Consider the following 48,993-nt stretch of genomic DNA (forward strand, 5'->3'; position numbering starts at 1 on the left):
CTTTAACTGATCGGCATTAGACCTAGAGTCGGTTTTTTTATTTCTGCTTTTGACCCGTCCTAAATAAGGTTGTCACTTTTAATCAATATGCCGACTTCTCTGTTAGAGCCGTTTTTGCGAGCGAGTGTCACCTGTCATCTAAACGTATGCATTGTTTTTTATATGATCGATTTATCAATCTAAGATTGCAGATAAGAGATCTGCTGCTTATCACAAAAATAGATTAAAATTTTCATGTAAATTTTATTACTTAATTTGAAATCAGGGCTCTTTTACATGTCGAACAAACTCGCAAACCCAGCGCCGTTAGGCCTAATGGGTTTTGGTATGACTACCATCCTTTTGAATATCCACAATGCAGGTTTCTTTCCTATTGATTCAATGATTCTAGCTATGGGGATTTTTTATGGCGGTCTAAGCCAAGTGCTAGTGGGTATGATGTGCTTTAAGCGCGGTGATACATTTGGTACAACGGCCTTCACGTCTTATGGCCTATTTTGGTTGTCGCTTGTCGGCATTATCGTTATGCCATACATGGGCCTACCAGCAAGCCCTGCGAGCTTTATGGGTTGGTACCTGCTGTTATGGGGTATTTTCACTGGTTTCATGTTTATTGGCTCATTATGCTACCCAGTTGCGAAGCAAGTCGTGTTTGGTTCTCTAACCATCTTGTTCTTCCTTCTAGCCGCTCGTGATTTCACGGGTAGTGAATTGATCGGTACTATTGCCGGCTTTGAAGGTATTTTCTGTGGAGCGAGTGCGATTTACTTTGCTATGGCTCAGGTCATCAACAACGAATATGGTCGTACAGTGATGCCTATTGGTGATAAAAAACCAGCGGCAGCGCCAGTTCAAGCGACACAAGAAATTACCGCATAGATTTAAGTTTATTCATTTCGGAAACGATGAATAGCAAAAAAGGAGGGTAGCGAACGCTACCCTCCTTTTTTAATACATACTTTTTTAATACATAAATGTTAGCCAATGGGTAAACGCAAACAATGTATCAGGAGCAATCTACTTGCCCTTGTGATTACGTTGCCATTGTACTCCCGCTTACGATGGTGTCCCTACTCACAACTGTGTTTGAGTATTAGGGGTGGCTGTGCTTTCTGTTTCTTTGCTTGCCGTTTCCCCTGTACGTCTTTTGTATTTTCCTTCCCAATAATGAGCGCCTTTAATACCCAGCGCTACAGGGTTAAATGTATAATCTTTAACGCCTTTTTTCTGTTGGGCTTCGTAGTCTTTAAGTGCAAGAATAGCGGGCTTGCCCATAAAGAAGATGATGACGAGACCGACAATGTTAAGCCAAGCCATCAAGCCAACACCGATATCACCCATTGCCCAGGCTAAGTTGGCCGTTTTTACGGTTCCGTAGAACACTGACGCCATAATCACGAGCTTCAATATAAACATCAGTCCACTGACCTTAAAGGTGCGACGGATGTAGGCAATATTGGTTTCAGCAATGTAGTAGTAAGCCAGAATGGTCGTGAAAGCGAAAAAGAACAGCGCAAAGGCGATGAATGGTTTTCCCACACCTGGCATGGTGCTTTCAATCGCAAGTTGTGTAAAGGCTGGTCCATTTGCTCCGATATTTGCCGCAAGGTTTTGAACAAGGAAGGCTTCGTCACCGCCGCCGTGTACATTGTAAGCACCAGTAATCAAAATCATAAAGGCCGTTGCTGAACAGACAAGCAAGGTATCAATGTAGATAGAGAACGATTGCACAAGGCCTTGCTGGGCTGGGTGATCTACGTTTGCCGCTGCGGCTGCGTGTGGACCTGTACCTTGACCGGCTTCGTTAGAGTAAACACCACGCTTTACACCCCAACCAATGGCAGCACCAAAACCGGCCATAGGAGTAAAGGCATCCCCAAGAATCATCCCCACAATGCGCGGTACCTCACCAATATTGAGCAAGATGATCACGAAAGCAATTATGATGTAAGCGAGCGCCATAAATGGCACGACAACTTGTGTAAAATTAGCAATGCGCTTAACACCACCAAAGATAATGAAACCTAAGATAATTGAAACAACAGTACCGGTGAAAATTTTTGCAAAACTAAAGGTGCCGATAGCGGTTTCAATCATAGGGCCAGTGCCAAATGCCGTTTCTACTGCGTTACCAATACTGTTAGATTGGACGCCTGGAAGAAGCACACCACAAGCAAATATCGTGGCAATGGCGAAAATCCATGCATACCATTTTTGCCCCATTGCTTTTTCGATGTAGTACGCGGGGCCTCCTCGAAATTGTCCTTCGTCTTCTTCTTTATAGATTTGAGCTAATGTCGATTCAATGTACGCGGTCGCAGCGCCAAAGAAAGCCACGACCCACATCCAGAATACGGCGCCAGGACCACCAAAACCGATGGCAGCTGCGACGCCTGCGATATTACCTGTACCGACTCGGCCTGATAATGAAACGGCGAGTGCCTGAAATGATGAAATGCCTTTTTCAGAACTTTTTCCTGACAGTAACAATCGCCACATCTCAAAGAAATGGCGGATTTGAACGAAGCGAGTTAGCACTGAATAAAACAGGCCGGCACCAAGACATAAATAAATAAGAGCGGGGCTCCAGATAACCCCGTTCAATAGATCAACAAATGATTGCATAGTTCTTCCCTGTAAAGCTCGGGTAAATATCCATTCATCGACGGCTATAAGCGTAAGATGATGGGTATTTTTGTTATGAATTAGAGTCCCTCAATCGTCCTTGCTTGTACGAAAAGCATGAGAAAATCTAAGTGCGAGTGTTTAATTTTATAAAGCAAGCGAGGCCATCCTAACCAATTGTGACCGCGTTGTTAACAGGAGATGTAAAATTTATGTTAACCCGTGACGGTTAGCACGAAATTTCATCACTTTGATTAAAAGGTGTGGTTTGTTTTCATATTGAACTGAACGGCGAGATAAAGATTGGCCTCGTTAGAGGCCAATTATATTGATTAAGCGGCGTCTAAACCTTGCTGCCAAAAGGCAATTTCCATTCGCGTCGCTGTTTTAAATACGTGTATTAATTCCTGCGCTCGCTGGCTGTTCACATCAATGTCTTCAAGGAGTGCATCCAAACGTTGAATGGAAGTCTGAACGCCAGACTGGAACTCTTCACTCGCGTACATTTCGATCCAGCTTCGATACGGGTTGCCTTCGAGTGATGTGCTTGCGTGCTTTAATCTCTCTTCGCCAATTACGGCGTAGCCAATCGAGCAAGGCGCGAGCGCAGCGTATAGGTCGACCAGTTCACCTGTCATGCCAGCGTCCAACACGTAGCGCGTATAAGCAACGGTGCCAAAATCCTCTTGCTCCGCTTCCATATCCGATTCGGTTAAGCCCCATTGGCTGCAATAGCTTACATGGTGAGCGATTTCGCTATTGAGCAGCGCTAGCACACTGGGAACGGCTTCTCTCATTTGATCCAGTGTTTTTGCTTTATAAATAGCCAGTGCATAAGCCCGCGCATATTGTTTTAAGAACAAGAAGTCTTGCTTTAAATAATGCAAATAAGCGTCTGGGTGTAGCTCCCCAGTTGCGAGTTGCTCAACAAAGCTGTGCTGTGTGTAAGCGTGCCATTCGTCTTGGCATGCTTGAATAAGGTCATTGTGATTCATGGTATTCCTACAGAAATTATGGCTATTACAGCGTCGGTACAAACGTGGCCGCTTTTGGCTGAGTTGGGATGATTTTATGCTGGAACATAAAATCAGTGAACGCGTCGTATTTGTTGATATCGACGGCTGACGGGCGTAATGCAAAACGCGTCAGGGTATCACGCCATGCACGCTTATTGAGCTCGTTGTTTAGCGTATCAGGTGCGTAGGCAACGAATTCATTCCAAGAATCATGAGGATGATTAACAATATACGTTGTGGCTTTCTCTATTGCGCGATTAAACTTCTTGATAGCCTCTTTGTCGTAGCTGTTCGCATTGGCGACAAATACAAGTTCCTCGTAGGTTGGCACGCCATGCTCTTCTGGGAAGAACGCTTTTGGCTTAAACCCTTCAAGCTCAAGCTGATTGGTTTCAAAGTTGCGTAGTCCGCCCCATATTGCATCTACTTGTCCGGATGCGAGAGACGATGACAATGCCCAACCAACATTGATGATCTTCACATCTTCAAACGCGACACCCTCTGATTTCAGCATAGTGCCGATGGTGGCTTCCTCGTTTCCTGCAATGGCAATACCAATCTTTTTGCCTTTTAAGTCAGCTAGGTTATTGATCTTGCCGTTGTCGATAACCATCATGGTGTTCAACGGTGTGGCAATTAGCGTTGCGCTGCGAATTAATGGCAGACCCGCTGCGACATCAATGGTAAGACTCGTTTGATAAGAAACGGCCATGTCTACCTTACCTGCGGCGACAAGCTTCGCTGGGGTACTAGGGTCCGCAGGTTCTTGGATATTAATCTTAAGCCCTTGCTCTTGAAAGTAGCCTTTTTCTTTTGCAATAACGATAGGGCCATGGTTTGGATTAACAAACCAATCGAGCATTAGCGTCAATTCTTTGTCTGCCGCTTGCGCGGGTAGAGTGGCAGCGAGCGCTATCAAAGCGGCAATGCCTTTTTTGAAGATAGGGGTCATGACTTTTCCTTTTTGATTATTATTTACTTTCCCAAGGGATGATGTGTTTTAGCAGCCTGTCGGTGATGAAGTACAAAGACACAGAAAGGCTGGCGAGAATAAATAGTGCCGCAAACATCTCATCGATGAGCATGCGCGCGTTAGTTTGTAGCATGAGATAGCCTAGCCCCTCACTTGAGCCTACCCACTCACCGGCAACGGCTCCAATGGGAGCAATCACGACAGCGACTCGAATACCAGAAGCGAGCACAGGCAGTGACGCAGGTAAGCGAACATGCCAAAGTTGTTGCCAACGACTGGCACCCATCGTTTGAGCAAGGTCGAGGTAGCCAGTGGGGGTATTGCGAAGTCCGTCGTAACAACAGGTTGTTACTGGGAAGAAGATAATCAACGCCGCCATGACCACTTTAGAAGCGATACCATAGCCAAGCCAAAGCATTAAAATTGGGGCGAGGGCAAAAACGGGAATCGCTTGGCTAGCAATGAGAATAGGTAACAGCCAGCGTTTTAAAGGTTGAAATAACAGCATCTGTAAGGCAAAAAATAACCCCATGCTTAGCCCTAACAACAGGCCAAGTAAGATCTCTTGCGCGGTTACCCAAGTATGTTTAAGTAACACCTCATGACGACTGACGAGTTTACTCGCGACACTTTCTGGTGAAGGTAAAATAAAACTAGGCATATTGAATGCGACTACGATGATTTTCCATAACCCTATAATCACAATCGCACTGATCAACATTCGAGTGACCGCGTTTATGCCCACTCTTTCATTGTCGGAGTGATGCGCAGAATGTGGCGAGTGATGTTTTTCTTTTGAAGGCTGGGCTAATTTAGTCAGAAGTGTCATCTGCTCCCTCCAAACGCTTTAAAATCTGCTGTTGAAGAGCGGCAAACTGTGCATCAATCTCTCTAGGTACCGCTGTCGTCGGGGCGGTAATGGGGAATAGCGCAGCGGGCTTGCCATTCATGACCAAAATCTGATGACCGAGACGAAGCGCTTCTTGTGGATCATGGGTAATCAGCAGTACGGTTTTATCCGCTAGGAGTGAGGCCGCTAAATTTTGCAACTTGTAACGTGTGACTGCATCCAGCGCAGAGAAAGGCTCATCCATTAACACGATGGGCTTATCTTGCATAAGTGTTCTGGCTAGTGCAACCCTCTGCTTTTGTCCGCCAGATAAGGCAGTGATTTTGTCATAAGCCTTGTCTTTCAATCCGACACTAGCCAATAAAAACAAGGCGCGTTCGGTAATCTCTGGGGTGACATTGACCCCCCGTAACCTTGATGCCAAACACACATTGTCGATGACACTCAACCAAGGCATCAATAAATCTTGTTGTGCCATGTACGCAATTTGATGGTGAATACCAGCCTCAGATGATGATGTCAGTTGCCCGGTAAATGTGACTTGGTCATTGAGTAATCCAGCCACGTAACGCAGTAAGGTACTCTTTCCGCACCCGCTAGGTCCAAGGACAGCGGTGCAGCTTCCTGATCCCAAGGTCATGTTTAGGTTGGAAAATATCGGTTGCTCATCCCCTAAATAGGTCAGGGAGGCATTGCACAGCGTAATATCTATCATTACTTCAGCATATAAAAGTGGTTAACTGGGCCGTGTCCCTTGCCAATTGAAAGGGTATCAGCGTGAGAAATAGCCTGTGTGATGTAATGCTTCCCTGACTGGACGGCGTCGTGAAGCGTTTCACCTTGCGCAAGAAATGATGCGATGGCCGAGCTTAATGTACACCCAGTGCCATGCGTGTTGTTGGTGTGAATTCGCGTGGTCTCAAGGCGGGTGACGTCGTTAGCCGTGATCAACAAATCTGTGCTGGTGGATTCTGATTCTAAGTGGCCACCCTTCAACAAAATTGCTGGGGTTTGGAGTGTTCTGAGTCCATCAATCATCTGGTCCATTCCTGCTTCAGATTGCGGAATAGCACAATCAAGTAACGCAGCACCTTCCGGTAAATTGGGTGTGATGACAGTGGCGAGTGGTAATAGCTCGGTTTTTAGGGCGTCGATGGCAGAAGTGGCTAGTAGGAGGTCCCCACTGGTTGCAACCATCACGGGGTCGAGCACAACGTACTGAGGTTGATACTGTTTAAGCTTCTTAGCAACAGATCGAATAATGGCAGTATCCGCTAACATACCTATTTTGACGGCGACCACGTTGAGGTCTGAGAAAACGGCATCTAATTGCGCCTCAATAAAGTCAGGCTCAATACCAAGTATTCCCGAGACACCTTGTGTGTTTTGTGCGGTGAGTGCAGTAATAACAGAGCAGGCGTAACTGCCCGTGGCGGAAATAGCTTTGATATCGGCTTGAATACCTGCGCCACCACCAGAGTCAGATCCAGCAATAGTGAGAACAATAGGGGTAGAAGTTGAAAGGCTTGCCATGAGAGTGCTCCTCGCCGACATAGGAGCGAGCGCATAGCCTGGAGCACAATAGGCTACCGGTAAGCTATGTCGATCAGTTCCCTACGTCAGTGTTAACTGAATCAGGTTCAACGGGTCTCACCTATGGTGATCTCAGCAGTAATGCTCCCCGACTAATGAGAAAACATATTGTTATACAAGCGCCCAATTTTTTCCAGCGTTAAAAACAAACTCTGAATGATGAAGCGTTAAATTGACATGGATTATGGGTGGTGTGGGCGTTTGTTCTGTTTTTTGGTTATTTTCCCCATCATTACGTTGCAAATTATTTGTGCAGAAGATTAAACGTTTTGTGAAAACATGTGCTTCAAGATTCTTTTTTATGAGCGATCACTCGAAGAGCTGTTTAATTTTTAATCGTTAATTATTATCAAGTTCTAATACTGTTCTCGATGCCAATAAGAATTTTTTGGCAGGATTTAGTTTTTCAGGGAATAGAGAATATACCAATGAACAGAATTGTATTGGGTGCTTCGATCCTAACGCTCGCGATGAGTAATGCCTCTTGGGCAGCACCAGCTACACCAGCTATAGACGCTTATGGCTCCAATAATTTGCAGTTTTCGAAAGTACAACTGGCGATGGAAACCGCCGCAGGCTATAGCCAGATGGTTCAATATCAAGATGCCGCGGATATTACTATCAAGTTTAATCAATGGAGCGGAACACCAGGAGACACATATCACGTCTATTTTGATGGGAGCAGGTGGCGACGGGGCCCATCACCGGGAGTCAAACTGCTGCGATCTTCACTTATGCAAAAGGCGGGCGGTATCAAGTTCAGGTAGAAGCTTGTGATGCCAGTGGCTGTTCTAAAAGTAGCTCGATGGAGTTAGTTGTCGCCGATACGGACGGGTCCCATCTGCCACCTTTGGTGATGAATGTGGATCCCAATAACAAGTCCTTTGATACTGACCCCAATACAGTGGTAGGGACCTATTTTGTTGAATGGGGTATTTATGGTCGAGATTTCACGGTTGATAATATTCCTGTTGATAACCTAACGCATATTATCTACGGCTTCATTCCAATTTGTGGGCCGAATGAGTCGGTAAAATCAGTTGGTGGTAACAGCTTTAATGCCCTGCAAACCGCTTGCCAAGGCATGGACGATTATGAGGTCGTGATTCATGATCCTTGGGCCGCTTATCAAAAAAGTTTTTCTCAAGCAGGGCATGATTACAGTTCGCCAATTAAAGGTAATTACGCGATGTTGATGGCGCTTAAACAGCGAAATCCGGATCTGAAAATATTGCCTTCCATCGGTGGTTGGACTCTGTCTGATCCATTCTATAGCTTTACGGACAAAGCGAACCGAGATGTATTTGTGGCCTCAGTTAAACAATTCCTCACCACTTGGAAGTTTTATGACGGTGTCGATATTGACTGGGAATATCCGGGTGGTGACGGTGCAGCACCGGATCTTGGCGATCCAAGTAAGGATGGCGCAGCATACGCGGTGTTGATGCAAGAGCTGAGAGCCATGCTTGATCAGCTATCAGCAGAAACAGGCCGAACCTATGAATTGACATCAGCAGTTGGTGTGGGTTTTGATAAAATTCAAGATGTTGACTACGCTCAGGCCGTTCCTTTTATGGATTATATCTTTGCGATGACGTATGACTTTTACGGCGGCTGGAACAATGTTCCCGGGCATCAGGCTGGGTTATATTGCGGCAGTTTCATGAGGGTAGGTCAGTGTGATGGCAGTGGCGTTGATGCAGAAGGCGTGCCGTACAAAGGCCCTGCCTATACTGCTGACAATGGTATAGAACTGTTGCTCTCAAAAGGGGTTCCGGCTAACAAACTGGTTTTAGGCGCGGCAATGTATGGGCGTGGCTGGGAAGGTGTTATGCCTAGTACATTAACCGACCCTACCGATCCAATGACGGGTACCGCGAGTGGAAAATTGAAAGGCTCCACAGCACAAGGTGTATGGGAAGATGGCGTTATCGATTATAAAGGCATTAAATCCTTCATGCTTGGCGATGGTCATACCGGGATTAACGGCTATGAATATGGCTACGATGCCTTAGCAGAGGCGGCCTATGTTTGGAATCAAACGACGGGCGCGTTGATTACTTTTGATGATAACCGCTCAGTAAAAGCAAAAGGCGCATACGCTCGCAGCTTAGGTCTTGCTGGGTTATTTTCATGGGAAATTGATGCCGATAATGGCGATATTTTAAATGCAATGCATGAGGGCCTTGCTGGTGGTACGCCGAGTAACCGTCCTCCTAAAGCGAATGCAGGTGCTGCTCAATACGTTGAAGGCCCAATGGTTCTCTTGCTTAGTGGCTCAGCATCAAGTGATAACGATGGCAATATAGTGAGTTATGCTTGGACTCAGAGTGCTGGGGCGCCATTATTTTTAACGGATGCAAACACGGTTACTCTACAAGTGAGTATTGGAGAAGTGACAGAGAACAGCAAATATGAATTTGTTCTTACTGTGACCGATAACGAGGGGGCAACTCACTCCGATACGGTCGTCGTCAACGTCACATCCAACAATACCGAGCCAACGAATACGGCGCCTGTCGCGAGAGTGGCAGGACCAACTAGCGCTGTGGCTAAGGAGGTTGTCTTGCTGGATGCATCTGGCTCGACGGATATCGATAACGATGTTCTGACTTATACTTGGCAATCACCATCAGGACTGAGAGTGACTACGCAAGGTGACATGCTGAGTTTTAACGCGCCAAGTTTGCCAGTGAGCACGGATTATCAATTTTCTGTAACGGTCAGCGATGGTTCACTTGATTCAGTCATGAACCATACTGTAACGATCGCTGCAGATGCTAACGGTGCGGTGTGCGAAAATACATGGCAAGCCGATTCGGTTTATACCGGTGGTGAGCAAGTGATATATCAAGGTAATACTTACCAAGCCAAGTGGTGGACACAAGGTGAAGATCCGCAGACAACGGGAGAGTGGGGGGTATGGAAAAACTTAGGGAACTGCTTGTAATACAGACCCGTGTGCAAGCCTCAATATTGACTATTTAAAATGTGAGATGAGCCTTAGCCACAAGGAATAAAAGGGAAGCGGTGGCTTCCCTTTTTTCAAATCAATTAATCGGCATTACGCGGATTTTTCGGTGAGAGCGATACGGTATTGAACCATATCTTCAATCGTCAACACTGGCATATTGTGGAGTTTACCGAATGCCACAATTTCTGGGGCTTTTGCCATTGTGCCATCAGGGTTTGTGACTTCACATAGTACCCCAAATGGTGATAGGCCGGCCATTTGCATCAGATCTATTGTGCCTTCTGTGTGACCACGGCGAGTTAAAACACCGCCCTGACGTGCTCGTAGTGGGAAGACATGACCGGGTCTTGCAAGATCTTCTGGTCTTGCTTGTTGCGCACAAGCTGTTTTGATGGTTGTGACTCGATCGGCGGCTGATACGCCAGTCGTGACACCGACTTTTGCTTCGATCGAGACGGTAAAAGCCGTTTGATTGGCGCTGTTATTGTTCACGACCATTGGAGGAAGTTCCAGCTGCTCTGCTTGCTCATCGTTGATGCACAAGCAAACAATGCCACTGCCTTCTCGTATCATTAACGCCATTTGTTGATCGGTTAAGTGATCCACTGAGCAAATAATATCGCCTTCGTTCTCGCGATCTTCATCATCGAGTAGCAATACACCGCGGCCTTCACGAAGTGCAGCGAGAGCAATCTCTACGCGTTCCATCGGTGTGCCGAATTCTGAAAGTAGTGAGGTTTGGTTCTGATTCATGGTAAGACTCCGAAATAAAATACCAGAATCAGGGCATAAGTAATGGGGACCACGTGTGATCCAAGAGATGTCGGAACGCTCCCTAGTCAAAAGGAAGTGCTCTAATTATCCTCTCCCATCCGGACTATGACCGTCGGCTCTGGATTCACACCAGATCTGCTGACCTTAAATCACAAGAGTGAGATAAGCGCTCGCGGGCTAACCAAAAATCTGGCTTACCGCCGGTGGGGAATTGCGCCCCGCCCTGAGAATAAAATAGGTGTCAAAAATTGACAGTAAAGATGGTAGCGTTTTTTGCTCTTAATGGAAAGAGTAGTACTTAACGCTTTGATTAATTGTAGAGGAACACATTTAAATTTAGCGCTGTAACGCAATCTCATCTATTCACGATGAAGTTAGATTGCCAAGAACGGTTCCTCCAACTAGGTTTAACCCCTAACCAGTAAATGCATAACCTGATAATGAGCACCTAATTAATGATGAGATTGGAAACGGAACGGCTTATTTTGCGAGATTTTCAACTTGGTGATATTGAAGCGTGGCTAGCGATAACATCGCACCCTAAGTATCAGACCTTTTATCCGAAAGAAGAATGTTCGGCGGAGTTTAATGCGCATTTACTCGAAATGTTTGTTGAGCAGGCACAGCAAGTTCCCAGGACTAAATTTCAGCTAGTGATTGAAGGGAAAGAGAGTCATCAAGTCATCGGAACGGTTGCGTTTCGATTAGAAGCCGATAACCAAGCCTCGATTGGTTTCGGCCTTTCAGTAAATAGGCAAGGACGAGGCATAGCCGTTGAAGCAATGTCGGCGCTGATTAAGTTTGGCATCGAGCAGTTCTCTCCTGGCTGTATCTTTGCTGAAACGCGAGCTGGTAATCATGCTGCTATTTCTGTCTGTCATCGATTGGGGCTATCTGTTTTACAGTCTCAATCTAATCACTTAGGTGAGGTGGAAGTATTGCGCTTAGCCACTGAAGTGAAAAAAGAAAGTGGTAACCTGGGGACTTAATGTAGGTCAGGCTAATAAAATAGGTTAGGAAGAATGATAAGTAACGAAGACACAACTTTACTCACTGACCACTAGATGAGATTGTTGAGTTATTGCTAGCGTTTTAAGGGAACAACACATGCAGGATCAGTGTCGCGTAGTACTACCCGGTAACCATGAACAAAGCCCAGCCGATATGTTTGCTGGTATGGCGGCATGGTGTAAAGACAACCATGTTACTCACGATAGATACGGTGAGGGAGAACTTATTCAATCATTTGAACAAAAGGTTGCGACGTTGCTTGGGTTTGAGTCGGGGCTTTTCGTGATCACCGGCACCATGACACAACCAACCGCCTTGCAAATAGCTTGTGAAGAACGACGCTGCCATAACGTTGCAATGCACCCATCAAGCCATATTTATATTCATGAGAATCAGGGTTATCAGTTACAAAATCGCTTTAATGTATTGACCGTCGGTAAGCCTTTTCAACCATGGACAGTGGATTCCATTGCCCAGATTCCCGACGAAATTGGCGCTGTACTTTATGAGCTGCCAATGCGAGAGATTGGAGGACAACTTCCGAGCTTTGAAGCGCTAGAAGCAATCAAACACCATTGTAATCAGTCTAATATTCATTTGCATATGGATGGCGCTCGCCTCTGGGAAACCTCTGCATTCTTTGGCAAAGCCTATGATGAAATCGCACATGGTTTTAACTCTGCCTACGTTTCTCTTTACAAAGGTATCGGTGGTCTAGGTGGAGCAATGTTGGTGGGAGATAAGGCATTTATCGATAAAGCGAGCGTATGGATGCACAGGCAAGGTGGCAGCGTTTACCACCGTTCGCCTTATATTGTTGCGGCTGCCATGCAGTTTGACCAACGACTCAAGCTTATGCCTGCTCTGTTTGAAAGAACGAAACAGGTTTATCAGATACTGAAAGAATTTCCGCTGTTGACGCCAAATCCAGAGAAACCACAAGCCAATATGTTACATATCCATCTTCCGGTTGGTTATGATCGGGCAGTGGAACTCCGTGACACGCTTGCAAAAGAAAAGAGTGTATGGATGGGTAATCCACAGCGAGGGCAATTGCCACAACAAAGTTATATTGAGTGGTATGTTGGTGACCGATTACTGAGCATCTCGGATGAGGATCTGCGACAGTATTTAACGTTACTGAGTAAAGGTTGCGTTTAAATCATTGCTGTTTTGTGCCCAATTCAGGTTGGGCTCTGAGATAATAAATAAGTACTGTGCCTAACAATTAGATTGAGTTAAGGGGAAAATATTTTGGATCTTAATCTACTAACGACATTTTTCGCCGTATATAAGCAGCGATCAATTACGCTTGCCGCCGACCAATTAGACTTAACTCAGCCAGCGGTCAGTGCTGCCATCAGGCGCTTAGAAGCTGTGATAGGGAAGGCACTTTTTGTTCGGGAAGGCAGGGGCATTGTTCCCACCAGTACGGCGGTGCAACTGGCGACCAGAATAGAAGACCCATTAAGTATTATCGATAATGTAGACAAGCATACTTACGATCTCAAAGTGTATTGTACCGAGAGTTTGATTCATTTCATTACCGGTGTTGATGGCATCAAGCTGAGCGAAGCTCCGCTTGATGAAAGTGAACTGTTTGATGCACTCGTCACGCAAAAGATCGATATTGTAATTGATGTTGTGTCTAGCAAGAAACATTCGTTATTAGAAGAAGCGTTGTTTGAAGAAGAAGCGGTCTGCCTTACCCGAATTGATCACCCTCGTATCGGCGAGACCCTGACTCAAGAAGCGTACTATCAGGAACAACATATCGCGTTAAAGCTTAAGCGCGGAGATATGAATACGGTAGAATTTTTGTCACAAGGTGAGCAAAAACCCCGTAACGTAAAAATTGAAACCAGTTCGATTTCTAGTATGTTAATACTGGCGAGTACAACCGATTATATCGCCTCTTCAACACGCTCATTTGCAGAACAATGGGCTCCTAAATTAGGCTTACGGATTCATCCCATTCCCCTTAGCTTGAGCAAGTTCAAGTTTCGAATGCTCTACCATAAGCGGTACGTTAATGATAACCATCACCGCAAAATCAGAGAGGATTTGATCAACGCTTTCGCTAGGCGCACATAAAGATCATCAAGATGAACGGTGGCTCGATGTCGATGATGAACTATTTTGGCAGCGTCGAGTTACTAAGTAGGCGTCGTACACACATTGTCTAACGCATGATTCCTAAAGACTCTAATGAGGTCAAAATCTTGACCAACAAGTGGCTAAGTGCTCTTAATATTGAGTCACTTAGCGACCCTTCCTTCTATCGCATTATGATTTATCCCTTTCTATTTTTTGCCAATACAGAGAGCGTTTTAGCTGCTCGCCATTATTTCTAAATCACGATGGTGGGCATTTATACATAAATTACGCTTATATATTGACGCCTGTTAGCTATATTTATCTGTTTTTTGTTTATGAGTAAACTCTTTGCATCGGAGTGAGGAAGGAACTTCATTCATACACATACTCAACCGATAGGTGGCACGATGAGAACCTTTGCAAAACTATCCTTAGCATCAACGGCGATGTTCATCACGACGACGGCATTTGCTGCTGACCCTATGATGGAATACAACACAAAGAAAACTCAATCAGATATTGAAAACCTTCAAAAATTTGAATATCACGAAGGGGATACGCTGGATGAATATCTAGAAGGTCAACCCAAAGGCAAGCTGTACTCCTCTGAAGAAGATGTACTTTCAGTGCTCATGGGTGGGGTTAATAATGGTGAATATCGAACTAAAACCGACTCAGGCTGGAAGGAAGGCTTAATGTTTGAGGGCATCGCTCCTTATGGTGATCATATGGTGTCAGGTGCTAACTGGTTCCCTCGTACTGAAGAGGTGCAGCCAGATGAAATGCGAGTGACGTTTATGGGGACTTCTCCAATGATTCGTCCCGGGCAAGCGAACACGTCCATCTATGTAGAGTTAGGTAATGGGTCAAATTTTGTTTTTGATTTGGGTGAAGCTTCGATTGCAAACTATGTCGCGGCAGGGGTAGCGCTTAATGAATTAGACCATATATTTATTACTCATTTGCATGTTGATCACTATGGATCCCTGCCTTACTTGTATCAGTTCGGTGGGTGGAACGGACGTTGGGAAAAACCGCTGAATATCTATGGTCCTAGTGGTGCAACCCCGGAATATGGCACTCGCCATATGATTGAAGGTATGCAACAAATGTTGAACTGGCATACCGATGCATTTGATGTCTTCCCAGCAGGAAACGATATTGTTGTTCATGAGTTTGATTTCCGTGATGACGGTGGCGTCATTTACGACCAAGACAATGTACAAGTCATCCATTGGCGTCGCAGCCATGCCAAAGATGGTGCTTCAGGTTATCGTCTAAATTGGACCCAGGATGATGGTCGAGTGCTGTCATTCGTGTGGACTGGTGATGGTCGCCCAACCGAGCTAGATCTTAAATATGCTAAGGGTGCAGATTTGTTTATTACCGAGCTTCAAACGGAAACCTTTGGCGTCTCTTCGATCATCCAAGGAGTCCCCCCATTCCTAGCGCGTTATACCGTCGATACTCATCATACACCAGCGTATGCCGCAGGATATGTTGCCAATGAGGTCCAGCCTCGATTGTTCATGACCACTCACATGACATTCGACCCTTATTTGAATGAAGAAACGGTTGCAGAAGTTCGTCATCATTGGAAAGGACCTTATCACTTTGGAGCGCCTGATGGCATCGTAGTCAACATGACCAAGGATAATGCTTGGGTACGTGAAGGGATCTTACCGGATTTCCCTAACGCGAGAGCCCCACAATTTGATTTAGCTGATGGCTCTGAATTCCGTATTCCGATGCCTAAAAATAGCCGTGAGGATATTCAAGAGCAGGAGATCCGTGACCTAGAGCTTGATCCGAAGCTTTATTACCCTGAGGGCTACATGCCAGAACTAATGACGGAGTGGCCAGTTGACAGTGACATTGTGATACCTGCAGAGCAAGTACCTGATGCAATGAGAAAAGGCATGAACACGAAACAAGAATACGTGGATAGAGTGCGCGAGCATCATAACTTAGAGCGCAAGTCAGTGACTCGTCCAACGGAACCCGGAGAAGGCTCAGGAACCGATAAAGAATAGGGCGACATAGAATGAAAAGGGGAGCGTTTTGACGCCCCCTTCAGCTTAAGGAAAACACATTCCATTAATACGTTAATCGGTCTTTGTTTTCATCACTTGATGTAAGTGACTCAATATTTGGAGTACAACATGAAAAAATCCATTATCACAGTAGTTATTCTCACCATCGTTTCTGGTTCAGCGTTTGCCGCTGGACAATCAAATGCTCATGACTACCGACCTGGTGCAACCAATAACCAAGAACGCCTTGCCGCTATAGACCCAAACTACGAGCTGACACTGCCTTCCGAAAAAGAGGGCTATACCATGTATGACAATCAATACATGTCTGACGGCGGCACTTATACGACCTATGTGAAGCCAAATCCAACAGATGAGCTTCATGTCGCCGATAAAGGGTCTTTAAAAATCACCCATGGCCAAGGCGGCAGCATCATGACGGACTACACAACAAAAAATGGAACCAATGCATTTTCAGTGATGTGTGGGTATACCTCTGGGCCTTCTTTTTGGGCGGATGGTAAACCAGCGAATGTTTGTAAAGATGCTCAGGCGCTGGCGGTGAGTTTGGAAGCTGAAGGGAAATGGGAGGTTAACCCAATGGTTTATACCGTAGCCCCCCCGAGTATTGTGGTTAACTAACTCTATTGGCATGTTTGATTAGTGAAATGAATAAGGAAATTTATTGACTATGTTGACTCAAATTTCTTTGATTAAATCACATTAGATGTGGAGACCGTATCCTATGAATCACGTTTTAAAATTACTTACCCTTGCATGTCTACTTGTTACGCCGACGATGGCAGTAGCGGAAGGACATAACCACAGTCACAATCATTTTAGTCCAGCACTAGAGCGACTAGGTGACGACATTATCGGTTTGACGGTTTGTTATAGAAATGGCTATCTATCCGATGAGGATCAAGAGCCTGCTTTTACCAATTTAATCAACCAAGCTAATGCAACCGGTGAAGAATTAGGTATGTTCTACATGGATAAGCTAGGGCCTAAAGCGGAAACGATTATGGGTGATGACAATGCACGAGCGTTATGGAGCCAAGATTTTTGTTCAGATTTAACGACCACTTACTTAGATGCGGATGAGTTAGCGAAATCTAAAAATCATCAACATGACCATACACACGCTCATGAACACCATAACCACGACCATGCTGACCTATCGGCAGATATCGTTCAGCAGGATATAGAACGAGGACGCTTACTCAGTATCAATTAGCTCTTTGTCCAAATACGAATGAGCTTGAAAGGGGAGAGGGTTTGTACTTCTCCTTTTTTATGAGCATGGTGTAGAGCCTTATTGGACACGCATTCAAAATGTGTGTGGGGCTTTTATCTAAAGGCATGATGGGCTGTGGATCGTGTCTAGTGTTTATGGAAGGTAATAGAAAGGCGACGACGGGAGATTGCGCGATTAACGCTGATGCATGCTAATCTAGAATATAGATTAATCATTTTTGAAGAACGTTTATGCCATCCCACTTACCGAAATCCTTTAGTAAGCCTTTTTTGAAGGTTTTTTACGTGCTTGAGGCCGTGTTGTTAGTTGCCATTACGCTCGCAACACTGTTTGCTATGATGGAGGAATTCATGCACGTTTTCACTGAACGCCGAGTTCAGTTGACCGATATCCTTCTCATGTTTATCTATTTAGAAGTGTTGGCCATGGTTCAGCAATTTGTAATGAACGGGAAGATTCCGGTTCGTTATCCTATCTATATCGCCATGATGGCGATAGCTCGGTATATCACTCTAGGCATGAAAGAGTTGGATGCAGTGCTAATCGTTTGGCTATCTGTTGCTGCCTTTATACTCGCGGCCGCGACGTTATTGATTCGAGTCGGGCACCATTACTGGCCTTATGTAGATATCAGAACTAAGCGGCCAGATGAGTAAAGACTGATTGAGTAAACCTAGTTATTTTAACTAGGTTTTTATCCAATATCGCTCAATATATCATTTAAATCTGGCTACTCTATTGAAGAAGCAGCCAGATCATATGATGTTAGAAGCTCAAATATTTTTTAATAAATCATCTTTGAGCGCTTATGTATTAATTGCTATTAAGCACCCCTACCAATAAATATTATTTGCTACTAGATCGTTAAATCACTAAAGATTATTAGCTTCATTCACTATAATATTTAGAATCGGTACTGAACACCAAGGTTAAAACCACTGTGTGTTGCCGTAAAATCAACATCACTGTCAAGATCTATCTTCACGGCACGATAGCCAATTGTTGCTACCATGTTTGGTTGAAATCTATAGCCTAATTCAGCACCATATTGCCAGCCGGTATCAGTAGAGGTATCAGATTCATTGCCAGTACCTGTATAAACTGTTGCTTCGGTGCGATATTGACCTATACCCGCTAATAGACCAACATAAATTGGGCTATTCTTAATATGGAACTTTGGTCTTAAATTAAATGATAGCCCTTGCCCAGACACCTTCAGAATAGTCTGTCCACCTTCTTTATATTTACCTTCTCCTAACCAGCGGTATTCAGCTTCAAACCCAATGGTTACGTTAGGAGCCAATGCTATATCGTAGCCAGCATTAATATTGACAGGAAAATTGTCAATATCTGCATCGGCAGACGTTCCTTGTACTTCAAGCTCTACCGAATTTAAGACACCTAATTCAATACCAGCGTATGCACCTTCGAGACTTTCTTGAGCAAAAGAATAGGTTGGTAATAACGCCAGTAATAATACCGTTTTTTTCATTGTTACATCCTTGATAGTTTATAGACCTAAGTAGCGGTCGCTTTATTTTTATAGATTAATCACCACTGCTACCATTAAAATGCAAGTGCATTATGTAGCATATCACATGAACTATACTACTATCAGATATGAAGTAAATAGAAAACTAACCAAACCTGGTTTAATAATACTTAGATGTTAATGGTACTAACTAAATTCACATAAAAACCATTAGATAATTAACGAAATAATCCATATGGAAATTTTTACTTTAGGACATTGAGATACTCATTCTAAGTCGCCACCGTTTTTATGGTGCAGTGGTTAACTTAATCGTTGTCGTGTTGTTGAATGTTACCAAAAACAATGATTCAAATTTATTGGGCGTCAGAAATTTATTCTATTGTTGAGGTGTAATCTGACAATAATATTGAATTATGTATCAGATTTGTGTAAATCGATGAAACTGAGTCAATAACCCACGAACTGTGAGTTTTATCGTAATGCCACCTTAGCAACTACATCACAATAATAAAGGCAATTAGTACTACAGAGTTATATTGAATTGATCGGCTCATTTAAAAATCAGAAGTTGAATGATTACGTTGTTTAGTATTGATTGCCGACGGCTATTGCCAAAAAACCGCGACTTAGATCATCGATAGACTATTTGGTCTGTCGGTAACCTAAAGCTTCAGCGGCATCGTCACCTAAAAGGGGTGCGATCCTAGATTTGAATCACAGATTCACGTTGTAAGCCTGTCAATGTGTTTCACACCTCAAGTAATTGTGTTGAGAGTCACAGAACAAACGCCTTATTTATCACATTGTATTACAAAAATACAAGATGATATATTTGCATGGAGAGTATATGAAGTTAGGTAAGCTTAGTTTTTTGATCATCGCAACATTACTTGCAGGTTGTAATAGCGATTCTAATACTACTGGAGACAGCACTACGGGCGGTACGCCTCCTGTAGATCCCAAGCCTCCTGGTGAAGTGACTGAAGGTGAAAGTCATGATGTCATCGCCGATATTCTTCCTGCCGCCATTTTATCCGTTCCGGATGTTATTTGTAGCGAGGTATTCACCTCAACTTCTGCGTTAGAAAGCGCGGTATCAAAAGAGATGCAGGCAGGCACTACGTTTTGCTTGGCTGACGGGACTTATAACGATCTTGAGATTACCTTTGGTGGGGTTGGTACCGAAGACAATGTCATTAAAGTCGCCGCCCAAAATTCAGGGAAAGTGGAAATAATAGGTTCGGCAAAAATTATTATGGGTGGCAGTTACGTTCAGCTGCAAGGGTTTGTTTTCAATGGAGCATCAAGCTCAAGTAGCAATTTGATCAGCACTCGTTTTGGTACCGGTGACCTTTGTCACCATTGCCGAATTACTGAAATAGCTGTTATCGATGTGGATGCTGATCAAGGTATTAGTTCAGATGATTCGACTTCGGGAGAGTGGATTCATATTTACGGGAAAAACAATTGGCTAGATCATAGTATCTTGAGCGGTAAAACCACCGCATCCCCCATGATTTCATTTAACCGCTGGGTAGATAGCAGCTGGGATGAAGCGACTAAGGTCGCGGAACTAGCACAAGGTATCATTGTTTATAATAACTACATCGCGAACCGAGCGCCTGCCAAGGGGCAAATGTATGCACAAAGTAGCGATAACAACTATGAGGCAATACGAACAGGGTTAAGTGATACGCATCATTATGATGGTGATTCATTCATTGTCGGTAATCTTTTTGAGAATATTCAAGGTGAAGCTGAGGTTGTGTCGAACAAAGGCACAAACAATACGATTAGCTTCAATACGATTCGTAACAGTTATGGTTCGGTTACTACTCGACATGGTGGCGGTGCGACTATTAGTAATAACTTTTTCTTTGGAGAAGACTACCCGTTAGCTGGCGGAATACGTTTAGTTGATGGTGATCATACGGTAACCAATAACTACATAGAAGGGGCTCGCTACAAAGATACCACGCATCATGGCGGCATAGTGATGATGGGATCTGATGGTGCGGGTGATGGTGACAATGGGTACCAAGAATTCTCAAATGTTCATATTGCGCATAATACTATCGTCGATAGCGTAAACAGCCTCAATATCGACGGTGGTGGAAAGTCATCAGCCCCTAAACAAGCTTTCCTCGCTAATAATCTAATAGACCTTGCTATTGGCCCGGTATTGACTCAGTCAGAGCGCGGCTTCGATTCTTCTTCACAGATCACTGGCAATATTATCTACGGGCAGGCCTTTGCAGATAGTGATAGCTTGCGGGTTGGTGAGCCTGGGTTTGAATTTATCTCAGCAGCATTAGAAAAAGACCAGTCCGGAGTTTATCGTCTATCGAATGATTCGCCTAATCTCGATGCCGTCAATGATTATGAAAAAGGAGAGTTTGAAGCGGTTTATATTGACCTAGATGGTCAAGTTCGCAGTGAAACAACCCTTGTAGGGGCGGATGAGTCATTTGCTAGTGAAGCGATTTATGCACCATTAAACTACGAGAATGTTGGACCGGTAAACTATACGTTACCCAAGCCGGTGGCCATCATGATTGAATCCCCATTAAATAATGCCTCATTTGATGAAGGTTTAGAGGGATGGTCATATCAAAACGCTCAGTTAATCGAAGGTAGTGACGCATTTTCTCGCAACAGCAGTATTATGGTTGGTGCGAATAGTGAATTGTCACAAGCCGTGACGTTAGCGCCCAATACTCGCTATAACGTGTCTGCGTTTGTTAAAGGCGCTTATCGTATCGCAGTCGGTGATGGCGTTACGTTAGAAGGACAAGCAAAAGCAGATGAATATACATGGGTAAATAAAGAGTTTGTTTCCGGTAGTGGTGGTGTCGCTGAACTGGTTTTAGGTTTGCCAAAAAGTGTCCAGCTATTTGCTAATGTAGCCGACCCTCAATTAGGGCTTTGGCGACAAGATTCAGGAAGCAGTGATGTTTGGACTACATATGAAGGTAGCAGTAGTGGTAATGGCGATGTAGGAAGTTCAGGAGACAGTGCGTTTAATGATTCTGAAGGAGAAAATGGTTCTGCAAGAATTCGTTATAAATCCAGTGAATTATCACATGATTTTGAATCAAAACCGGGGCTCAGTCAGGTTGTCAGTGGTTTACCTCTGCATACGGATATGACGGCATCAGTGTATTATTGCGATAGTAAAGGTGACGATTCAATCAGCACATTACATTTTGGATTACGCCAACCTAATGAAGGAACGATTGCTGCAGATAGACGTGCGCATGTCAGTGAACTTGATGATGCCGACGTGGGCAGCGTAAAAAGCTGTTTTCGTAGGGTTACATTAGACTTCAATACTGGTGACAATGACACGCTTGAATTATTTGCTCTGATGGAAGTAAATACCGATGAGTATACCAACGATCAACTGATGGCACACAATCAGTACACGGACAACGGTTTTGAAGTACGAGTAGATGAATTTGCAATAAGCTATTCTGGTGAACCAAGTGATGAACTTGTGGGATATTTAGATGAAATCAGACTTGTTAAACGTGTAGAGCGTTAAGTTAAAACTCAGTCTTCATATAACGTTAGATTCTATGCAGCTGCCTTTATTTTGGCAGCCGCAGCCCTGTTTATTCGGGGGGGGGCACCATTACTGTCCGTATGTGGATCTCAGAAATAAGCAGCAAGATGAGTAAAGGGCAATGAGATAAGTTGGTGCCGTATATGTGGAAAAATGTTACTACCAAGCGGTAGTGCAAAACGGCGGCTTGTTGAGTTTTTTGTTTTTGCTCTTCAAATCGATGTTCAAACAGAGGACTGTGGATAGCGGGGATTTGAAACCGGAACGACTAGATTCCAGTTCTACTAAGGGTTAGATAGCGAATGTTTTAGTACCTACGTTCAGTACAAAACGACTAAAACTAGATGTATAAATACAAAAAGGGCGATAACTCAAAGAGTTACCGCCCTTTCCAAACGTTTGGCTGTCGTCATCGTAATTTGAATCTTAAATATTTGATTTTTATATTTAAATCTATGTTCATTTTTGTAAAAGGTGCTAACTGGGTGTTTATTTTTATTTGTTATCGATTGATGGCTGTTACTAGCTTTTTGAGGAGTTGAACTCCCGCCCACTCTCTATTAAATGATTATCATTAGTATTTATTGCTTGGGTCAATCAATCTAATATATTTCACATACATATCACTCCTATGTATCCACCAGCACAGGAGTTCATTATGCCCACCTCGATTATTCAATTAATTTTGCTCATCCGCTTTCATCCGACACCAGATGCCCAAATGACTCATACAATCAACTCACCTTAAAGCCTAGCGTACAGAGCTTCGTCTCTTGCTATCAAACAGAGTGTAGTGGCATAAAAAAAACTCGTTTCACCATGAGCGCTGTCGTGATAGCTAAATCACTGAACCGACGTGGCCTCCCGCGCTTGTTCTGTTTGCTTTGCGCCCAGCCACTTATCGCTTCTTCATCAATCCAAAAGGTCAGAGAACCACGGTTAATGAGTGATTGGTTGTATTGCTTCCAGTTGGTTGTTTTGTAACAGGGTTTAGGCATAGAGCTTCGAGAGGGAGTGGACGTAGCTGACCAGATCGTAGGTTTTGGATTTAGTTCCACTGAATTACGCAACAAAGCCGTGATGAAGTCGAAAGTGGGACCGTAGCTAACGAAGATAGTTCCCAGTTTCAGTTCGGCAGATCATTTACTTTGGCATAGTTGTGCGGCAGAACTTCATAATCTTTGAAAAACTGCAAGGGCTACCAACATCATCGCTACAATTCTAAGGTTTGAATGCCAAGTAAATCATAAGCTTAATGACGCTACCTAAATGGCAAATTTGGCCTGTAGTTTAATTATAAATGAGGAACATGTATGAACCTGACAAGAAAGGCTCTTTCGAAAGCAATCAGTGGGTTAGTGCTTAGCGCAACTATATCTATGCCAGCTTTGGCCTCTCAATCCCCTAACATAGTATTCATTCTTACCGATGACCTTGGATTCAATCAGATTGGCGCCTACGGCGATACCCTAATCAAAACACCGAACCTTGATAAACTCGCTAATAACGGAATACGATTTACCCAAGCTTATGCTGGTAATACTGTAAGTTCACCTTCTAGAGTGTCGTTGTTTACTGGACGAGATAGCCAGTTGATGCGTAATAACTCCAACACAGTCCAACTCGATGAAATGGATGTAACTATGGCTCATGTTTTAAAGCACGCCAGTTACGATACTGCCATGTTTGGTAAATATTCCATAGGTTCACAAATGGGTGTGACCGACCCACTAGCAATGGGGTTTGACACTTGGTACGGGTTGTACTCGATCCTAGAAGGTCATAGGCAATACCCTCCTGTTATGTGGCGTGATGGTGTTAAGATCCGTATGAAAGAGAACGAAGGTGGGAATAAAGGAGCATATGCTCAAAAGCTATTCACAGATGAAGCAATTCAATACATTAATGGAAGAGACGATAATCCATTTTTCGTTATGTTAAATTATTCGTCACCTCATGCTGAGCTAGCAGCACCAGATAAGTACATCAAACAATATGATGGTGTGTTTGATGAACAACCTTATTTAGGCATGTCTACAGGTACACCTAGTGATAAATATGCTTCTTACTACCCAGAAAAAATAGACAACCCTAAAGCGACATTCGCAGGCATGGTTACTGCTTTAGATGACTATGTAGGTATGATTATAGAAACTCTTGAAAGTAAAGGAGTTGCTGATAATACTATTATCTTCTTTACATCCGATAATGGCCCTCATGATGAGGGTGGCGGTAACCCTGAGTTCTTCAAAGCCTCAGCTCCTTACCAAGGCATGAAACGTGACCTGTACGATGGTGGGATCCACGTCCCTATGATCGTATCTTGGCCTGCAAACATCAAAGCCCCCCGCGTTGATGATACTCCTTGGCACTTTGCAGATGTACTTCCGACCTTTGCTGATGTGGCAGGAGTACCAGTTGAGAATATACCTCGATACAACTCAAACGGAGTTTCAATTAAACAAATTTTGAACGATAAGCCACAACCACTTGATGAGAGAACTCTCTACTGGGAGTTTGGAAAACAAGCTGGCGACCCGAATTCAGGAATTGTTGGTGAGGTTTATCAAGCTGCCAGAAGAGGTGATTGGAAGGCTGTTCGATACGGTTCAGAAGGTCCCATCGAGCTTTATGACATCATGAGCGATCCCGGCGAAACACAAAATATTGCCGATGATAACGCAGAAGTGATGACTCACTTTACTCCGCTTTTTAACAAATAATAGTTGCTAATTCTGAAGTTGAGTAGACAAACGCTATCAACCCAACTTCAGATACTAAATCTTATCTACTGATTTCTGTGGAGCTTCCTATGATAGAAACCACGATACTTCATACAAGTACCGTAGAGCACTATAGTGCTGTCACCAAACCTTGTGGTTCAACATGTAATATGGACTGTAGCTATTGCTTTTATTTACATAAGGATGACTTGTTATATCAAGGAAATACAACAAAAATGTCATTCGAACTTCTAGAGTTGCATATCAAACAATATCTAGAATCACAACACGGAAACTACGTTGAATTCATATGGCAAGGAGGTGAACCGACATTACTCGGTTTAGATTACTTCAAGAAAGCTGTTGCTCTGCAAGCAAAGCATGCAAAGCCTGATCAGCAAGTTCTAAACTCCTTTCAAACCAATGGTCTAAAGATTAACAAAGCGTGGTGTGAGTTCTTCCTAGAACACAACTTCTTAATTGGGCTTTCAATAGATGGGCCTAAACATATTCACGATATCCACAGACGCAGCAATGCAGGTAAATCTACGTTTGATAGAGTTGAGAAAGCAGCAAAGATGCTTAGAAGATATGGTGTAACCTTTAATGCTCTATGCGCGGTCAACAACAATAATTCAAAGTATCCCAAAGAAGTGTACCGCTACATCAGAGATACCGTTAAACCTCGAGTCATTCAATTCACACCAGTGGTACAAGCACAAAACTTTCAAATGGAGCCTTCATTTGATGTAGTCTTATCATCAACCATAAAGGTTACCGAATTGCACTTGAATACCCGTGTAATGGAGTGGAGTGTAAAGCCAAAAGATTGGGGCCAATTTCTGGTCACCATATGGGATGAGTGGTTTAACAATGACTTTGGGGAGGTCTTTATCGATAACTTCGAAGACATAGTCGCAATTACGTTAGGCTACGGAAGTCAAAAATGCACAAGTAGCGCGCACTGCGGGAAGGGACTAGCGATTGAACACAACGGAGATGTTTATTCCTGTGACCACTTTGTTTATTCCGATTATTATCTAGGCAACATTGTCGAAACTCACCAAGGAGACTTGCTGGCATCTACAAAACAAAAAAACTTTGGCATTGCCAAATCGACTTCACTCCCATCGTATTGTAAGAAATGTCAATACTTGAACTACTGTCAGGGTGAATGCCCAAAAAATCGTATTATTTCCTCACCAGATGACGAACCTGGCCTCAATTACCTTTGCGAAGGTCAAAAAATGTTCTTTAGAAAAGTTCTATTAACTACCCCTAAACTATTGAAAAGAATTAATGCATGTTCGGCCTCGAATTTTTAAACTAAGGCAATAATACTGTTTACGCATAAAGGTGGCGAAAAAGCCACCAATGCTAAATGGATAAAGAAAAAGGGATATATAGCTTACCTGCCTAAGTCCCTCATCCGTACCTCTCTAGGAGTTTGATTAAAGACTTGTTTAAATTTAGTAGAAAAGTAATTACTGTCCTGATAACCGACCCTAAAAGCAATATCTGTAATTGATTGATCAGTATAAATAATATCAGAAAATGCTTTACTAGTGCGTGTGTAATGCAGATATTGATTGAAGTTCATCCCGGTTAACTTCTTAATACTATTTGTCAATTGACGTGAAGATAATTTTACTGCCTCAGCAACTTCATCAATTTCGTTAACGCCAGCATAATACTTTTGGATACGAGATAGAGCATAATTGGCTTTATCTTCATTATTTAGTAAAACAACGCCGTTTATTTTCCCTCGCCAAAGTTCAAGGATAATCTGCTGAAAAATACACTCAGTAATCATGCGTGATTCTACGCTATCGATACGTGACTCAATATGTAAACGCTCAATTAATTGACGCACATGCTGAGCAGTACTTTCATTAATAAACCACCCTGTTTCTTTATCCGACTCGGCAGGCATAAAACGTTTCAGGTTAGAGCTAACTTGCATTTTATCTTTTTCAAACAGTATATTACTTAAATAAAGGTCATCCACTGTTTCGAATAAATGACGATCTTCCTTTTTAACAAAGCAGACGTAATTTTTGCTTAGATTCATCGGCACATCATTCATGACATGCGTACCACTACCTTCCGAAACAATAATGATTTCTTCAAATGAGTGAGCATGCTCAGGAAAAGGTTCCTGAGGAGTACGAAGCTCGGTAGTAACTGGACTGTTAGAGTTCATAAAAAACTCTCTCGATTTAAGATAGATCATTCTACACCTTTTCATTCCCTAAGTTTAATTTAGAGGTTTTAAGTTCTATTTACCTTGTCGAGCATCTCAGTTTTCTCCATACCTTTCTGGGCATTCTTCAAAATGTGAAGAGAGAGTTGCTGAACTTAAAAAACTCACCAAAATACCAATCTATGATGCAATTTCTCTAAGGTTTAATTTTTGTCAGATTTGTAAGCTTTCCTAATCCCCTCGTCCGCTATATGAGTAAGATAGGTGATTCAGAGGGAAGTTAATAAAAATACTTAAAGACATCAGAAACAGAAGCTTACAATTAGCAAGGAGACAACATGTCTACAACGATTACCTCTACAGAAACGCAAGAAACAGAAATATCCCTCAATGAATATGAACAAGAACGGGTGCCCAAGCATAAGCTGCTTGGTTGGCGGCACTTTCTCGGCTCCTATTCCGGTGAACATGTAGCAGGTACCGAGTTTGTCATCGGTGCTGCTTTTGTCGCATGGGGAGCCAGTACCTTTGATATCCTGGTAGGCCTGTTGGTTGGTAACCTTATGGCGGTACTTACCTGGGCATTAATCACAGCTCCTATTGCAACCCAGTCTCGATTAACCGTATACGAATATCTACGCAGAGTCGCAGGGCCCGGTTTTAACAAAATCTATAATGTGGTCAATGCCGTATTGTTCTGTGCACTAGGCGGGGCCATGATCACGGTGTCAGCGTCGGCAGTGCGTATTTTGTTTGATATTCCAGCACAAACCCATTGGTATCCAACCAGTGCTGGGTTTATAGCAGTGGCTCTTGCTGTCGGAGCTATCGTTGTCGCTATCGCTGTATTAGGCTTTCAAAAATGTGCCCAGTTCGCTACCGTTTGCTCTCCTTGGTTATTGATTATCTTCATAACAGGAGGAATGGTAGCGCTTCCTGCACTGAGCAATATTGGTAATGGTGAAACCTTTATTGGTTTCAGCCAGTTTTTATCTCTTGCAGATCAATACATCTGGACGGGACAAACACCTGATGGTTCACCATCATTGACGTTCTGGCAAATAGCAGCTTTCGCTTGGGTATGTAACTTAGCAATGCACGGTTCTCTTGGTGATATGGCGCTACTACGTTTTGCTAAGAGCTCTAAATACGGTTACTTCTCAGCATTTGGCATGTTCTTCGGCCACTATATTGCATGGATATGTGCAGGTGTGATGGGGGCGGGTGCAATGTTGCTTATGCAAACTAGCATGTCTAATCTAGACGCTGGTGGCATCGCTCACGCTGTACTTGGGGCTACAGGTATCGTGGCGGTTATCATTGCTGGTTGGACAACCTCCAATCCAACTATCTATCGAGCTGGTTTAGCGATTCAAAGCATATTCCCGAATAAATCGAGAGCATACATTACGACAATTGTTGGTGTTGTTACCGTTGCTATTGCTTGCTTCCCATTTGTATTCACACGTCTACTTGATTTTGTTGGCTACATGGGGCTATTACTAGCACCGGTTGGCGCAATCATAGTTGCTGAGCATTGGGTATTTAAGAAAATTGGCCTGACTTCGCTATGGTCTAAATACCAAGGGAACGATCTCAACAAAGCTGCTCTTTTCTCTTGGGTAATAGGCGTCATTTTCGCTGTTACTTGTGAACGGCTAGGTTTCTTACATTTATTCTTCCTATTCGTACCAACTTACCTTCTATCTATGGCTATTTACATATTGCTAGCAAAATCGATGGGCGCTGGCGATGATTATACGAAGGAGGAAGCGGAATACCAAGAAGAGCTCAAACAACGTGAAACATACCATACTGAACTAGCTAAGCGTGAAGAACAACAAACCGAAGCTAAACCCGCTAGCACACTAGAGAAAGTATCAGCAGCGGTTGCTCTTGCTTCTTTGGCATCAATCGTAATTTCTGCTCTAAACGTATGGGGAGCCGGTGCGGACTATCAAGCGGCTTTCGAAGCCTTTAAAGCTTTTGCGATTTACCCAACCGTCATTTACTTTATTGCGGCAACAACTTGGATTACTTTACGCGACAAAACATAAGAGAGCGTTCGAATGAATGATTTAATTAGAAAGGCTTTTATTATGCAGTTAAATGAAGGCTGTAAAGTGGAATATAAACAGCGACATGACGAAATATGGCCACAACTAGTTGATGTGCTAAAAAGTCACGGCAGCCACAATTATTCAATATTTTTTCACGAAAAAACTAATCAACTGTTTGGGTATGTAGAAATCGAGAGTGAGGAACGTTGGCAGCAAGTATCTGAAACTGAAACCTGTCAGAAATGGTGGGCTTACATGCAAGAAATCATGGTGACTAACCCTGATAGCTCTCCGCGATCTGTTTCGTTAGATTCCGTATTTTATCTAGCTTAACGACCCCCTAAGCCCCGCCTCATTGCGGGGCTTATTATTTTGAGCCGCAACAAGATTACCCACAGTTTTTGTCCCAGAATTTCAGCCACCTACTTCTTTACGCCTAGAGAAGGGGCTCGTTATGAAAAGCAATCCTCCATACTGTTTTAATCTGTATTTTTCTAGTCTTAAAACACTATTCATCAAAAATTTGAAATACCGCATAAGCTTCTTGAAAAAAATGCACTAGATACGTTTTCTCATGAGGATTCGTTAAGTTATTCATCTGCAAAAAACGGTGTAATACCTCTAAAGAACGAGAGGTGATATTCATGATGAAAGCTGTGATTGCAATAGACCTTGGGGCGTCAAGCGGACGTGTCATGGTAGGTTATCTGAACAACGGGAGAATCGATCTAAAAGAATTTCACCGTTTTCAAAACCAACAAGTGATGAATGGTAATGAGTCGTGCTGGGATCTCTACTCAATTTTGGAAGAGATTGAAGTCGGAATCAATAAAGTACTTGCGACTGATGTAGAGATCACATCTTTGGGTATTGATACTTGGGGGGTGGACTTTGTGCTTTTGGATAAATTTGGTCGTCACCTTGGTGAGTTTGTCAGCTATCGTGATGTTCGTACAGAAGGCATGGAAGATAAGTTATTTAAAGACAGCCAACTAACACGTAAACAAGTCTATCAGCAAACTGGTATTCAGTTTCTCCCCTTTAATACGTTATATCAGTTAAAAGCAATTACTGAACAACGACCAAGCTGGATTTCCGAGATTGATGCATTGCTATTCATTCCAGATTATCTTAACTACAAACTTAGTGGAGTTAAACATTGTGAGTACACCAACGCATCCACAAGCCAATTGTTGGATTGTAAAAATAGAACATGGAATAAACAGTTAATCGATGCATGCGGTGCCAATATGGATTGGTTCTTACCGCCTCAAATGCCCAATATGATTATTGGTCAGTATCATGTCGGCGATCTACAAATTCCAGTTTGTTCTGTCGCAAGCCATGATACAGCTTCTGCAGTAGCTTCAACCCCAATAGCCCATGACACCATGGCTTATTTAAGTTCAGGTACGTGGTCTCTCGTCGGCATTGAAAGCGTTGAACCCTATACAAGTGATCTCGCATACCAATACAACCTGACGAATGAAGGTGGTGTGGATGGTCGCTACCGTGTACTAAAAAACATCATGGGCTTATGGCTAATCCAACGTATTAAGGCTGAGAACCCATCACTTACTTTCCCAGACATTGCTAGTTTGGCGAGTCAAGCCGAGCAATTTAAGTACGTCATGAACCCAAATGACAACGATTTTTTGAATCCAGAATCGATGACATTAGCCATCCAAAACTGGTTTAAGAAGCGAGATCTGGAAGCGCCAGAAACTCTTTCTGAAGTCATCCGTTGTATCTACGACAGTTTGGTACTGGCTTACGACAAGGTACTAACTGAACTGGCTGAAGTGACAGGCAAACCAGTGACCGAATTACGCATCGTCGGCGGAGGGACGCAAGACCAGTTCCTTAACCAACTTTGTGCCGATGTCTGTCAAATCAAAGTCTCGACAGAACCAGCAGAAGCTTCAGCATTAGGCAATGTGATTAACCAATTTATTGCATCCAATATTATTACTTCGCTGGAACAGGGTCGCCAAATTATCGATGCCTCTTCTGATGTAAAAAACTTCACTTCAAACCCTATTGAAGGATTGGGGAAAATCAAATCCCAATTCCAACAAATCATTAAATAAGGTACATAACGATGAACACAGAGCAGATTATTTCAGCTTACGAGCAAGCTAAAACTACTTTCGAAAAGTATGGTGTGGACACAGAAAAAGCTCTAGAAAAACTGAATCAAACGCCAATATCTATGCATTGTTGGCAAGGCGATGATGTTCGTGGCTTTGAATCTCCCGATACTTTATTAAGTGGCGGAATCCAAGCTACAGGAAACCACCCAGGCGCAGCAAAAACACCAACACAACTGCGCGCAGATATGGAAAAGGCATTTTCTCTAATTCCAGGGAAAAAGCGTGTAAACCTGCATGCCATCTACATTGATTCCGATGAATATGTAGAGCGAGATCAAATTAAACCTGAACACTTTGCCCGTTGGGTTGAGTGGGCCAAAGAAACAAATCTTGGCTTAGATTTTAATCCAACGCTGTTCTCTCACCCTAAAGCAGATGATGGTCTGACATTATCTCATCCTAATGAAGAAATTCGCCAATTCTGGATCGACCACGTCAAAGCAAGCCGTAAGATTTCTGAATACTTCGGTCGTGAACTTGGCTCAGCATCATTTATGAACATTTGGATACCTGATGGTATGAAAGATCAACCTGTAGACCGCTTGTCTCCACGAGCTCGTTTAATGGATTCTTTAGACAAAGCATTGGCTGAGCAAATCGCCCCTGCATTCCACAAAGATGCGGTAGAAAGTAAACTGTTCGGCATCGGAGCTGAAGCATACACGGTTGGTAGCAACGAGTTCTACTTAGCGTATGCAGCAACTCGCGGCACTGCACTATGCCTAGATGCTGGTCATTTCCACCCAACAGAAGTGATCAGTGACAAAATAAGCGCATGCTCACTGTATGTAAACGACCTGCAACTGCACGTTACACGTCCTGTTCGCTGGGATTCAGATCACGTCGTTTCTTTCGACGATGAAACTCAGGCAATTATGTGTGAAATCGTACGTAACGATCTACTCGATCGCGTCGCTATTGGTCTGGATTTCTTTGATGCATCAATCAACCGTGTAGCGGCTTGGGTTATCGGCACTCGCAACGCACAAAAAGCGCTACTTAAAGCTCTACTTGAACCAGTGGATCAATTAAAAGCAGCAGAAGCATCATTCGATTACACCACTCGCCTGGGGCTGATTGAAGAAACCCACTCTCTACCATGGGCCGCAGTATGGAACTATCACTGTTTACAAAACGGAGTTCCTGTCGGCTTTGATTGGATCAACGACGTGAAAGACTACGAAGCTACCATTCTGGAAACACGTTAATTCAAATCGCTTATCAACAAACAAGTCAGAGTATCTATCTGGCTTGTTTGGTTAACCAAATATCAAAAGGCTAATCTTATGATTCAATTAAACGACGCTGTGATGTGTGAAATCGAGAAAGTTAGTGAAGTTTCTCAATACCTTTGGCAACGCGAATGGGCAGAGCGTAATGGCGGTAACATCTCTGTCGATGTCACAGACCTGTTTGACAAAATCCCTCAGGTAAACGTTCAAGAAAAAACGCTACCCCTGCAATTGCCAATAGAAAGTGCTAACCGAATCTACTACGTAAAAGGTACTGGTCAGCGGATCCGCGAGCTCCGTAACCCTGAATACGCAGGCTGCGTTCTGAAAATAAATTCAGAGGCAAATGGCTACCAGATTATCTGGGGAGGTAAAGCTAGCAATGATTTCGCACCAACATCTGAGTTCATCAGCCACATTAAAATTCTTGTAGCAAAGAATAAAGCAGGCTCTGACCATAAATCGGTCGTTCACACACATCCGCTTGAATTGATTGCTCTATCTCACCATACTGATATTTCAAAAAGCAGTGAATTGTTCACACACACTTGTTGGAAGATGTTACCAGAGGTGCGGGCATTCGTGCCACGCGGAATTGGTATGATCCCTTATTGCCTACCTTCCTCTGAAGAATTGGCCGATGGCACAACAGCTTCATTATTAGTAAATGATGTTGCTATCTGGGAGAAACATGGCGCAATGTCATCTGGTGTAGATGTACTACAAGCATTTGATTTTATTGATGTAGCAAATAAGGGAGCCAAGTTATACCTAATGTGTCTATCCGCAGGTTATGAACCAGAAGGCGTAACCAAAGAAAACATGGAAATATTAAAGCAAGAATTCAACCTATAGAGTATAAATTATGAGTGTGTTCAAACTGGCTTTTCCTAAAATAAATTACTCTGGCGCTGGAGCAATTGAAGCATTAGCTCAGCGTTTATCTGATGACCATGGCAGTGAAAAAGGGTTGCTTATCTGCGATCCTACCTTGGTAGAACTTGGTTTTAGTGAAAAGCTGATCGACAGTTCGCTGAACTTAGTACTGTTCAAAGATGTGCGTCCCAACCCAGACTCCAATACTGTGAACCAAGCCTACAAGATGTATTGTGACTCGGGAGCGCAGTTTATCATTGGTTTTGGGGGAGGTAGTTCAATTGATACAGCTAAGGCAATCAAGATACTTTCAGCCAATGATGGGCCAATTGCCAAGTACAATGGAGTCGAAAAAGTAAGGCATCTTGGTGCTCCCCTGTACGCAATCAATACGACTGCAGGTACTGCTGCGGAAGTAACAAGCAACACTGTGATTACAGATACGCAGACGCACATCAAGCACGTAATCATCTCCGATAAAATAATCCCAGATATTTCGGTTAATGACCCTAGTGTAATGTTAGGTATCCCTGCGAACACAACAGCAGCAACCGGGATTGATGCGTTAACACATGCGATTGAATCTTTTGTCTCAGTCGGGGCGCACAAATTAACCGATTACATTTCTCTAGAGGCAATCAAAACCATCGCTCAAAGCTTACCTCTGGCAGTTGATGAAGGCGACAATGTGGATGCTCGTGAAATGATGGCGCACGGCCAGTTTATAGCTGGTTTGTCATTTAACAGTGCTGGACTTGGTATGGTTCATGCCATGGCTCATCCTGCAGGAGCCAAAAAAGACTTACCACATGGAGTATGTAACGCAATTCTACTACCTATAGTGAGTGAGTTTAATCGTCCTTACTGTGTTGAAAAATTTGCAAAAATCGCAGAAGCACTAGGTGCAGACACATCAAATATGACTTTAGAGCAAGCAAGTATTGTTGCTATTGATCGACTCAAAACCTTGAATCATCGGGTTGGTATCCCTAAAGGTTTTACTCAATTGGGAGTAACTGAAGCGGATATTCTGAGTTGGGTAGACGATGCTTTAGGTGATCCTTGCGCTGGCGGCAATCCCCACCCAATGACACGGGAACAAGTCATTGAGCTATATAAAAAAGCTCTTTAACTTCGTGATAAAAGCTCTTCCCATCGAAACGTAGTAAGAAAGGTTTAGCATTGAGCTAGGCCTTTCCTTTTGAAACGACACCTAGATATGAACAAAAAATGTTAGTTATCTTTACTAAAAATCAGTATTAGAGATTTTGCATTCTAAATCTCTAATACTGTTAACGAGCGAGGGTAAATTCACATAGATAGTATTGAGCAAAGTTTTTTCTACACGATTTGATGCAATAAATGCGTTGGATTTTTTGCCAAAGTATCTTGCAGTATTAGACAATGATTACCATCTTTAGTTACGGTACTGCTTGTTTCGCAACTTAGTCAGCAGTATGTTGATTACCCTAATCTTATAACAACACACGGTTACTTAAATAATATGACATAGAAAGAATGCTGTAATGGCTTCCTTTTTAGTTATTTACTACTCTGCGTTATCGCGTTCGCCAATCCTATCCAATATCCAATCTGTTACCTCTTCTTCTACCCATGCCACTGAACGGCACCCTAGTGATATTGCTTTTGGGAATTGCCCTTCGCTCATGTACTTGTAAATGGTAGAACGTGCAAGGCTGGTTAAGGTCATTACTTCTTTTAGTTTGATTAATCTCATGATGAATTCCGGTTAGTTCAACTCATGAGATAACGAGAATGTGCATTTAATTACTCCACTGCGTAAATCACCACACTCCAATTTTTTTCAACCACACATTACCTTTTTGAAGCCAGCTAGTCGCAGGCTTCCATTTATGCTCGTTTCTTAAATCAAACTAAGCAGGAGGCACTTATGCCGTTTGTTTTCATTGCTGGCTTTATCGTTGGCGCAGGTTTGTACCACATCAACAAGGAGGCGAATGGTGAATCCCCACCAACCTACTAAGACAATAATAGAGTTGTTCATCTATGGCGTTGTGAGCGGTTACAACTGGGCTAAACAACAAGATAAATAGCAGCCATAACCTAAAGCGGCCCAGCATGATTGGGCTGCTTCTATGGGGAAGGATTCCATTATTTTTTAGCTACATATTACTTGGATGCACATACCTTTAACGCACAAGAAGGAAAGTACATGCATTCAAATCAATACACGCCAAATGAACCTACAGAGCTTCGTCAAATTCTAGAGACCGCAGCAACCATGCTAGCGGCGAAGTATGCTCGGGCAGGCTCATTCACCAGTCCAGAAAACACTAAGCAATATCTACAGATGAAACTGGCGCATTACGACAGAGAAGTGTTTGCCGTGATGTTTCTTGATAATCAAAACCAACTGATTGAATACAAAGAGATGTTCTTTGGCACCATCGATGCTGCTAGCGTTTATCCAAGGGAAGTCGTCAAGGAAGGATTAATGTTGAACTCGGCGGCAGTGATCTTTGGTCATAATCACCCGTCCGGCTTACCTGAGCCATCACAAGCCGATCGCAGAATCACTCAACGTCTGTCTGATGCATTAGCGCTAGTTGATATCCGAGTATTGGATCACGTTGTGGTCGGTGAGCAATGCGTGTCCTTTGCTGAGCGAGGTTTGTTATGAGCCAAACCACACCCCATCGACTGCTGGTGGAATACCTCAATGCTCTTACTGAGCAATTAGATATTCCCACCTTTGCTACACGTATCGCCCTGAACTTTCGAGTGTCGAGCTACTACCAAGATCGTAGTGGTTTTCATCCTGTAGAGATCCAACTCAATAGATCGACAAACCAATCAGACAGCACTCATTGGAGCATCGTCTTTGTTGCTAGCTTTGCTTATCCAGACGAACAAACCGAAAAGATGGAGGTCGAGCTTTACTTCAATTTTCTGCGTGGATGGTTCTATCAACCGGACATTGAACGCTGTGAACTCCACCAGCCACAAGTAACCAGCCTATATCAAAGCTATGAACGGTCTTTCCTCAAGCAAATCCAGCAAGGCTCCTTTGACGGTATCCAAGCAACACTCGTCAATATCGATACGACCACTGAATCATCAATCGCATAATCATCAACCAAGGAGGCATACCATGCCAGCCGCAACCAAAATTCAAACAATGCAGATTCACCCTTGTGTGCTGCCTATCTCTACTCGCTTTCATAACGCAATCACTAAACAGGTTCAGGATGCGAGTCTGGATTACTATTCAGATACCTTAACCATTAACTTTCGAGACACTAGCTATAACGCTGAAGCTGGTGGGTATCATCCAGTAGAAATCATGATCCGCAATGACGGTGATAAGTGGCGACTCTGTTACATCACCGACTTTGCCTATTCTGGTGGAGTTTATCCAGAGCTAGCCATCGAGCTCGATTTCAATATTGAGAGCAACATATTCAGGCAGATGTTTTTAGCTCCTTGCGCTCTAGCACATCGAGAAGTGAAATCTTTCTATCGAACATGGGAAGGTAACTTTTTGGAATATCTATCTGATGGTGTGTTTGACCAAATTAAAGTCACCAAGAGCTGAAAAGCATCCAAGTTCCCATTTTAGCAATTTGGGAACTTGCCAACCCTTATGGAACAAGGCTTTTCGTTTCTGGTCTGCTGTGAAGTTCCTCTAATCATCATTTTCATCGAAAAAAGGAAGCTGCGTTATGGCAGAAGTTCAAGCGGTGAAAAACCGTGACACAATTCAGCTCATCGGCCACTTATTAGAAATACGGCATAGTAAGCAAATGTCAGACATCTGGAATGTTGGTATTAATCTCGCTTTGCGGATTTCTGATTTACTGGCAATTAAGTTCAGTGACATTGAAGAAGACCGTTTAACCATCCGTGAGTCAAAGACGAGCAAAGTCGCACAGATAGCACTAAACCCAAGAAGCTTAGAAATCATCCTCCGCATTAAAAAGGAGAATCCACACCACATTTACCTATTTCAATCTTACCGAAACCAACAAGCGATAAACAAAGCTGCCAATCCATTGAGTCGTCGAGCTGTTAGTCAAGCGTTTTCATCGATTGGTGAAGAGATTAGTTTTCCGCTGGGGACTCACTCAATGCGAAAGACCAGAGGCTACCACCTCTATAAAAGTACCAAAGATATTGCACGAGTAATGCGGATGCTTCGCCATAGCTCAGAAGGTGTCACGCTGCGCTACATTGGTGTGACACAAGATGATATTGATAATGACTTTAGGGAATTAATTTTATGAATGCAAAAGACACTATAACGACAACACCACCAGCTTACCGCTTGATGTAATTGCATGAAGTGCTAATGATTACTGGATTAGCTCGTTCAACGATCTACAAATGGATGAGCGATGGATGTTTTCCCAGAGCAGTAAAACTCAACTCTCGATCAGTTCGCTGGATTGAGAATGAAGTTCAAGAATGGATGGCATGCAAACGGGATCAGCGTGATTGCATAATTGTATAGGCGTGGAGTCTGCGTTGATGAAGAGGTTGGTATTACCTCTTTTTTGATCCTGAAATTTAAATTGTGTATCTGTTTATAATTGAGCCCGTTATGGATAAGAAAGCTATAAAAGCCTTCGCTAGCAAAGTTGACAAGCCAATTAAGACTCCTTCAACGTTTTTAATTTCTGCTCGATGAATGCGTACCCTATACCCATGAGTATTTCAGTATCATTCAAGGCCCCAACTCTAATCGATGCTTTATCTCTAGCTAACTCAGTTGAGTCCTCAAACGGGTTGGAGTAGGCTTGAGAACAGATTTTTTCAATCCACACATCTCCAAATTTGCACGCTTCACCATAGAGTAAAATATAATTCACGTTTAATGTTAGAAAGAAGTTGTAGAGACTTAAACCTAGTACTCTCGCCGCATGATCGACAATACTTACCACTAACGGATCGCCAGCATGGTAGCGCTCTAAACAATCGGAAAACTCGATGTCAACCGCGGTTTTTTGCTCAAAAAAATCGACATCAGTTTTTAAACGAGCACGAACAGTACTGATGATTGCGTTGGTTGATGCCACCGTCTCTAAACAACCATAACGTCCGCAACCGCACCTGCGCCCATCAGGATCAACAACTGTATGCCCAATCTGCCCGCTGCCATAAAGTTGTCCACGAAAAACTTCATGCTGAATCACAAATGAAGAACCAACTCCATAATCGACATTTATAACGCAAAAGTTTTCGTAGTTATTGTGATTAATCCACTTTTCAGCCAACGTTATCATCACGCAGTCATTATCAACTTCGATGTCAATCCCAAGGCGATTTTCAAGTATATATTTAACCTCGACCAACTCTGACCATGGGGCTTGGGGCATAACTCGGCTTGCGCCAGTTTCAATATCGACCACACCATGTAACGCCAGTGCAAGTTTCAAAGGTTTGTTATGTGCTTTTTGCTTGCATTGCCAATAAACTTGCTCGATACATTCGATAAATTGCTCTGGATTAGTCGGTTCGATTTCGATACTAAAACGCTCAAGCAGTAAGTTCACATTGCTATCGACTATCAGTGCACTAATTTTTTTAGGTGAAACCTGCATGCAAATGATGTCATGACTACTTAACGTTGCTTGGTACGTACCAGAACTATTGCCACGCTGTATTCCGGTATTTTTCTGATGGATGACGAGGCCTTGCTCTTGAAGCTGGGCTAGTATTTTACTTATCGCAGGAATAGTAAGGCACACTTGGCGCGAGAGCTGAGATTTACTCAAGCTTTTATAGCGGTATAACTGGCGCATGACTGCCCCGCAATTGATACTGCGAACCTGTTGATTATTTATACCTACGTTTGGATCTGAGCGCATATAATTACCAGGCTATGTGAGAGCGAATAACGCAGTGTCAATTGTAATCTGACTCTGCGCTAGTGACTTAGTGATAACTATTTAGACTTGGGATTCCTTAAAGTTCACATTTGATTTTTCTAAAGCGCGTTTTCGTAGTGACTCTTCTAAAATTTCAAGTGAAATACCTTTGGTCTCGGGAACATTTTTCAAGATATAAACAAAACCAAGCGCACAAATCACTGCGTAGATGAAGAAACTTCCTGCTGCTCCTAGCACCGAATTAATGATTGGGAAGGTATAGGTCAATAGGAAACATGCAACCCACAAGAAGAAAGTAGCTACCGACATTGCCGAGCCGCGAACTTTAGTTGGGAAAATTTCAGAAAGCAATACCCAGGTCATTGGCGCTAGTGTTAGTGAGTAAATTGCGATAGCAATCAAGACCAATATAAGTAATGGGAACCCTTGAACACCGACAAAGTAAGCACCGGCCATAAGCGTGTAAATTACGGCTAAGCCAATTGATCCTATCAGCATGAGACGACGTCGGCCAATCCGCTCAACGAAATTAAGCGCAATGATTGTAAACAGTAGGTTCACTAAACCAGTTGCTACAATCGATTTAAGCGTGTCATTAATGTCAAAACCTGCTGAGGCAAAAATGTCTTGAGCGTAGTTGAAAATCACATTGATACCACACCACTGTTGGAATACGGCCAGTGTGATACCAATCATGACTGTCGGGCGGATATCTGGGCGAAGCAGCGCTTTCATCGGCAGTGATTTCTCATTGCTATTAATAGATTGCTTAATTTCTTGAAGTGTTGCTTTTGCGTAGGCTTCGTTACCGATTTTTTTCAAGGTTGCCAGGGCTTCTTGGTCTCGACCCATCTTTGCCAACCAACGCGGTGACTCAGGAACAAAAAGAATACTTACGAAAAACGCAATAGCCGGTACCAGTTCAGCCCCAAACATATAACGCCATCCGCTTTGGCCATTCCATGTTTGTGCAATCACGTCATTAGTTGCACCAGCAACAACGGGTTCTGCAATCATCATATTCACTAATTGCGCGGTGAGAATACCACTGACGCCCATTAAGGCAGTGATAGTAATCAAACGGCCACGGCGGGCTGTTGGGGCAATTTCAGAAACGAACAATGGCGCAAGCCCCATTGCCAAACCGATTCCAACACCACCGACAATACGAGCGACCATAAACCAAGTAAAATCATTACTAACCGCAGTACCCCATGCTGAGATTACAAACAATACCGCCGAAAGTATCAGCGGGCGCTTGCGGCCGTAGTGGTCACTGAGCTGACCCGATGCAATCGCACCAAATACACAACCAATCAAAGCCGAGCTCATCGCCCACCCCTGCAAAGAAGGTGAAGTGATCGCAAAAAACGATTCATAAAATGGTTTCGCTCCGCCAATAACCACCCAATCGTATCCAAAAAGAAAGTGGCCGCATGCGACCGATAAACAGATCATCCATATATTTCTATTGTTAAATTTATAGTCTTGTTCTTGCATCATTTATCCTTAGATTATCTCTTTACTTTATTTGAGATAGATAATATCAACTGGGCTGTAGGAAAAAGTTCAACGAATCACAAGCTTTAGTTAACAATGTTTAATAATAGATTATAATTGTTCCACACCGATTAGCAAACTCACCGATGCTCGCTCGCCGGTGTTGATCATTGCTGCGCTCCCCCGGGTTTGGGCATCAATTTCATATTGCTGCGGCTCGATGCAAATAAACTCAGACTCACGTCCGTTAGCCTCAAACTGCGGCTGATAAACAACCCATTGCAAACTATTGCTACTGCAAGTTAGTTTAATTGCTCTGGATGGGCTAAACAGCTGCACTTTGGCTTCATTAAGTAAAAAACCATTATTAATAAAGCGATTGGGAATTGGCATCGCTTGGCTGAAATTTTTCCAGCTTGGGACCGCTGAAGAAAATTCAAGTGGCATATACGCTTGATCTTGAGGCCAATACCCAGCGCACGACATTTGTAAGCTATCACCTCGCTCTTTTACAAAAAATGGATGGAGTCCAAGATTGATAGGCACAGCATGCTTGGCGGTATTTTCCAAGCTTAGTTCAATGTTCAAAGACCTATGACTCAAACGATAACAAATGGTAGCGTGGTACGATAACTCTTCGGGTGTATTACTACGTAATTCAAGCGTTAATTCACTTTGAGTGCAACTCACAAGCTGCCAACACTTGAGCCAAGCATTCCCATGCAAAAAATACTCGGGGTCAGCCTGATGAGTCGGTAAACTCAGTTTCTTAGCTGCCAGATTTAGTTGATTATCGCGGATTCTATTAGCAAAGGGCGCCATCGGAAAGCAAGCACTTTGCGTCGCTAATAGCGCAGTTCCCTTTATCGAGTCGAGATTGCGCGACTTCAAAATTGGCGTGTCATCGACCTTAAAATCGAGAACACAAGCACCTTGGGCGGCAACCACTAAGCGTGACGACCCATTTTGTAAGATAAAACTCTCCATGACTGGTTTCCAAAACGTGACTAAATAAAAAAAGGCCAGAAGGGATAAAATCCGATCTGGCCTCTGGGATTTAAATTAAACCGCGTTAATACTATAAATAAACTCTTTATAATCGCCGTCGTGAACGAGTTCCGGCGGCATTGCAAAACCGATCTGCATCAATTCGGCTCCGGTATATACTCGGTCGTGATCAGCAAACGGCCATGGTCGTTTTTTTCCATCGAAAATCTGATATGTCACCGATGGTTTACTTAGCATTTTGACCCGATATGAACGTGAAGAGTCCAATCCATGTAGTTTAATAAACTGATAACCCGCAGATGCTCGAGCGCGCTGTTTAAAGACCGCCAAAATACCATTTTCTTTGGCACTATCAATCACCGCCCATGCTGCATAGCGGCTTTGAGTTGGGTCAGACAAGCGCCAGTAATCGCCTTCAAAAATCAGCGGGCTATATTGCTGCCATAAGTCTAAATAGTATTGGGCAATATCACGTTCTTCATCACTTAAAGTGGTGATATCGCAGATGTACCCCATAGAGCCAAACATCGCAACCGCACTTCGAAATGCAAATGGGGTTACTCGGCCAACTTGGTGATTTGGCGCAGGAGAAATTTGATTAACCAAGGTCGACAACGGATAAACCATCGATGCGCCGTATTGAATCGTCAAGCGATCAGCGGCGTCGGTATTATCAGAAGTCCACGTTTCTGGCATATAGTGGGTCATACCGGGGTCAAAGCGGCCGCCACCTGATGCGCAGTTTTCCCAAACAATATCAGGAAAACGCCGCACTAAACGCTCAAGTAACTCATAAAGGCCTAAGATATAACGGTGCGCACTTTCTTGTTGTTGGCATGCGGGTAAAATTCCCGAACCCACCTCAGTCATGTAACGGTTCATATCCCATTTTACAAAAGTCGTTTTAGTTGCCGCAAAGACTTTTTCCAAAGCCTCATAGAGGTATTCAACGACTTCTGGGCGTCCCATATCTAGAATATATTGGTTGCGACCATGCGAGGGTGGATAACCCACGGCATTGAGCATCCAATCAGCATGTTCGCGATAGAGGTTCGAGTCTTGGTTGAACATTTCAGGCTCAACCCAGATGCCAAAATCAACCCCTTCATTACGAACGGCCTCACCCAGATGCTCAAGGCCTTTAGGAAATTTACTTTGATCAACATACCAGTCGCCAAGAGAAGAGGTATCATCGTTACGCGAGCCAAACCAGCCATCGTCCATGGTCATTCGGCCAACGCCAAGGCGTTTACAATGCTTGGCGAAATCAACAATCTTTTCTTCGTTAAAATTAAAGTAGGTCGCTTCCCAATTATTGGCTTGGGTCAGGCGCGGTTTATCGCTCCATTGGCCGCGCGCTAAGCGAGTACGATATAAGCGATGGAAAGTTTGTGACATTCCATTCAGACCGCTATCTGAAAATACCATGATAGCTTCTGGGCTTTGAAAATCTTGGCCAGGTTCGAGTTTCCAGCTAAAGTTATGTGGATTAATTCCCATTAATACTCGGGTTTGATCAAAGGCACTCACTTCGGTTTGCGCCAAAAAATTACCCGAATAAATCAAGCTAAATCCAAACACATCGCCTTGAAACTCATCACTATTAGGGCGCTTAAGTGCCATAAATGGATTAAAGAAATGCCCCGAGTTGCCGCTGTTACTATGAACGCTCATCACACCTTTTTGCAAAGGGCGAGATTGCATTTCAAATTCACGCGCCCATGCACCATGCAAGCTCATCATTTCAAAGTCAGCGTCGACAAAATCGAGCGCCAAAGATTGCACATTCATGATTTGTGCACTTTGCTCGCTGGTGTTGCGCACGCGGGTCGAGCGAGCTAAAGCATTGAAGTTTTCAAAAACGGTAAAGAGGAGGTCGACTTCAATCCCATTGTGAGCATCGCGCAAAGTAATAATTAAAGTCTGACATTCTGAATCGGCATTACTATAGACAGCCGGAAGCCCATCTAAAGCAGGTTTACCCGCTTCGATGCTATGGCTTAGGTATTTCAAAGAGCTAATCGAATTGCCATCAAAGTGATTAATTTGTAGCGCCGGAAAACGCAAATCACCGCGTCCCCAACCGGGGTAGACCATCGGCACATCACTTTCAGAGACGCTCAGGTTCCCAGCTTCAGCGCAAGCTGCGGTAACGCGAGGATGATGGGTGATGACGTAAGAAGGGTCACTCCAGTGGGCAAGCGATTTTCCACTATAGAGGTGGCGTAATCCTTCATCCACATCGATTCCCATAAATGATGAAAATCCATTTCCATGCAATGCAAAGATTCTACGTTCTTGATCAAAAGTAATAGATAGCATCGGTCTAATTTCTCTTATTTGGTAGCAAAATAGCTGACTATATGGATTTTAACTAAATGCTGTTTAGTTAATCTAGCATGGCAATCCGCTATTTGCTGTCGTTAGAAGTTGCAAGTGCTGGCTCATAGAGCCAGCAAATTATGCTTTATGCAGTTACAGGCTCTGCGATAAGCTCTTGGCTAGAGCGAATCAAGTCCAGTTTATTATGCGCGCAATCAAGGCTGTTAATTTGTGCATATAAATCTTCGCTACTGTGAGATTGATTGGTCAATATTTCTAAACCAACAGCTCCCATATATTGAACAAATAAGCAGTGCACCCGATGGGTTACTTCAATATCTGAATCAAACACGATTAAGTCTGGCAGTGATACCGCGAAGAAATCACGCTCAACCTTTTGACTGATATGCTCTTTACCCCAAACTAACATGTCGTTGAATACTTGGGTGGCTTGTTCGCTACGTCCAGATTGAACCATCGCTAAGGCTTTAAAGAACAAATAATCGGCTGGCTGGTCGTTATAATACTTGCTCTCACCAATTTCCAAATCGCCCGCTGCCGCTTTTTCAAAATGACTTTTGGCCATTTCAGTTTGCGATAAGCCCGCATAACAGTGCGCAAGATAGAAGAAGATATCGTTGTCAGTTTGACCGACCAAACGCCCCTCGCCTAAGTTTTCTGGATACTCAAGAGCCGCTTGAAGATAAGCAATCGCTTGTTCAAATTCTTGCTCATCAATACACGCTGCTGCTAAGTGAATTTTATGGGCAATAAATTGACCTGTCACGCGTCCTTCGCCGCCCTCCCATGGGTGGAAAATCCGCTGTTCAAAAATCTGCGCAACTTTGTGGTGATTCTCAGTTTGGTTGAGTAATGCTAAGAATTCACAACATAAATCATCACGTTTGAGCACCATCACTTCATGGCTTAACAATAAGTCCAAACGGGTTTGAATACTTACCTGAGCGCGTTTGCTTAGGTGGTCTAGCTCAAACAATACGCGAGCATCACTTTGATCTAATTCCCAAGCCGTGCGCATATGCTTGAGCGCTTGCTGGGCATCGTTGCATTTGTTAAATGCATAGATAGCTAAGCAGCGATGTGCATGCGCAAAGTTCGATTCAACTGCAATCGCTTCACGCCAAAGCGCCGCGGCTTGTTGATATGATTTTTTCGAGTAATGAAAACTTGCCAATAAATGCTTCACAAATGCACTGGCAGGCAAGTTTGATAGCAGTTCAATTTCAGTCAGTGTATTTGGAAAAATAACGTTAGTTTCAAAACTAGTTTGAGCATGTGCGATTAGGCTATCTTGACGTGCGACATCATCTATCAGACCGGCCAACATTAAGGTTGGCAATGCACCATTAACACTACTAAGCTCAATAATTTCAATAGCTTGCTTGCAATGACCAAAGGAAATATAAAGATTCGCTAAGTAAATCGCATTGGAATCCCGAGCACCTAATAAATCGACATATAGCTTTAGATGCGCTGCATCTTGGGTCAATTGGTAGCGTTGGAAGTACAAAGCATATGGCAGTGGATGCTCACTAATTTGCTCATCGATATATGCAAGCGCTTGTTCGCTTTGACCTAAGTTACTAAGCACAACCGCTTTGAGCGCAACTGCATTATAACTAACGCCATTGAGTTGCAGCGAGCGCTCAACATATTCAAGAGCTTCAAGATAATTCCCTTGAGCGTTGGCAACTCGGCCTAATGCATAAAAGCCAGTATCTTTACAGTTACCACTCCAAGTCGATTTAAAGAAGTTGGTAAATGCATCTTCTAATTGACCTTGTTTCTCATAAATACAAGCGCGTAAATAACTAGCTTTACCACAGATTGGGTTTTTGTTGTAACGGTGGGCACGCTCAAGCGCTGCATCAACATATGCTAGCGCTGCATCATAATTGGCGCGCTCATACTCAAGGGTCGCTAAAGCTAAATTAGAACGATAATCTTGCTTATCTCGACGCAGCGCTTCGTTGTAATAATCCCAAGCAGAGCTAGTTGCGTGATGATATTGCTCAAGGTGTTGACCAATTAAATAAAGCTCATCCACACTCGCAACTTCGGCAGGTTTTTGCGGCGCGGTTGCGGGATCTGGAATTGGTTCTTGCTTGTCGATGTGCTCAATGTATTGGAGTGTCTTTAAGCCATCAGGTGAAGCCACGGTAATGGTTAAGCGTGAGTCACTATTGCATGCTAGTGTTTCTAGCAAGCTCGCGCCGGTATTGAGATTTAATTCTGTCTCAAGTAGGACTTCATTGGTATTACGAATTGTCAGCTTGTAAGCAGCTAAATTGGCAATCGCGTACACGCCCCAGCTAAGAGATTTACCTTCACGTTGCAAGGTTAACGCTAATTCGGTGTTGGCATTCTTAACCATGCCAATATCACTATATGGTAAGAAGTTTTGAACGAAAACCTTCTCTTCATTTGCATCAAGCCAAGTAAAATCAGGTTGATTATCGGTGAAGATACCGGTCATTAGCTCAATATATGGGCCATTATCATCAGTTAGGTTTCTATCCCAAGCGAGTCCAAAATCGCAGTTTCCCCACGTCCATTGCTTTTTACCGGGCGCAATGTGGTGATTGGCAACATGCAATAGTCCGCCGTTTTCATCGTGGCTATACGCGCCTACGAAATCGTACTCAGAGCTTGCAGCCATATACGAAGTCGGTACTGGAATATTGCGATAACGCGAAATATCAGTACCTGGTGAATAATCCACCTTGTAGTACTCGCCAGTTGCAATTGGAAAGTCGATGACATCGCGCTTACCGTGGTCAAATACTGCTGTAACATCTGGTGGGAAAATACTCTGATGATCGTCACCGGCTTTAACCGCTGGGTTAGACCACCACAAAAATTGTTTTGGTGTGTCATTAGGGTTATAAACTTTACCCGTAATTTCAATCAGTGATTTATTTGGATAAAGCTTGAAGCCAGCCGAAACTTTAAGGCCGTACATATGCTCAATTTCGCCCATCCATACCGTAACAGCACCATCAGCATGCTCTTCGATGCGATAGTCTGTTGGCAAAAATGTAGTTGGGCGGTGATGCTGGGGCCAGTTAAATTCAATTCCACCAGAAATCCATGGGCCTACGAGTCCAACCAGAGCCGGTTTTATTACATCGTTGTGGTAGACAAAATCTCGCTGCTTAACTTTGTCATAGGCGCGGTGAATTCGCCCGCCAAGTTCTGGCAACAACATAATTTTTAGAAAGTCATTTTCTAAGTAAATAGCATGGTAGGCTTTGTCTTGTTTTTCATCGCCTATGGAGTCGACTACGCCATAGGGATAAACGCTACCTGATGAGCCTTGGTAGACACGTTTTTCTAAGAACATTGGGTTGGTATCCACTTTCCCTAATGGATACGTTGGATAGATGACCTCTTCGGACCATGCTTTGACTTGTCCACTCATTGTTTACTCACCTTTACTTTACTGTTTTTACATTAATATCGTTAAGATACAGTTTAGCGAGATACAAAGTGAATTTAATCTCAATACATCACAGCCTTTACTTTACTTGGATTAGTAAATGAGATTAATTGGACTGGAAGTGGAAACATTATAGTGATGATATACTCTATGATTCAGTTCCACTTAAGATACGTAAGTTTCAACATATTATTTCGACGTAGAATAGCCATGCTAGTTGACGTGTAGTACTTTTTGTAGCTGAAGTACCCTATTCCATATTTCGCATAATAAATCAGTCAAGTTAGATGACGGCTAGCCTACATTCCTCTGTCGACACAACTGTGAGCAAAAGAAGCATTGGATATCAATGAGCCAGAATTGGTACTCTGGCTCAGAGTGATGATTAAAACTAAATTAATCTCTTCCTTGAATTACTGCACCCAAAGTTACGACGACCATCACCAAGTATCTTCGTTTCAGCCTTTGCCAAGTAAGCCAGCCTAACTGCTACTTCCCCTAAATCTTTCTGAAATCGTACTGGTGGGTGATTGCGGTTCAACGTATACATAGGGCGCTCAGGGATATGAACTAACCCCTCAACCTCATCTGTCGTAAGCCCTAATGCACTAGCCCATGCCTTGTTTACCATACAAGCCAAAGTACCTTCGTAATGAGGCCTGCCTAATGGATAATAAGCGTCTTGATTGATCACCAGTGCCACATGATAATGTTCATTGTGACTCGTACTACGTTCCCTTACCCAAACGTAATTTAACGGACACGAGTAGATACGCTTCCCTTGTTTGGCTTTATTCCTCTGGTCGAAATGCATCTGAGTTTTCAAAGAGGCTATAAACCGTTTCATCAAATCAACATCGGTATTCACATAGCAGGTCGGCACATCACGCTCTAAAGGGTTGTCAGAGTTCAAACCATTGTTAGGTATACGTGGATCAATTCGAGCGATGAGTACTCTAGGATGGATCGCTAAGGATCCCATAACAGTGTCATTGATACGGGCAAGGTGGTGTTGGTTTAGAGAACCATACTTAGCTGGGATTTGAGCAAATTGAAACATGTTCATGAAAATCTCTCCTGTGTTGTTTGATTTCACATAGAAAGAGAATGATGCGTAACAATTTACATAAAACTGTTCTGTCGTAGCAGTGAGTGAATCTCTATTGCCTATGGCTAGAGATCTTAGCTGACACAACAACATGTACGGTATGCATCAGTAGTGTGGCTACTGAGTGTTGTACTGCTAGTAATGCTCTTATAAAGAGTGTTTGTTAAGTAGCTATAATACTAATCCACCGAGTCCACTGTTTCTTTCAAGGCTG

At 43.3% G+C, this 48,993-nt stretch carries 38 protein-coding genes, 2 pseudogenes and 2 riboswitches; of the genes and pseudogenes, 23 read left to right on the forward strand and 17 right to left on the reverse strand.

Features of this window, described 5'->3' with window-relative positions; all coding sequences use genetic code 11:
- Positions 1 to 276: 276 nt before the first annotated feature.
- Positions 277 to 879, forward strand: coding sequence for an acetate uptake transporter (locus tag AB4405_RS20980; RefSeq protein WP_102471032.1), 603 nt, complete (start codon positions 277 to 279; stop codon positions 877 to 879).
- 195 nt (positions 880 to 1,074) lie between these two features.
- On the opposite strand, the gene AB4405_RS20985 is transcribed toward AB4405_RS20980, so the two are convergent.
- The 6 genes from AB4405_RS20985 to thiD form a co-directional block, all read right to left on the reverse strand.
- Positions 1,075 to 2,625: an alanine/glycine:cation symporter family protein gene (locus AB4405_RS20985; protein ID WP_372062688.1), complete on the reverse strand. Its 1,551-nt coding sequence runs from the start codon at positions 2,623 to 2,625 to the stop codon at positions 1,075 to 1,077.
- Between the two features lie 332 nt (positions 2,626 to 2,957).
- Positions 2,958 to 3,620 (reverse strand): thiaminase II, encoded by a 663-nt coding sequence (tenA, locus tag AB4405_RS20990; RefSeq protein ID WP_102471030.1) that lies wholly within the window; start codon positions 3,618 to 3,620, stop codon positions 2,958 to 2,960.
- A gap of 25 nt (positions 3,621 to 3,645) precedes the next feature.
- A complete protein-coding gene (locus AB4405_RS20995; RefSeq protein ID WP_372062689.1) occupies positions 3,646 to 4,593 on the reverse strand; it encodes an ABC transporter substrate-binding protein in 948 nt (315 codons plus the stop codon).
- A gap of 19 nt (positions 4,594 to 4,612) precedes the next feature.
- Entirely contained in the window at positions 4,613 to 5,359 is a 747-nt protein-coding gene (locus AB4405_RS21000; protein WP_372062721.1) for an ABC transporter permease, read from the reverse strand.
- A 67-nt stretch (positions 5,360 to 5,426) separates the two neighbouring features.
- The gene (locus tag AB4405_RS21005; protein WP_372062690.1) at positions 5,427 to 6,179 is read right to left on the reverse strand and encodes an ABC transporter ATP-binding protein; all 753 of its coding nucleotides are present in this window, start codon (positions 6,177 to 6,179) and stop codon (positions 5,427 to 5,429) included.
- On the reverse strand, positions 6,179 to 6,997 hold the full coding sequence (thiD, locus tag AB4405_RS21010) for a bifunctional hydroxymethylpyrimidine kinase/phosphomethylpyrimidine kinase (RefSeq protein ID WP_372062691.1): 819 nt from the start codon (positions 6,995 to 6,997) through the stop codon (positions 6,179 to 6,181). Before thiD ends, AB4405_RS21005 begins: the two co-directional genes overlap by 1 nt.
- A 61-nt stretch (positions 6,998 to 7,058) precedes the next feature.
- Positions 7,059 to 7,158: riboswitch (TPP riboswitch) on the reverse strand.
- 327 nt (positions 7,159 to 7,485) lie between these two features.
- Here thiD and AB4405_RS21015 point away from each other — a divergent pair.
- Positions 7,486 to 10,007, forward strand: a pseudogene (locus AB4405_RS21015) (glycosyl hydrolase family 18 protein).
- 114 nt (positions 10,008 to 10,121) lie between these two features.
- On the opposite strand, the gene ribB reads toward AB4405_RS21015, so the two are convergent.
- Positions 10,122 to 10,784, reverse strand: a complete 663-nt coding sequence (ribB, locus tag AB4405_RS21020) for a 3,4-dihydroxy-2-butanone-4-phosphate synthase (protein WP_372062692.1) — start codon at positions 10,782 to 10,784, stop codon at positions 10,122 to 10,124.
- A gap of 103 nt (positions 10,785 to 10,887) precedes the next feature.
- A riboswitch (FMN riboswitch) is annotated at positions 10,888 to 11,040 on the reverse strand.
- A gap of 220 nt (positions 11,041 to 11,260) precedes the next feature.
- On the opposite strand from ribB, the gene AB4405_RS21025 reads away from it, so the two are divergent.
- From AB4405_RS21025 to AB4405_RS21055, 7 genes are all read left to right on the forward strand, one after another.
- Positions 11,261 to 11,794 (forward strand): GNAT family N-acetyltransferase, encoded by a 534-nt coding sequence (locus AB4405_RS21025; protein WP_372062693.1) that lies wholly within the window; start codon positions 11,261 to 11,263, stop codon positions 11,792 to 11,794.
- Between the two features lie 118 nt (positions 11,795 to 11,912).
- Positions 11,913 to 12,977, forward strand: a complete 1,065-nt coding sequence (locus tag AB4405_RS21030; RefSeq protein ID WP_372062694.1) for a low specificity L-threonine aldolase — start codon at positions 11,913 to 11,915, stop codon at positions 12,975 to 12,977.
- Between the two features lie 93 nt (positions 12,978 to 13,070).
- Positions 13,071 to 13,910, forward strand: coding sequence for a LysR family transcriptional regulator (locus tag AB4405_RS21035; RefSeq protein ID WP_372062695.1), 840 nt, complete (start codon positions 13,071 to 13,073; stop codon positions 13,908 to 13,910).
- Positions 13,911 to 14,320: 410 nt separating this feature from the next.
- The gene (gene gntH / locus AB4405_RS21040) at positions 14,321 to 15,946 is read left to right on the forward strand and encodes a guanitoxin biosynthesis MBL fold metallo-hydrolase GntH (RefSeq protein WP_372062696.1); all 1,626 of its coding nucleotides are present in this window, start codon (positions 14,321 to 14,323) and stop codon (positions 15,944 to 15,946) included.
- 129 nt (positions 15,947 to 16,075) lie between these two features.
- On the forward strand, positions 16,076 to 16,588 hold the full coding sequence (locus AB4405_RS21045) for a hypothetical protein (protein ID WP_372062697.1): 513 nt from the start codon (positions 16,076 to 16,078) through the stop codon (positions 16,586 to 16,588).
- Between the two features lie 103 nt (positions 16,589 to 16,691).
- Positions 16,692 to 17,183 carry a hypothetical protein gene (locus AB4405_RS21050; protein WP_372062698.1) on the forward strand — a complete coding sequence of 164 codons (492 nt, stop codon included), beginning with the start codon at positions 16,692 to 16,694 and terminating at the stop codon, positions 17,181 to 17,183.
- A 251-nt stretch (positions 17,184 to 17,434) separates the two neighbouring features.
- Positions 17,435 to 17,860, forward strand: coding sequence for a phosphate-starvation-inducible protein PsiE (locus tag AB4405_RS21055; RefSeq protein ID WP_102471119.1), 426 nt, complete (start codon positions 17,435 to 17,437; stop codon positions 17,858 to 17,860).
- Between the two features lie 248 nt (positions 17,861 to 18,108).
- Here the strand turns inward: AB4405_RS21055 and AB4405_RS21060 are convergent, their stop codons facing one another.
- Positions 18,109 to 18,696: a porin family protein gene (locus tag AB4405_RS21060; RefSeq protein ID WP_372062699.1), complete on the reverse strand. Its 588-nt coding sequence runs from the start codon at positions 18,694 to 18,696 to the stop codon at positions 18,109 to 18,111.
- An 850-nt stretch (positions 18,697 to 19,546) separates the two neighbouring features.
- Between AB4405_RS21060 and AB4405_RS21065 the strand changes: the two genes are divergently transcribed.
- Positions 19,547 to 22,243, forward strand: a complete 2,697-nt coding sequence (locus tag AB4405_RS21065) for a polysaccharide lyase 6 family protein (RefSeq protein ID WP_372062700.1) — start codon at positions 19,547 to 19,549, stop codon at positions 22,241 to 22,243.
- A gap of 803 nt (positions 22,244 to 23,046) precedes the next feature.
- On the opposite strand, the pseudogene AB4405_RS21070 reads toward AB4405_RS21065, so the two are convergent.
- Positions 23,047 to 23,262 (reverse strand): annotated as a pseudogene (locus AB4405_RS21070) (transposase); the annotation flags it as partial.
- Between the two features lie 315 nt (positions 23,263 to 23,577).
- Here AB4405_RS21070 and AB4405_RS21075 point away from each other — a divergent pair.
- Both AB4405_RS21075 and AB4405_RS21080 read left to right on the forward strand, forming a co-directional pair.
- Positions 23,578 to 24,987, forward strand: a complete 1,410-nt coding sequence (locus AB4405_RS21075) for a sulfatase-like hydrolase/transferase (protein ID WP_372062701.1) — start codon at positions 23,578 to 23,580, stop codon at positions 24,985 to 24,987.
- An 89-nt stretch (positions 24,988 to 25,076) separates the two neighbouring features.
- Positions 25,077 to 26,312: an anaerobic sulfatase maturase gene (locus AB4405_RS21080; RefSeq protein ID WP_372062702.1), complete on the forward strand. Its 1,236-nt coding sequence runs from the start codon at positions 25,077 to 25,079 to the stop codon at positions 26,310 to 26,312.
- Between the two features lie 83 nt (positions 26,313 to 26,395).
- On the opposite strand, the gene AB4405_RS21085 is transcribed toward AB4405_RS21080, so the two are convergent.
- The gene (locus tag AB4405_RS21085; protein WP_372062703.1) at positions 26,396 to 27,190 is read right to left on the reverse strand and encodes a helix-turn-helix domain-containing protein; all 795 of its coding nucleotides are present in this window, start codon (positions 27,188 to 27,190) and stop codon (positions 26,396 to 26,398) included.
- Between the two features lie 338 nt (positions 27,191 to 27,528).
- On the opposite strand from AB4405_RS21085, the gene AB4405_RS21090 reads away from it, so the two are divergent.
- The 6 genes from AB4405_RS21090 (at position 27,529) to AB4405_RS21115 (ending at position 34,643) form a co-directional block, all read left to right on the forward strand.
- Complete coding sequence (locus AB4405_RS21090) at positions 27,529 to 29,247, forward strand: cytosine permease (RefSeq protein WP_372062704.1); 1,719 nt, start codon at positions 27,529 to 27,531, stop codon at positions 29,245 to 29,247.
- Between the two features lie 12 nt (positions 29,248 to 29,259).
- Positions 29,260 to 29,583 (forward strand): L-rhamnose mutarotase, encoded by a 324-nt coding sequence (rhaM, locus tag AB4405_RS21095; protein WP_372062705.1) that lies wholly within the window; start codon positions 29,260 to 29,262, stop codon positions 29,581 to 29,583.
- A 311-nt stretch (positions 29,584 to 29,894) separates the two neighbouring features.
- The gene (gene rhaB, locus AB4405_RS21100) at positions 29,895 to 31,340 is read left to right on the forward strand and encodes a rhamnulokinase (protein ID WP_372062706.1); all 1,446 of its coding nucleotides are present in this window, start codon (positions 29,895 to 29,897) and stop codon (positions 31,338 to 31,340) included.
- A gap of 11 nt (positions 31,341 to 31,351) precedes the next feature.
- The gene (locus AB4405_RS21105; RefSeq protein WP_372062707.1) at positions 31,352 to 32,611 is read left to right on the forward strand and encodes an L-rhamnose isomerase; all 1,260 of its coding nucleotides are present in this window, start codon (positions 31,352 to 31,354) and stop codon (positions 32,609 to 32,611) included.
- A gap of 78 nt (positions 32,612 to 32,689) precedes the next feature.
- Positions 32,690 to 33,490: a rhamnulose-1-phosphate aldolase gene (gene rhaD, locus AB4405_RS21110; RefSeq protein WP_372062708.1), complete on the forward strand. Its 801-nt coding sequence runs from the start codon at positions 32,690 to 32,692 to the stop codon at positions 33,488 to 33,490.
- Between the two features lie 10 nt (positions 33,491 to 33,500).
- The gene (locus AB4405_RS21115) at positions 33,501 to 34,643 is read left to right on the forward strand and encodes an iron-containing alcohol dehydrogenase (protein ID WP_372062709.1); all 1,143 of its coding nucleotides are present in this window, start codon (positions 33,501 to 33,503) and stop codon (positions 34,641 to 34,643) included.
- Between the two features lie 417 nt (positions 34,644 to 35,060).
- Here the strand turns inward: AB4405_RS21115 and AB4405_RS21120 are convergent, their stop codons facing one another.
- Positions 35,061 to 35,249, reverse strand: coding sequence for an AlpA family transcriptional regulator (locus AB4405_RS21120; RefSeq protein ID WP_372062710.1), 189 nt, complete (start codon positions 35,247 to 35,249; stop codon positions 35,061 to 35,063).
- 456 nt (positions 35,250 to 35,705) lie between these two features.
- On the opposite strand from AB4405_RS21120, the gene radC reads away from it, so the two are divergent.
- From radC to AB4405_RS21145, 5 genes are all read left to right on the forward strand, one after another.
- Positions 35,706 to 36,173, forward strand: a complete 468-nt coding sequence (gene radC, locus AB4405_RS21125) for a DNA repair protein RadC (RefSeq protein ID WP_108091908.1) — start codon at positions 35,706 to 35,708, stop codon at positions 36,171 to 36,173.
- Entirely contained in the window at positions 36,170 to 36,622 is a 453-nt protein-coding gene (locus AB4405_RS21130; RefSeq protein ID WP_372062711.1) for a DUF2787 domain-containing protein, read from the forward strand. The genes radC and AB4405_RS21130 overlap by 4 nt, the downstream gene beginning before the upstream one ends.
- 22 nt (positions 36,623 to 36,644) lie before the next feature.
- Complete coding sequence (locus tag AB4405_RS21135; RefSeq protein WP_372062712.1) at positions 36,645 to 37,088, forward strand: DUF2787 family protein; 444 nt, start codon at positions 36,645 to 36,647, stop codon at positions 37,086 to 37,088.
- 127 nt (positions 37,089 to 37,215) lie between these two features.
- Positions 37,216 to 37,776 carry a tyrosine-type recombinase/integrase gene (locus AB4405_RS21140; RefSeq protein WP_372062713.1) on the forward strand — a complete coding sequence of 187 codons (561 nt, stop codon included), beginning with the start codon at positions 37,216 to 37,218 and terminating at the stop codon, positions 37,774 to 37,776.
- Between the two features lie 65 nt (positions 37,777 to 37,841).
- The gene (locus tag AB4405_RS21145; protein WP_372062714.1) at positions 37,842 to 38,003 is read left to right on the forward strand and encodes a helix-turn-helix transcriptional regulator; all 162 of its coding nucleotides are present in this window, start codon (positions 37,842 to 37,844) and stop codon (positions 38,001 to 38,003) included.
- Positions 38,004 to 38,142: 139 nt separating this feature from the next.
- Here AB4405_RS21145 and AB4405_RS21150 read toward each other — a convergent pair whose 3' ends face one another.
- The 6 genes from AB4405_RS21150 to AB4405_RS21175 all read right to left on the reverse strand — a co-directional run bounded on the left by AB4405_RS21150 (position 38,143) and on the right by AB4405_RS21175 (position 48,737).
- Positions 38,143 to 39,360: an ROK family protein gene (locus AB4405_RS21150; protein ID WP_372062715.1), complete on the reverse strand. Its 1,218-nt coding sequence runs from the start codon at positions 39,358 to 39,360 to the stop codon at positions 38,143 to 38,145.
- A gap of 81 nt (positions 39,361 to 39,441) precedes the next feature.
- On the reverse strand, positions 39,442 to 40,884 hold the full coding sequence (locus tag AB4405_RS21155) for a sugar porter family MFS transporter (RefSeq protein ID WP_372062716.1): 1,443 nt from the start codon (positions 40,882 to 40,884) through the stop codon (positions 39,442 to 39,444).
- A 108-nt stretch (positions 40,885 to 40,992) separates the two neighbouring features.
- Positions 40,993 to 41,868: a hypothetical protein gene (locus AB4405_RS21160; RefSeq protein WP_372062717.1), complete on the reverse strand. Its 876-nt coding sequence runs from the start codon at positions 41,866 to 41,868 to the stop codon at positions 40,993 to 40,995.
- 75 nt (positions 41,869 to 41,943) lie between these two features.
- Positions 41,944 to 44,211: an alpha-galactosidase gene (locus tag AB4405_RS21165; protein WP_372062718.1), complete on the reverse strand. Its 2,268-nt coding sequence runs from the start codon at positions 44,209 to 44,211 to the stop codon at positions 41,944 to 41,946.
- Between the two features lie 145 nt (positions 44,212 to 44,356).
- Complete coding sequence (locus tag AB4405_RS21170; protein WP_372062719.1) at positions 44,357 to 47,653, reverse strand: DUF5107 domain-containing protein; 3,297 nt, start codon at positions 47,651 to 47,653, stop codon at positions 44,357 to 44,359.
- Positions 47,654 to 48,062: 409 nt separating this feature from the next.
- On the reverse strand, positions 48,063 to 48,737 hold the full coding sequence (locus AB4405_RS21175; RefSeq protein WP_372062720.1) for an inovirus Gp2 family protein: 675 nt from the start codon (positions 48,735 to 48,737) through the stop codon (positions 48,063 to 48,065).
- Positions 48,738 to 48,993: the final 256 nt, after the last annotated feature.

The sequence above is a fragment of the Vibrio sp. 10N.261.51.F12 genome (genome assembly GCF_041471725.1).
Taxonomy (GTDB): domain Bacteria; phylum Pseudomonadota; class Gammaproteobacteria; order Enterobacterales; family Vibrionaceae; genus Vibrio.

What these genes read in the sequence shown, in the direction of transcription:
- AB4405_RS20980 (WP_102471032.1), top strand. Translation starts at nt 277, where the DNA reads ATGTCGAACAAACTCGCAAACCCAGCGCCGTTAGGCCTAATGGGTTTT.
- AB4405_RS20985 (WP_372062688.1), bottom strand. Translation starts at nt 2,625, where the DNA reads ATGCAATCATTTGTTGATCTATTGAACGGGGTTATCTGGAGCCCCGCT.
- tenA (WP_102471030.1), bottom strand. Translation starts at nt 3,620, where the DNA reads ATGAATCACAATGACCTTATTCAAGCATGCCAAGACGAATGGCACGCT.
- AB4405_RS20995 (WP_372062689.1), bottom strand. Translation starts at nt 4,593, where the DNA reads ATGACCCCTATCTTCAAAAAAGGCATTGCCGCTTTGATAGCGCTCGCT.
- AB4405_RS21005 (WP_372062690.1), bottom strand. Translation starts at nt 6,179, where the DNA reads ATGATAGATATTACGCTGTGCAATGCCTCCCTGACCTATTTAGGGGAT.
- thiD (WP_372062691.1), bottom strand. Translation starts at nt 6,997, where the DNA reads ATGGCAAGCCTTTCAACTTCTACCCCTATTGTTCTCACTATTGCTGGA.
- ribB (WP_372062692.1), bottom strand. Translation starts at nt 10,784, where the DNA reads ATGAATCAGAACCAAACCTCACTACTTTCAGAATTCGGCACACCGATG.
- AB4405_RS21025 (WP_372062693.1), top strand. Translation starts at nt 11,261, where the DNA reads ATGATGAGATTGGAAACGGAACGGCTTATTTTGCGAGATTTTCAACTT.
- AB4405_RS21030 (WP_372062694.1), top strand. Translation starts at nt 11,913, where the DNA reads ATGCAGGATCAGTGTCGCGTAGTACTACCCGGTAACCATGAACAAAGC.
- gntH (WP_372062696.1), top strand. Translation starts at nt 14,321, where the DNA reads ATGAGAACCTTTGCAAAACTATCCTTAGCATCAACGGCGATGTTCATC.
- AB4405_RS21045 (WP_372062697.1), top strand. Translation starts at nt 16,076, where the DNA reads ATGAAAAAATCCATTATCACAGTAGTTATTCTCACCATCGTTTCTGGT.
- AB4405_RS21050 (WP_372062698.1), top strand. Translation starts at nt 16,692, where the DNA reads ATGAATCACGTTTTAAAATTACTTACCCTTGCATGTCTACTTGTTACG.
- AB4405_RS21055 (WP_102471119.1), top strand. Translation starts at nt 17,435, where the DNA reads ATGCCATCCCACTTACCGAAATCCTTTAGTAAGCCTTTTTTGAAGGTT.
- AB4405_RS21060 (WP_372062699.1), bottom strand. Translation starts at nt 18,696, where the DNA reads ATGAAAAAAACGGTATTATTACTGGCGTTATTACCAACCTATTCTTTT.
- AB4405_RS21065 (WP_372062700.1), top strand. Translation starts at nt 19,547, where the DNA reads ATGAAGTTAGGTAAGCTTAGTTTTTTGATCATCGCAACATTACTTGCA.
- AB4405_RS21075 (WP_372062701.1), top strand. Translation starts at nt 23,578, where the DNA reads ATGAACCTGACAAGAAAGGCTCTTTCGAAAGCAATCAGTGGGTTAGTG.
- AB4405_RS21080 (WP_372062702.1), top strand. Translation starts at nt 25,077, where the DNA reads ATGATAGAAACCACGATACTTCATACAAGTACCGTAGAGCACTATAGT.
- AB4405_RS21085 (WP_372062703.1), bottom strand. Translation starts at nt 27,190, where the DNA reads ATGAACTCTAACAGTCCAGTTACTACCGAGCTTCGTACTCCTCAGGAA.
- AB4405_RS21090 (WP_372062704.1), top strand. Translation starts at nt 27,529, where the DNA reads ATGTCTACAACGATTACCTCTACAGAAACGCAAGAAACAGAAATATCC.
- rhaM (WP_372062705.1), top strand. Translation starts at nt 29,260, where the DNA reads ATGAATGATTTAATTAGAAAGGCTTTTATTATGCAGTTAAATGAAGGC.
- rhaB (WP_372062706.1), top strand. Translation starts at nt 29,895, where the DNA reads ATGATGAAAGCTGTGATTGCAATAGACCTTGGGGCGTCAAGCGGACGT.
- AB4405_RS21105 (WP_372062707.1), top strand. Translation starts at nt 31,352, where the DNA reads ATGAACACAGAGCAGATTATTTCAGCTTACGAGCAAGCTAAAACTACT.
- rhaD (WP_372062708.1), top strand. Translation starts at nt 32,690, where the DNA reads ATGATTCAATTAAACGACGCTGTGATGTGTGAAATCGAGAAAGTTAGT.
- AB4405_RS21115 (WP_372062709.1), top strand. Translation starts at nt 33,501, where the DNA reads ATGAGTGTGTTCAAACTGGCTTTTCCTAAAATAAATTACTCTGGCGCT.
- AB4405_RS21120 (WP_372062710.1), bottom strand. Translation starts at nt 35,249, where the DNA reads ATGAGATTAATCAAACTAAAAGAAGTAATGACCTTAACCAGCCTTGCA.
- radC (WP_108091908.1), top strand. Translation starts at nt 35,706, where the DNA reads ATGCATTCAAATCAATACACGCCAAATGAACCTACAGAGCTTCGTCAA.
- AB4405_RS21130 (WP_372062711.1), top strand. Translation starts at nt 36,170, where the DNA reads ATGAGCCAAACCACACCCCATCGACTGCTGGTGGAATACCTCAATGCT.
- AB4405_RS21135 (WP_372062712.1), top strand. Translation starts at nt 36,645, where the DNA reads ATGCCAGCCGCAACCAAAATTCAAACAATGCAGATTCACCCTTGTGTG.
- AB4405_RS21140 (WP_372062713.1), top strand. Translation starts at nt 37,216, where the DNA reads ATGGCAGAAGTTCAAGCGGTGAAAAACCGTGACACAATTCAGCTCATC.
- AB4405_RS21145 (WP_372062714.1), top strand. Translation starts at nt 37,842, where the DNA reads ATGATTACTGGATTAGCTCGTTCAACGATCTACAAATGGATGAGCGAT.
- AB4405_RS21150 (WP_372062715.1), bottom strand. Translation starts at nt 39,360, where the DNA reads ATGCGCTCAGATCCAAACGTAGGTATAAATAATCAACAGGTTCGCAGT.
- AB4405_RS21155 (WP_372062716.1), bottom strand. Translation starts at nt 40,884, where the DNA reads ATGATGCAAGAACAAGACTATAAATTTAACAATAGAAATATATGGATG.
- AB4405_RS21160 (WP_372062717.1), bottom strand. Translation starts at nt 41,868, where the DNA reads ATGGAGAGTTTTATCTTACAAAATGGGTCGTCACGCTTAGTGGTTGCC.
- AB4405_RS21165 (WP_372062718.1), bottom strand. Translation starts at nt 44,211, where the DNA reads ATGCTATCTATTACTTTTGATCAAGAACGTAGAATCTTTGCATTGCAT.
- AB4405_RS21170 (WP_372062719.1), bottom strand. Translation starts at nt 47,653, where the DNA reads ATGAGTGGACAAGTCAAAGCATGGTCCGAAGAGGTCATCTATCCAACG.
- AB4405_RS21175 (WP_372062720.1), bottom strand. Translation starts at nt 48,737, where the DNA reads ATGAACATGTTTCAATTTGCTCAAATCCCAGCTAAGTATGGTTCTCTA.